This window comes from Microcoleus sp. B5-D4 (genome assembly GCF_036705145.1).
GTDB lineage: Bacteria > Cyanobacteriota > Cyanobacteriia > Cyanobacteriales > Microcoleaceae > Microcoleus.
Window position 1 is genome coordinate 1 of the sequence record NZ_JAUBTV010000027.1, and the last position, 57,671, is coordinate 57,671.

The following is a 57,671-nucleotide window of genomic DNA, read 5'->3' on the forward strand; positions in this document are numbered from 1 at the left end:
TTTTCTCCTGGCTCCTGACTCCTGACTCCTAACTCGAATTTCTAGCGGAGGGCGGCTTTCATTGAGATGCTCTCTCTTGTAGAATAAGGTTTAACCTAGCTCTTTCAAGCCTTCTAATTTTCAAGTAATTCGCTTAGAAAATACCAGAGTTTTTGTTCATTGCTTAATCCCACTACACGAGATATTGCTGGTAGTGTTTTACGCTTCATATTAGAAAATTCCCACATGAAAGTAATTAAAAGTCTCACAAGTTCTCACTTATGGAAATAGTATTTGGTAGGCTTTGTATAAATCACAGTAATCGTCGATCCTCAACAAATTTTATCGTTACGGCGGGTTCTCCGAGCTTCAACATAGTCGTAAAGGGTTTACGGCACTTTCTATTTTTATGATCTCAGGAAAGTGATGAAAGAGCGTTACCTTAGAGTCGCCGAATTTCCCTAACTAATTTTATGCAGGAGCCAACAGTAAGTAAATATAATATTTAGAGAATAATGTCGTGCACCTAAGTAACTATTCTCGTTAGTATGGCTGACGCCAGGCTAGGCTATCAGCTCATGTGTTTAAGGCGAAGTGTAAAAAAAAATCAGCAATAAAACCCTATAAACTCATGTTCATGCGTACTACGGCTCTCACTCTAATAGAACTCAGGACTGCGATCGTCCGGGAACCCTTGGTGGTTTCGCCCGATACGACGGTGATGGATGCGATCGCCCAAATGAGCGGCGTGCGATCGCTCTGCAACACCGCTAGAACGGCGGATGGTCAACTCGACGACCTCCACAAGGAGGCGCGATCGAGCTGCGTGTTGGTAGTCGAAAACGAGCAATTAATCGGCGTACTGACCGAGCGAGACGTGGTGCGGCTGAGTGCCCATCAGCGTTCCTTGGAGAATTTGGTGCTCCGGGAGGTGATGGCACACCCCGTCGTCACCCTCCGCGAGTCCGCCTTCACCGATTTATTTTTTGCGATTAATCTGCTCCTGCAGCACCACATTCGCCATTTGCCCATCGTGGACGAGCTCGATCGCCTAGTGGGCCTAGTGACTCACGAAAGTCTGCGCCAAATATCTCGACCGATCGACCTGCTGCGGTTGCGTATCGTAGCAGAAGTGATGACCCGCGAAGTGATTTGTGCTGCGCCAGATTGTTCCCTACTGGCGATCGCCCAACTTATGGCAGAGCATCGCGTCAGTTCCGTGATGATTGTGCACCCAGGCGGAATCTCTGCTGAACCGCTACAAATTCCTGTGGGGATTCTCACCGAGCGGGATATTGTGCAATTTCAGACATTGGGCTTGAACCTGGAAACCTGTCTAGCTCAGGCGGTAATGAGTACGCCGATTTTTGGCGTTAGATCCGACGATTCGCTCTGGACTGTGCAGCAGATCATGGAGCAGCGATCGATCCGTCGGTTGGCGGTGACGGGGGAGCTAGGAGAACTATTAGGCATCGTCACCCAGAGCAGTTTGCTGCAAGCCCTCAACCCGCTGGAGCTATACAAGCTGGCCCAGAAGTGGGAAGAGAAGGTGGTGCGCCTAGAGGCGGAAAAGGTGGCGCTGCTGGCAAATCGCAACCTTGAGCTCCAGCAACAGGTGGAAGCTCGGACAGCCGCTCTCAACACCAAGGTACAACGAGAGAAATTACTCGCAGACTTGGCCACCCAAATTCGCTCGTCCCTAAGCCTGCAAACGATTTTGGATACGACTGTGCAGCAGGTGCGGCAAGTGCTCGGCTGCGATCGCGTCAATATTTGGCGGTTTGAAGCCAATAGGGAAATCATTGTCGTGGCAGAATCCACCGACTCGTCCCTGTCTATGTTGGGCCAACGGGTCAATGAGACCTGCTATAAGCAAGACAATCCTGAGATTTATCGTCAGGGATATGTTCGCGTCGTACCAGATATCTCCACAGCCAACATATCAGACTGTCATCGGCAGATGCTGATCCGCCTCCAGACACAAGCCAAAATGGTGGTGCCGCTACTGTGTGGCGATGAGTTATGGGGCTTGCTCAATGCCAGCGAAAGCCAACACCCCCGCGACTGGCAACCGGAAGAAGTTGAACTGATACAAGCCTTATCAGTGCATCTGGCGATCGCCATTGGGCAAGCCACGATCCACCAAAAATTGCAGAATGAACTGGTAAAGCGACAGCGGATCGAAGCCACCCTGAGCGAGAGCGAACAACGCTACGCCTCCCTTGCCGCCGCCGCTCCGGTGGGGATTTTTCGCACCGATGCCGAGGGGCTATGTACCTATGTCAACGATCGCTACTTTCAGATCAGCGGACTCACAACAGGAGCCACTATCGGACAGGGATGGCAACAAGGAGTGCACCCCGACGATCGCGATTGGGTCATTGCCCAATGGGAACAATTCATTCAAGGTAACGACTCTTTTGAACTCGAATATCGCTTTCAACGTCCCGACGGTGAAGTAACGTGGGTTTATGGGCTGTGCGTCGCCGAACTCGATGCCAATGGACATCGGATCGGCTATATAGGCACCATTACCGACATTAGCGATCGCAAACGAACTGAAGTCCGCCTGCAAGAAAGCGAAGAACGCTACGCCAGCCTAGTGGAAGCCGTACCAGTGGGGATTTTCCGCGCCGATGCTAGGGGTAAGTGCATCTATGTTAACGATCGCTGGTTTCAGATCAGCGGACTCACCCCAAAAACCGCTTTCGGGGAAGGATGGCAACAAGGGCTACACCCCGACGATCGCGATCAGGTCATCGCCGAATGGGAGCAATTCATTCAAGGAAATCGCTCTTTCCAACTCGAATACCGCTTTCAACGTCCCGACGGTGCTGTGGCTTGGGTATATGGGCAGTCCGTTCCCGAACTGGATGCAGACGGGCAAGTAGTCGGCTATGTAGGAACTACTACAGACATTAGCGATCGCAAACTTGCCGAAACCGCCCTGATCCAGAGCGAAGCCCACAGCCGAGCCATATTAGCAGCAGTTCCCGACTTCATGTTTCGCATCGGTGCCGATGGTATTTATCGGGGGAGCGTGACAGCCAATCGTCAGCTCGACTTTCTCGGCGGTACAGATTTCGATACCCCAGGTGTGGCGATGGTGGATATGATCTCAGGAGAAATTGCGACGCGACATCTACACCACCTAGAACAAGCCTTACGGACAGGAGAACTGCAAGTTTATGAACAGCAGGTGCACATTGGCCCACGCCTGAAATATGAAGAGGTCAGAGTTGTCAAGAGTGGCGAAGATGAAGCCTTGTTTATGATTCGAGACGTTACGGCTCGCAAACAGGCTGAGCGACAACTCTACCAACTAAACCAACAGCTAGAAGCAAAAGTTGAAGAACGCACCCAAGAGCTTTGGCAAGTCAACAGCCTGCAACGCGCCATCCTCGATTGTGCTGATTACTCCATCATCTCCGTAGACCCAACTGGCATCATCCAGACCTTTAATGCCGCAGCCGAAAGGATGCTCGGTTACAGTGCAGCAGAAGTGGTCGGCAAAGCTACGCCCGCACTCATCCACGATGCAAATGAGGTAATTGACCGGGCATCATCACTCTCTGCTGAACTAGGGCAAAATATTCCTCCCGGCTTTGAGCTTTTTGTTGCCAAAGTACGCCAAGGTATTGTCAGCGAAGAAGAGTGGAGCTATATCCGTAAAGATGGTTCTCGATTTCCTGTGTCGCTATCCATCAGCACCCTCAAGGATGTCAATCAACAAATTATCGGCTTTTTAGGCATCGCCAAAGATATTAGCGATCGCAAACGTGCAGAAGCAGAACTACAGACAGTATCGGATCGCCTCGCTTTGGCGCTCAAATCAGGGGCGATCGGTTGTTGGGACTTCGATCTTGTACAAAACACCGTCTTTTGGGATGAGCGGATGTACGAACTGTACGGTGTCACAAAACAATCTCATTCCCCTCTGCCTTACGACATTTGGGCAAACCGACTACATCCCGAAGACCGCACCGCCACCGAAACATTGCTCCAACAAGCCCTCTTAGGACAAGCAGAATTTGATACCGAGTTTCGAGTGTTGCATCCCGATGGTAGCCTCCACTTTATTAAAGCCTATGGTGTCGTCGTGCCAGATGCCCAAGGCAATCCCCAGAGCATGATTGGGGTCAACTTTGATATTAGCAGAGGCAAACAGGCTGAACTCCAACGACAGCAGTTAATTCAAGAATTATCAGCCTTTAAACAGGCCTTGGATCAGTCTGCAATTGTGGTCATCACCGATCGCCAAGGGGTGATCTCCTACGTCAACGATCCCTTCTGTGCAATCTCTGGCTACTCCCGCGATGAACTCATGGGAAAAACCCATCGCCTAGTCAACTCTGGCTATCATCCCCCTGCATTTTTCCAAGACCTGTGGCAGACCATTACTAGCGGTCATGTTTGGCGCGGTGAAATTTGCAACCAGGCAAAAAACGGTAGCCTGTACTGGGTTGCTAGCACCATTGTCCCCTTTTTGGACGAAGGCGGGCGACCTTTTCAGTATCTAGCCATTCGCTTCGACATTACCGATCGCAAGTTTGCCGAAGCAACGCTTCGGCAGGAAAATACTTTCCGTCAACAAATTGTAGAAAACATGACTGAAGGGCTGTGCGTTTTCTATGAAGTTGAGGAGTTTCCATTTGTCCGCTTCACAGTCTGGAATCAGCAAATGCAAACAATTACGGGTTACACCTTAGAAGAAATTAACCGTCTGGGGTGGTATCACAGCTTGTACCTGAATAATCAAGAATCTCAAAAACAGACGATTGCCGACCTGAAAAAGATACGACAAGGGGGCAACTTAATCGCCGTGGAAAGGGAAATCCGGCGCCCAGATGGACAGTGCCGCACTATCTCCTTTTCCACTTCTATCCTATTGATGGATGATGAACATCTCTATGTGCTTGGCCTGATCCAAGACATTACCGATCGCCAACAGACAGAGCTAGAAAATCGCCTTTTGAAAGAACGCCTCGAATTTCTTCTGGCATCGAGCCCCGCCATGATCTATAGCTGTAAGCCCTATGGCGACTATGGAGCAACCTTCATGAGCAAAAATATCGAAGCCATTTTGGGCTACAAACCAGAAGAGTTTTTATCGGAATCTGGCTTCTGGGCTAACCATATTCACCCAGAAGATGCCCCTAGGGTTTTTGCACATTTATCGGCTCTCTTTGAACACAACACTCATCAGCATGAATATCGATTTTTGCATCGCGATGGTCACTACGTTTGGCTACGGGATGAGCTGCGTCTGCTGCGAGATGAAGAAGGCACGCCAATCGAGATTGTTGGCTATTTTGCAGATATTAGCGATGTCAAACAAACCGAAGAAACCCTAAAACGACAACTGGCAGCAATTGAGGCGGCGATCGACGGCATTGCCATTATGCAAGGAGATACCTACCTCTATTTGAATCAAGCCCATCTAGAATTGTTTGGCTACGAACATCCCCAAGAACTGGTGGGCAAAACCTGGAAACTTTTGTATTCCCAACACGAGTTAGAACGGTTTGAGCGGGAAGTCTTGCCGGTGCTGATGCGCGATCGCGCTTGGGAGGGAGAGGCGCTCGCCACCCGCAAAGATGGCTCTACCTTTGCCGAAGGGCTATCCCTCACCCTCACAGAGGATGGATTATTCATTTGTGTATGCCGGGATATCAGCGATCGCAAACAGATCGAAGCCCAATTAGCAGAGAGTGAAGCTAAATTCCGGCGGCTGGTAGAAGGGGCTAATGATTTGATCTGGTCATGTGAACCCGATGGGATGCTCACTTATTTGTCACCGCAATTCAAGACCATGTTTGGCTGGGACGAGAGTGAATGGATGGGTAAGTCGTTTATATCTCTGGTGCATCCAGACGATCGTCCTTTGGTGGTTACTGATTATCGGGAGAATATCAAAGTTGGTAAAAAGTCAAGTGATTATGAGTTCCGACAGCGCCACCGAGATGGCAATTATGTCTGGGTCAGAAGCAGCGCCACACCTGTTATAAATGCTGAAGGGGAATTGATTAGCATCCAGGGAATTTTATCGGATATCAGCGATCGCAAACAAGCTGAACTCGCCATGGAAAGCAGCGAAATGCGCTTCCGCCGAGTCTTTGAGTCCAGTGTGAGCGGCATGATGTTTGCCGATTTTCAGGGGAACATAATCGATGCCAACGATCGCTTCTTAGAGATGGTTGGCTACACTAGGGAGGAACTAAATGCTGGGATGATTCATTGGGATGCCATGACGCCGCCCGAATATGCCCACGCTGATGTTGTAGCGATGGAGCGCCTGATGCAGGAGGGCGCGATCGATTCCTTGGAAAAGGAATACTACCGTAAGGATGGCAGCCGGATTTCTGTGCTGATCGGAGCCGCACTTCTTCCAGGCTCAGAGGATCAAACTATTTGTGTATTAGTAGATATCAGTGATCGCAAACAGGCCCAGAAGGCTTTGCAAGAATCTCAGCAGTTTCTGCAAACGGTACTCGATACCATCCCGCTTTCGGTGTTTTGGAAGAATCGAGAGTCGGTTTTTTTAGGATGCAATCAGCAGTTTGCCAAAACTCTAGGCTTGCCATCTACGACCGAAAGTATAGGTAAAAGAGATTTAGATATTTGCCAGAAAGAAGTGGAGGCGAACGAGTATTGTGCGATGGATCGGCGGTTAATCGAAACGGGTGAAGCTATATTAGGGATCGAAGAAACGCTAACCCTACCCAATGGTAAACCAATATTTCTCGAAACCCACAAGGCTCCCCTGCGAGACTGCTCAGGTAATATTATTGGTCTGGTAGGCACGTTTCAGGATATCACCCATCGCAAAGAAGCCGAAGCGAGATTGCAACAACAAGCAAAACAGGAACGTTTGCTGGGAGCGATTACTAAACGGATGCGATCGTCTCTGCATCTCGACGAGATTCTCAATAGCACTGTTGAGGAAATCCATCAGGTATTGCAATCAGACAGAACGCTGGTTTATCGGGTTTTTCCTGAAGGGACGGGGGCTGTCATTGCTGAATCTGTTTCGCCAAATAGGCTTAAGCTTCTGGATATCCTCTTCCCAGAAGAGGTTTTCCCCGAAGAGAACTACGATCGCTATATCCAAGGAAAAGTGTATGCCCTCAACGATAGGGAAGATGAAAACGAGTCAATCTTACCCTGCTTGGTTGAATTCCTCGCAGAAATCCAGGTCAGAGCTAAACTCGTAGTTCCAATTATTCTGAATCAAACCCTCTGGGGGTTGCTGATTGTTCACCAATGCGATATGCCGCGCCAATGGCAAAACTGGGAAATCAATTTACTTAAACAAATTGCTAACCAATTAGCGATCGCCATTCAGCAATCTTACCTCTACGAACAGGTGCAATCAGAGCTGGCTATCCGCAAGGAAACAGAAAAGGCGATCGCTTTACAACTGCAACGGCAGCGAACTTTGGGAGCGATCGCCCAGCAAATTCGCGAATCGTTGGATATTAAGGAAATTTTGGCGACTGTGACACAGCAAGTCAAAGAAATCTTGCAAGGCGATCGAATCATCGTAATCCGGCTATTTGGCAATGGCAGAAGTCAAATAGTTGAAGAATCTGTGTTGACCGAGTTTCCCGCGCTCAAAAACCTTCACTGGGACGACCAACTGTGGTCTCAAGAAATCCTCAACCACTATTCCCAGGGCAAGCCCCGTATCGTCCCGGATATAATGACCGATATGGGGACTAATTGCTTGGTGGAATACGCAAGCGTTGGTCAAGTCAAGTCCAAAATGGTTGCACCTATCCTGCAAGAAGTCCGAAGCAGCGAAAGCCATAGAGGGGTTGCCCCTGGCCCAACCAACAAGCTCTGGGGGGCTTTAGTCGTCCATGCTTGCCGAGAAAAACGAGTATGGCAAGAGTCTGAAGCGCAACTCCTGCAACAAATTGCTAACCAGTTGGCGATAGCGGTTCAACAAGCTAGCCTATTTGAGCAGTTGCAGCAAGAACTCACCGAACGGCAACAAGCCCAGCAGCAACTCACCGAGCGCAACGAACAACTGGCAGTCTCTAACCAAGAACTGGCCCGTGCTACCCGCCTCAAAGACGAATTCCTCGCCAACATGAGCCACGAACTCCGCACCCCCCTCAACGCCATTCTGGGCATGAGCGAGGGGCTACAAGAGCAAGTCTTTGGCATCGTCAATGAACAACAAATCAAAGCTTTACAAACCATCGATCGCAGTAGCTCTCACTTGCTAGAGTTAATCAACGACATTTTGGATGTCGCCAAAATTGAATCGGGTCAAATGGATCTCGATTGCACCCCAGTTTCCATCAATCATCTCTGTCAATCCAGTCTGGCATTTATCAAACAACAAGCCCTACAAAAACGCATCCAGCTAGAGATTAAAGTGCCACTCAATCTGCCCGACATATTGATTGATGAACGGCGGATGCGCCAAGTATTGATCAACCTGCTCAATAACGCGGTAAAATTCACTCCTAACGGAGGACGCATCACCCTAGAAGTGAGCGCCGGGCCGCGCCGGGCAGACCCAGATTCTGCCGATTCCCCACCCCATTTTTGGGTCAAAGAGACTCTGCGAATTGCCGTCATCGATACAGGTATTGGTATTGCCCCAGAACATATCAACAAACTGTTTCAGCCCTTTATCCAAATCGATGGCGCCCTGAATCGTCAATATCAGGGGACAGGCTTGGGGCTTGCCCTGGTGAAACGCATTGTCGAACTCCACGGCGGGCAGGTGTTGCTCACCAGCGAGGTGGGTGTAGGAAGTTGCTTCACGATCGAATTCGAGGGCAGGCACGGGGGCACGGCCCCTACTGGTGCGCCATCCTCTGTTGACCTGGAATCTCAGACCGAAGCCCGCATCGAACCCAGTCAGACCGAACAGCAGGAAGGCTCTCCCTTAATCTTGGTGGCGGAAGACAACGAAGCCAATATCAGTACGGTGTCGAGCTACCTGAGAGCTAAAGGCTATCGCATTCTCTTGGCTAAGAATGGAGAGGAGGCGATCGCCCTGGCCAAGTCACAAAACCCCAATCTAATTTTGATGGACATTCAAATGCCTGGTATGGATGGTCTAGAAGCTATGGAGCAGATTCGCCTCGATCCTAGGTTAGTCGATGTGCCGATCGTTGCCTTAACTGCCTTAGCTATGACTGCCGATCGCGATCGTTGTCTTGCCGCCGGAGCCAATGATTACCTCACAAAACCCGTTAAGCTGAAGCAATTGGCAAGCACTATTCAACACCTTTTAACTTCCCTGGCAAGATAATTCATGAATGTACCATCTGTTTTGATCGTTGACGACGATCCCAATAATTTTGATGTGATTGAAACTCTCTTGAACGAGCAGGATTATCAATTGCATTACGCGGCCACCGGCCAAGAAGCGATCGCATCCCTCAACATATTTGATCCGGATCTTATTTTGCTGGATGTGATGATGCCAGGAATAGATGGCATCGAAGTTTGTCGGCAAATCAAAGCCATGCCAAAATGGCAAGCCGTTCCCATCATTATGGTGACAGCATTAAACTCAAAATCCGACCTTGCCCATTGTCTCACTGCCGGCGCTGACGATTTCATTAGTAAACCTGTAAATGCTATTGAACTACGTGCCAGAGTTCACTGTATGCTGCGAATTAAGCACCAGTATGACGACCTGCAAAGCTTACTCAAATTGCGGGAAGATATGGTTAAAATGGTAGTCCACGATTTACGCAATCCCCTGGCTGGTATCTTGCTTGGCTTGGAAATCCTAAAAAGCGTAGAGTATCCTAGAGAACAACAACAAAGGCAACTGGATATAATTTACTCGTCAGCACAAGCAATACAGCTATTAATTGATGATTTATTGCAAATTGCTTTACTAGAATCCGGTAAAAGTCGTCTCAATTACACAGAGGTTTATCTGTGCGATCTCGTAAAGTCTGCTCTATCAAATTTTGAAGCGATCGCTGCTCAAAAAAATCAGTCGCTGGTCGCTCAATTACCAGAAAAAAACAGTAAAAAAGTCTCCGTTGATGCCACCATGATACATCGAATGCTGGATAATCTCCTCTCGAATGCCATTAAGTTTTCCCCACCCAATAGTCAAATCATAGTGAATGTAGAATTCCTCACATCGGGCAAGGCCAAAATCCAGGTTATAGACTCTGGACCCGGTGTTTCTGATACATTGAGGCACAAAATTTTTGAGAAATACGAGATTGGAAATCTGATGTCGGATGTCTCTCAAATAGGGTTGGGTTTAGCTTTCTGCAAAATGGTCGTTGAGGCACATCGGGGCGAAATTTGTGTCAAAAACAACCAACCACAAGGTGCCATTTTTGAAATCACTTTGGCAGCATAGCTGACGAGTATCAGATGAAATTATAAAATTTTTACATTATTGAAATGGTGGCAATTATGTTTCAATTTTCTATTTTAATTGTTGATGATGAGCCGGATAACTTTGATGTGATTGAAACCCTGTTATCAGAGCAGGATTATCAATTGCATTATGCTGCCAGCGGGCAAGAAGCGATCGCATCCCTCGACATATTTGATCCCGATCTTATTTTGCTGGATGTGATGATGCCGGGAATAGACGGCATCGAGATTTGTCGGCAAATCAAAGCCATGTCAAAATGGCAAGCCGTTCCCATCATTATGGTGACAGCATTAAACTCAAAATCCGACCTTGCCTATTGTCTAACTGCCGGAGCCGACGACTTCATCAGTAAACCTGTAAATGCTATTGAACTGCGTGCTCGCGTGCATTCAATGCTCAGAATCAAGCAACAGTATGATAATATCCAGAACTTATACCACATCCAAGAAAATACCATCAGTGTCTTGGAAAGCACCCTCAATGAGCTGCGTGGCAACTTAGCTTCTACTCTATCCCACGAACTGAATACGCCCCTCAATGGCATCTTAGGCACGATCGGGTTGCTCAAGGACGATATCGAAAACATGGATATCGCCCAAATCCGTGAGATCCTAGGCTGGGCCCATGACTCTGCCCGTCGCCTAGAAAAATTAACGAAAAAATTCCTGATTTATTTAGGATTAGAACTATCGGCAAGTCAACAGCATAAGATCGAATCTGGCCAAGCTCAATTTTCAGCTTGCGCCATTGAAGCCCAGTTGAAATACCATGCTCAGAAGGTCAACCGTAGCAACGATCTGTTGTTAACGCTTGAGGAAGCGGAGATCGCTCTATCAGACCGATATCTATCAACGATTCTCCATGAATTAATTGATAATGCACTGAAATTCTCCTCACCAGAGACAACTATTAAAGTTAGTAGTCAAGTCCTAGGGGAGATGCTACATTTATCTGTACATGACTCGGGGCAGGGCATGACAGAGGAGCAAATTGCTAAAATTGGTGCCTTCATGCAGTTTGAGCGCAAGAAGTATGAGCAGCAGGGCAGCGGTATCGGCTTAAAAATTGTCATGAAAATTGTCGAACTGGCAGGAGGAGAGTTCTCAATTACCAGTATCTATAAAAAGGAAACAACGGTACATCTCACTCTGCCAATTGTCCGCAATTAGCAGGAGTTTTTATATCAGATCGATTTTTTATGAGGCTGCATAGAATGCGATCCCCCCTAGCCCCCCTTAATAAGGGGGGGACAAGATTCTTTTCAAAGTCAACCCCTACTCCCCTTCTTAAGGGGGATTTAGGGGGATCGAGATATGTGCAACTTCACATTAAATTGGTATCATATCGATTCCGGTTGCACCGTCCGTGATTGTTGACTATCGTGCAAGCGACAATTGCAGATTCCGGCGCGATCGCACTTTATCTGCACCCGCTACCACTAAAACCCCGCAAATCGCGCCCGCAGTGCGACAGAATCGGGATTTGCGGGTTCGCGCAGTACAATCGGGCGCTTCGCCATTTTAGACTTTAGATTTTAGATTTTAGATTTGCAATGACTGATGACTATCGGCGTAATGTAAAAATCAAAGCAGAACCCTTTTATTTGCCGCTTTCCTCATGCCTTTGCCGCGCCTGTTAACCTTAATTGCTGCTTTCTGCCTCACCCTGGGGCTGATTATTGGGCTGGTGAGTTCCTTAACAGGGCTTTACAGTCAAGTTGCGTGGTCTGCTTCTCCGCTGCTGGCTAATTTGCTGATTTTCCTGATAATTGTACTTTTGGGAACCCTAATTTTTGCGCTAGTTTACTATTTTAGGCTGCTGCAACGCCCTCAGAAAGTTAAGGGAAAACGGCCGATTACTCCGAAGATTCCTGTTGTGAAAAGTGAAGCTGCTTCGGAAAATCTTAAAGCAATTCGGCAACAAGTCGATCGCATTCAAGATGAAGTAGCGCGGCAAGCTTTGCTGTTGAGAGCCCGCGAAATTGAAGCTAGCATGGCTCGTGGCAGCGTTCGAGTAGTTGTTTTCGGCACCGGTTCTGCGGGCAAAACTTCCGCTGTGAATGCGTTGGTGGGGCGGATGGCGGGACAGGTGGGTGCGCCGATGGGAACTACCGAAGTTGGGGAAACTTACACTCTTTCATTGAAAGGAATCGATCGAGAATTAGCAATTACCGATACCCCAGGCATCTTGGAAGCGGGAGTTGCGGGAACATATAGAGAGGAATTGGCGAGGCAGTTGGCGGCGAGGGCAGATTTGATCTTATTTGTTTTGGACGGCGATTTGCGAAAATCCGAGTACGAACCGCTGCGGACTTTGGCGGAAATTGGCAAAAGGTCGATCGTGGTTTTTAATAAAGTTGACCTTTATCCCGACACCGACAGAGATGAAATTCTCACTAGGCTGCGGCAGCGAGTCAAAGGTTTTGTATCAGCAATGGATGTAGTTGCCATTAGCGCCAATCCGCAAAAAGTTGTACTAGAAGACGGCACAATTTTTCAGCCAGACCCGGATATTATGCCATTAATTCGGCGCGTCGCTGCGATTTTGCGAGCCGAAGGCGAAGACTTAATTGCGGATAATATTTTGCTGCAATCTCAGCACTTAGGAGACCAAGCGCGCAAGTTAATTGACGCTCAAAGAAGGCGGCAAGCTGATAAAGTAGTAGAGCGCTTTCAGTGGATCGGAGCCGGAGTAATTGCCGTAACGCCTTTGCCAGTTGTGGATTTACTGGCGACAGCAGCAGTTAACGCTCAAATGGTAGTAGAAATTGCCAAAATTTACGGTTGCGAATTAAATATCGATCGCGCCAAAGAATTGGCATTGTCTCTAGCAAAAACCCTAGCCAGTTTGGGAATAGTTGAAGGTGTAATTCAAGTAGTGTCAAGGGCCTTGCAGTTAAGCGTAGCGGGCTTTGTACTTGGCAAAGCAATTCAAGCAGTCAGCGCGGCTTATTTAACCAGAATTGCTGGTAAAAGTTTTATTGAATATTTCCGCCATGACCAAGATTGGGGCGATGGTGGCATCACCGAAGTTGTGCAAAGGCAGTTTCAGTTAAATCGGAAAGACGAGTTTGTCAAAGCATTTGTCAAAGATGCGATCGCCCGCGTTGTCGAACCTCTGAACATTTATCAGCAAGAATCGGAACCCGAATTAGAAATGTCAGCGGAATTGGAAGCAGAAATAGAACCCGAACCCTTGTATCCGCAGCCACAACAAGACGATTGGGAAACTTACAGCAACAAACGAAACGATGAGTGGTAATTAGTCATTAGTCATTAGTCATTAGTCGTTAGTCATTGTATCATGTCCGCTGCCACAAATGTAAATCCAGTCGGGGCGGGTTTCACCAACAATCTTTCATTCATAGGAGTTACGCTCATCAACCGGCTTGCTCTGAAAAATTTATGTCTATTTAATAGTCTTGGATGCACTTGCGACCTCAGAAACCCGGTTTCTTCGGAGATTTTTCGTTCCGAATCGAAAAAAATCGGAAAAACCGGGTTTCTCACCCCCAATGGGTAAGTTCTGTTTAATTGGATATGAGCTAATGACTAATGACTAATGACTAATGACTAAGGATTAATGATTGATTTCGCCCCACCAACAAATAAACCATCATTTCTCCTTTACCTTTAATCTCAACAGCACCGCGCTTTTTAAACAAAAATTTATCTTTTAAACGATCGTAAACTGCAGCAGTCACCTGAATTTCCCCCGGAATACCGCTTGATTCCATCCGCTGAGCAACATTTACTGTATCCCCCCACAAATCGTAACTAAATTTAGTTAAACCAATGACTCCCGCCACTACCCCACCAATATTTATCCCAATGCGGAGACTAAATTTGTGATTGTTTTGGACATTGAAGCTAGCGACAGCAGCTTGCATATCCAGTGCCATTTGGGCGATCGCAATAGCGTGATTTTCTTGCGGTTCCGGCAAACCACCAACTACCATGTAAGCGTCACCCATAGTTTTGATTTTCTCCAAACCGTGCCGTAACGATAACTCGTCAAATAGACTAAAAATTTGATTCAGAACTTTCACCGTTTCTGCCGCAGTTTTTTGAGAGGCAAAATTCGTAAATCCCACCAAATCGGCGAATAAAACGCTGACATCCGAAAAGCTGTCAGCAATTATGCTTTGTCCCTCCTGCAAGCGCTCTGCAATCGGTTTCGGCAAAATATTTAATAGCAATTCTTCAATTTTTTCTTTCTGAGACTTTGTTTTTTCCAACAGCAAGCGCGTTTCCCTTTCTGCCTGTTCCCGATAGGCGATTTCCTGCTGCAACATCAGATTTTTATCTCTCAGTTGCAACTCTAGTTCCCGCAGTCGCAATTGATTTTCTACCCTAGCTACCACCTCTACGGTTTGAAAAGGTTTAGTAATGTAGTCCGCCCCGCCAGCATTAAAGGCTTTCACCTTCTCAGAAGCTTCTACCACAGCAGTCAGAAAAATAATGGGAATGCCACGAGTGCTAGCGTTCGCTTTCAAGCGACTGCAAACTTCATAGCCATCCATATCGGGCATCATAATATCCAGCAAAATCAAGTCAGGCTGAGCCAAATCCACAGCATCGAGTGCCTGTTGACCGCTAGATGCAGCTTCTACTTTATAGCCTTTCCTGGATAAGATCAGCTCCATTAACAATAAATTGTTAAGACTGTCGTCCACAATTAAAATACTGCCCCTTAATTTTTCTGAAGATGGTTGATTCATCGGCTTGCTACGGGCTTAGTTAAACTTAATAAACTTAAGATTTATTGAAATTTATAAATTACGCACGGGTGCGTGGAAACCGAACTTTTTGGACGGAAAAACGCATTGCCGAAGGCAAGCAAGAGGAAAAAAAACAGGTTTGTGAGGGCATGATTGCCTCCTCAAGTCAAATTATACTAATTTGTCAAAACAGCGAAAGCTGGGGCTAAAATTTCATATTGCGGATAAATTCGATCGCCCAGGGCGTCGATTGATTGACTGGCGAATTGATTCACTGCTTGCTGGCTGGTTTTGAAACCAAAAATATGCCACAAGCCCCACCGTTGCAATTGGCACTACAAAAGACAAAAGAGACTACCCGGACACTTTGCAGGGGTAATTTTCCCGAAATTCTGACGCGGAGCTGGATTCAAAAGTACGATCGACATCTTGGGCGGTTGAGAAATGGGCGTGATTTTTTAATCTGATGCTCCCTGAGTCTCCAGTGCCGCATTATATTAAGAAATATAACAATATTTTTACAGATGGGGGAGACTCCGGGGGGAGCAAGTCAATCGATTTTAGATTTTAGATTTTAGATTTTAGAATTGAAGCATTGACCCCACGGATAAATTCGGGGGTTCCTTTATCGGATACAGGTTTTTTATTTCTGGACGGATGAATCACGTGGCGGGTATCCTGGATGCTTGATTGTCAAACCGAGCGATCGGATCGAACACAACTTTGATAAGATGTAAGATTGACAACAAAATTTGCTATTGTGCGTCCGGGTAAAAACAATGAGCGATCGACCAATTATTCTCGGTATTGTCGGAGACAGCGCAGCGGGCAAAACCACCCTGACGCGGGGAATTGCCCAAGTATTGGGGCCAGAAAATGTCACTGTGATTTGCACTGACGACTATCATCGCTACGACAGAAAGCAGCGGGCAGAAATCGGAATCACAGCATTGCATCCCGACTGCAATTACCTCGACATCATGCAGCAACATCTCAGTCTGCTGCGTACCGGACAAGCAATTCTCAAACCCATCTACAACCACACCACAGGTACATTCGACCCACCGGAATACATCAAGCCCAGCAAATTTGTAATAGTAGAAGGTTTGCTGGGTTACGCAACCCGAACAATCCGCGATTCTTACGACGTAAAAGTGTATCTTGCTCCTCCCGAAGAGTTGCGAACTCAGTGGAAAGTTAAGCGCGATATCATGAAGCGCGGTTATACTGAAGAACAGGTGCTTGCAGAAATAAAAAAACGCGAACCAGACTCTGAAGACTTCATTCGTCCGCAGCGCAAATCGGCCGACGTTGTAGTTAGTTTTTACCCGCCCGAAGCGGATAATGAATCCAATTTGAGCGTGCGTTTAGTGCTCAGACCGACAATTCCTCACCCGGATTTTACTGAAATTTTAGGTCGAGGCAGCGAGAGTTTTAAACCTGCAATTCGCTTGGGACTCGATCGGGATATGGGCAAACCTGTTGACGTTTTGGAAGTAGACTCCCACGCTACCAGCGAGCAAGTAAACGAACTGGAAATGATGTTGTGTAGCGAGTTGCCGCACCTGCGGGGATTTTGTTCCGCCCAAGGCAACCCGGAAATTGGCAAACTGATCGGCACAACTGGCGAAGTTTTGCAAAGTTACCCGCTAGCTTTGACGCAGTTGCTAGTTGCATATCACATGATGAAAGCAATTCATGTCTATTAGTTAGTTGTTAGTTGGCAGTTGTTGGTTGGCAGTTGTTGGTTGTTATTGGTTATTGGTTATTGCAATGACCAATAACCAATAACCAATAACTAATGTACTCGCAAAGTCAGATTAGCATTAGCCAATTGCTGAATTGGCAGCGAGACTGGCAACTGACTTTGAGGTGCGGGCAGCATTTCGCCTCGGAAGTCAAGGAGGGTGACGAGCAGCAGGTAGGCAACTGCTAAAACTATAGAAATCACCCCAGTGATAATAGCAATAATTTTTGAACGATCCATATTCAGCAAATTTCAAGTGTAGCTAATATTAGTTTAACATTAAAAATAGCAATTATTACTTAACTTATGCAATAGAATATAATCAGGTGCTAGTTATTTCTCTGACAAAAATGGAACCTCTTGTAGATGCGCCAACTTCCACCGAGATGCCCAGAGCTACCCCAGTGGTGGAAACATTTAATCTGGGGAAGTTCTACCGTACCGGCTTTTGGATGAATGAAAAAATTGAATCGCTCAAAAATTGCACTCTGAGTGTCTCTGAGGGGGAAACTTTCGGGTTGTTAGGGCAAAATGGAGCTGGGAAAACTACGCTGCTGAAAACTTTGCTGGGTATAGTGCGGCCGACTTCTGGCAGGGCGCTGCTGTTGGGGAGGCCTTTGGGCGATCGCACTGTGAAGCAGCGAGTCGGCTATTTGCCTGAAAATCCCTATTTTTACGATTATCTCACGGGCTGGGAATTCTTGCAATTTGCGGCGGGGTTATTTCAAATTCCCTCCTCGATTCAGCGGCAGCGAATTCCGCATTTGCTAGACTTAGTTGGGCTATCTCAATCGGCGGCAAGAAAAAAACAGTTGCGCCAGTATTCTAAGGGAATGCTGCAACGGATCGGCATGGCTCAAGCTTTGATTAACAATCCAGATGTGGTATTTTTGGATGAGCCGATGTCTGGTTTAGATCCGATGGGGCGCTATCAGATGCGGGAGATAATTTTATCGCTGAAAAATCAAGGAAAAACAATTTTTTTTAATTCGCATATATTGTCTGATGTGGAGAAGATTTGCGATCGAGTGGCAATTTTGGCGAAGGGTGAGTTAATCTGCAGTGGTGCGATCGACGAACTCTTGGGTAATACTGAAACTTACCGGGTTGAAGGTAGGGGTGGCCACTTGAACATCCTGCAAAAATGGATACCGGATATGGAAGTTGATAATGATTTGTGGTACGGTCATTTGCAGGGCGATCCGAAGGAGTTTATTTCTAGTCTGAGTGGTACGGGAGGGCAGCTAATTGCCATGAATTTGGCTAAGCCTACTTTGGAAGAGTTTTTTATGCAGCAACTCCAAGAAAGAGGGATTTATTCTAGTGGTTGAAGTTAATAAAATCGGCGGTTGAAACCGGGCGGTTGAAACCGCGGCTACACAAACAAAGTCCGCCTTCGCGGACTATGGAAACGGGCAAGATGCCCGTTCCACAAGAGTTTAATTTTCTTGTGGGGAGTAGGGGTTGGGCATCTTGCCCGCCCCTGAAAGGCTAATGTTTTTTACCTCTGTTAACAATGGCAACTGTAGATTTCCACACACCAACTCTGCACAATTCCACTGCCGCAAATACTCACAAACTTCAGAAATAATCGCATTTGCTGCATCTAAATCTCCTGCTTGAGAAGCATGATAGTGCGCTCTGATTAGGGGCTTAATATCCTCGATTTCTTGCCATTCCGATTCCGGTTTGAGGGGAATGCTGATATAATAGTGATAGGCTTGGCGGTGGGCGGTACGGAGATTTTCAGGATTTTGATTTAGCAGGTACTCGCCCTTTTCTCGGACTAGGGGATGCAAGTGATAGGATTTGAGGTGGCGATCGTAATATAGCAATTGTCGGCGCTTGAGTGCCTGAATAATATTTTCTTTGAGTTCATACTTGCTAACTTCTGGCATTTGAGCGCTAATCCCTGCAAAAGATAGCGGGTATTCTGAGGTTTGGTAGACAGAAATTTGGCTGAGACAAGTTTGCTCGCCGTCGCTGAGACGGGCTATCATTTCATCAATTAATCTCTCAATATCTCGAATCAGCAACCAGTCTCTCTGGTGCAGAAAAATCCCGACATTTCCCTGAAACTCGGTATCGTCTCGAATCAAGGCTGCGACGAGTTGTAAGGCTTTGGGATGTCCAGAATAGCGATCGCACATTTCGGCTAATTCTTCTGGATTTGCAGTCAGATTAAAAGATTGCAAGAGGGCAACGGCGGCATCTTGATCCAATCCGTTTAGCTGGATTTCGCGGGTGACTGTTGACGGCAATTCGGCTAAGCTTTCGCGACTGGTGAAAATAATTTTGCTTTGATGTTCTGTTTCTAATAGTTGTTTGAATAACCAAGCATATTCGGCACAATCGTCTGCGAAATAACCAGCCGCTTTTGCCTCTCCAGCTTTCAAAAGTGTGTCGGCGCGATCGAAAACGAGCAAGCAAGGTTTTTCTCTGAGGATTTTGAGCAAACTTTCGGTTTTTTTGCCACAGTCATTTTGAGCAGTGACGGCTGCGGTAATGTCGCCGTTGGATAGGGTGAATAGCAGGGAGTCAATTGTGCGATCGCACGGGGGTGCTTTGCCTGTTGCTGATTGCAAGGATTGCCAAGCGGCGCAGGTGAAGGGAGTTTTTTCTGTGTGGAGTTGGCGAATTAGTTGGCTGACGAGGCTGGTTTTTCCGATGCCTGGTAATCCGACAATTGAGATGGCTATGGGAACCCCCCAGGGCGGGCACGGGGGCACCGCCCCTACAAGATGGGGTTCAACAATTAGGGTTTTTAAGGTGTCGATTTCTTTGGTGCGCTGTACCCAATTTCGGACGGGGGGTAAGTTTTCTGGGAGGGGGAAAGTGCGATCGGTTTGGTTGTCTTGGGGGATATCTGCGATCGCGGCGGCTAAAAGTGGTTCTGTTTTCTGAATTTTGTAGCCTTCAGCAATGTATTCCCAGTTTTCTATTTCTACCGCTTTGCAAATATTGATAAAGTTCTCTCGTCTAATTCCTATTTTCGCCCAAAACCGCTTTAAGGTAGCTGTTGAAACTAAAGCGGCAACACACCAAGTATCCTCAGTTTTATTCCATCCGAGATTGCGTCTTACCATGTCAATGATTTTTAGCCCTTCTTCGGATGCTCTGAGCAAGCCTGCCATTGGTACTCCTCTACGGAAACTCTGCCTTAGTAAAGAATGTTACACGATTTGGTGAGCCAAATGAGCCAAATGAGCCAAGTGAGCCTTTGATGTTGAGCCAAATGGTGAGCCGTTAAGCCTATACAGATTCAGGATTGTGGAGTATTGTGAAATGATGTGTTTGGTTGTCAGGTACGTTTGACGGTGCATCTGGCGGGCGATCGGGGATACAGCTTATCTGCTGTTGGGAGCAATGTAAAGTTTTATTACAAAAACTGGGCGAACTGCATAAAAAGCAGAGAAACGCCCTGATAGATATCTAGGAAAGCTTGCTAGGCGGGCTTTGCTGGTTTTGACGCAACTATATTTTTGAGGAGATGGGATTTATGAAGTTACTCACAGATGATGTGTTGTTGGGTAGTGCAGTGGATGCGGGTGCGATCGGGCCTCTGGAGGAAGAGATTAAGGGCGATCGAATCTTGTCCTATGGTTTGGATACCCGCAATGCTAGCCAGTTAGGGGCTAGTTCGTCTTTCATTTCGACCTTCGACGGACTAAGCGGACAAGTTGGAACGATCGATCCGTCAGCCAAATTCACCCAAATTGCTAGTACCTTCAGTTTCTCCGACATCGCTGTTTCTAAAGACGGGACGATTTTCGGAATTACGCCCACTCAGTTATTCAAAATCGATCCAGTATCGGGTTTAAGTTCATTTGTTGGCGGCCTTCCTGCGGGTGTCAACATGAATGCTCTAGAATTTGCCAATGATATCCTTTATGCGGCTGGGGATTCTAACTTATACGCGATTAATACCACTAATGCGGGAGTATATTTAATCGCTGACTTGGAATCTACTGGATTCAATAGCAGTGGGGACTTGGCATTTGATGCTCCGAATAATCGATTTTTAGCGACATCGAAGGGGGCGACAAGCGATAGTTTGTATGCGGTGTCTCTAACTGGTCAAGCAGCCAAAATTGGCGATATTGGCTTTAGTAATATTTTAGCCTTGATGTTTGAGGGCGAGAAACTTTTTGGTTTCACGGCGGATGGGGCGCGAATTGCGATCGATCCTGGAACAGGAGCGGGGGTTTTTGATACCCTTGTCAAAGGTATTAGCGATCGAATTGGGGGAGCATCTGGTATTCAAATTAAGAAAGGAGAGATACTGTCGAGCACTCCGGGAACAATTCTGTCAGCGGATACGATCGATGTGTTTTTGCCACCAGGTGGCGAAATTACTTTAGATATTACAGTCACAGTGCCTGGGGATGCTTCTAGTTCGACCACTCGCAGCGCATTAAGTGTTGAAAGTGTGGATACTGTGGCTGCTCAGATGCCAAGTTCTTCAACGGTTAGTGCAAGTGCGACAACTGACCAGCTTCCACTTGATGTTTTTCTACTGCAAGACCTTTCAATCTCGTTTGACAATGATTTACCTGTTGTCCAAAAGTTAGTTCCAAATTTAGTTAGTAGACTGCAAGGTATTCAACCTAACACCACATTTGGGGTTGGTTCCTTCATAGACAAGCCTATAAATCCCTTTGGTAACTCAGCAGATAGTGATTATGTCTACCGCACAAATCTGCCCCTAACTACAGATACGACAGCGCTACAGTCAACTGTAGATAATTTTATAATTCGCTCTGGCGGAGATCCCCGTGAAGCGCAACTGGAAGGACTACTGCAAACAGGACTTCGCAGTCAAAGTGAAATTGGTTTCCGTGACGATGCACGCCGTGTTGCTGTGGTGGCTACAGATGCACCGTTTCACCAGGCTGGAGATGGTAGTGAGGCAGAAATCACAAATCCCAATAACCTCGACACGATTCTTGATGGAAATCCGCCTGGCACTGGAGAAGACTATCCATCGGTTCCACAAGTTAGGGAAGCATTGATCAATGCTAATATTGTACCAGTTTTTGCTGTTACCAATGCTCAAATTGCCACTTACAGAGACTTGGTTGATAACAGTGATGGTGATGGATTAGGATTTGGTTCTGTTGTAGAGTTAGACTCGGATAGTTCAAATTTGGTGGATGCGATCGCCACAGGGTTAGACGTAGTTGGAAGAGAAATTAATGTTGTTCCAGTTAGCGACGATTTTGGTTATGTGAAGGAGATTACACCGCCTAAGTTTACTGACGTTTTGCCAGGACAAAAGCTGACTTTCAGGGTTAAGTTAAAGTCTGATGGTAAAGGTGGTGATGATACTTTGAACTTGCGGGCTCTTGGCTTTGGCGACACGAAGATTAATATTGTTACAGATCGAGTTCCCACGTCAGTCAACAACCCTCCCCCAGTCATACAAGGTTCTGTAACTGGTGAATTCAAATTATCGCTTGATGATCTTTCATTGCAACAGAATCTGGTAGCAACGGCTGGGGGTCTTCTTGGTGGTGCAATAGGAGTAACCTTTGTTAACCCATTAGCTGGACTTGCTACAGCGGTAGGAGCCGCTTATGCTGCTCCAAAACTCGCTGAAGGTGCCGGCTCTTTTCCTTATGGAGTCTTGGGTCGTACACAGTTTGAAATCACAGATCCCGACAATTTTTCTCCGAAAAAGCGCGAAATCGAGCTAAAACTGTTTAGCCCTACAGATAAGCAGCCATCTCCTTTTGAATCAGAAACTGAAACAGGAAAAACCTGGGTTGTTATTCACGGGTGGAATGATGGGTCAACGGGAAAATTACCCGAACTAGCAACAGCTTTAGCAAATGTCCGACCTAACGATCGAGTTTATTTCTTAAACTGGGAGCAAGCTTCTGTTAATGGTCGCATAAGTAATGATGATACAAACGATTTAGAGTCATCTCTAAGAGTAGGTAACTATTTTGCTGCGAAGTGGATTCGACCCGTTGCAGAATTTGTGGTCACGGAACTACTAGACAAATTAAAAATAGATTCTGTGGCTGCTAGCAAAAATCTAAACTTAATAGGTCATAGTCTGGGTTCATTAGTCAGCGGTGAAATCGGTCGCCTCTACAAAGATGGCTTTAAAGATGACAAAGGCAACGAAATAAAACCTAATGGAGTAGGTGTTAACACTATTGCTGCTTTAGATCCGCCATCGGAAAGCAGCATCGATCTCTTAACTCTTGGAGGTGTTGACTATGATTTAGATGGTCGAAATACTCAAGCAGATTCGCCCAATAACTTTAGTGAAGTCTCTAATTACTCTCTAGCACTTGTAGGATCACGAAGCCTTGCCGGAAATCAGCAACTTGCTGCCACTGCTGATGAGTCATTTCAGATTGATTTTGGTGGTTTGAGCGTGCCAGTAGATGAACACGGTCAAGTTGTTCAGACTTTCACAAACTTGCTGAATCAGACAAAAAAGGATCAGCCGTTAGGATTACTCCAGCAAGAAATTATCAAAGATAGAATCCTCACCGATCAAGGGCGTTTCAGTACAAAAAAAAATGCTTACTCTTACCCTACCAATCCTATAGATCCTAGATCCGAAAGACTTTTTGTCCATGAAGGAATTATGTCTGTTCAAGCACCCGATAGACCAATCTTTCTTGCTATTAAAGATACTAATTTAGCAAATGATGATATAGTCTACGGCAGTATTGATGATAACATAGGCGATCGCAAGCTAGACGGAAGTAATTTTGGTGGTCTTTTAGGGGTAACTGGTAACTCTATCTTTACAGGCTCAGGAAATGACAAAATATTTGGTGATACTGGTAATGATGAAATTAATGGCGACAGCGGAGATGATACGCTCATTGGTAGTTCAGGTAACGATACGCTGATAGGCGGTGATGGGTTATTGGATTCTGGAAAAGATGTACTTGAAGCCGGAAAGGGCAACGACTCAATAAGGGGTGGTGGCGATAATGACATACTCACTGGTGGAACAGGCTCAGACAAATTAGATGGTGGTGGTGGTGATGATGTCCTCTACGGCGGGACTGACAAAGAGCAAGACATACTAACTGGCGGTTTGGGTAATGATTCATTTCTTTTGGGTGCTGGCACTGGTTTGCCTATTACAGATGAATCCAATCGAGACAAGGTTGATATTATTGAGGACTTTCGTGCTGGTATTTTGTTAGGTTTTGGCCGAGGTGGCGACCCTCGCGGTATTAGTAGAATTGGATTGATAAATGGATTAAAAATAGGAGAAATAGCAGTACAAACATTTGGTGAGTTAGTCTTAAACGAAAAGACAGCGATTATTGCTAATGGTCAGTATTTGGCTGTTATCAAGGGTGGGTGGTTCAATAAGAATGATTTAAATCTTACTGAAATACCAAATTTAGTATTGTAACGGTTGCGGTCAGGTAGCTAAGTCGATCGCCCTTGACGACAAAAAGAGCGATCGCCCTCTAAAACAATCCCCACAACCACCGTCCTTAAATCCCAACCCTCTCACAGACCTTGAATCATGATTAAACTAAAATTCAAAATATTAGCAACACTAGCCCTAATCAGTGCAATTGGCATAGATTGTACCAGCCTAGTCAAACCAGCCACCGCACAAACCGCCGCATCTCTAGCCTATCATCTCAAACAAGCAGGCGCTAAGCTGTATGGCGCTTCTTGGTGTCCTTACACTCGAAGACAGGCGCAATTGTTCGGAGATTCCTTCAGCCAAGTTCAATACATTGAATGCTACCCCAATGGTAGAAATGGTGAATTTAATTCGCAGTGCCAGAGAGCCAGAGTTTTTACCTATCCTACATGGGTAATTGGTGCTCGCACGAATGATAGTATGATGTCTATTCAAGAACTAGCCAATTTTTCTAATTACGGTACACCTTCAAATACCAACGACCAAGTAAAAATATGCGACTATAAAGCTGACCTGATTTTTTATGAAAGAAATCCTCAAATGTTGGGTCGTAAAATTTCTAGTTCTCAATCTAATTTAGCCAATGAATGGTCAGGAATTAGAAGGAATATTCGGGGATGTCAGTAACGCACTAAAGCCTTAGAATAAGTATTGCAGGACTTATGCGCTCCGACCAAGAAACCGGGTTTTTACCGAATCTGTGGGCTTCGGCGAAGTATTTTCGCAAAAACCCGGTTTCTGGGCTCCATGCGTAAGTCATAATACAGATAAATTGCGTTTTTATCTATCCGCATTCATTCCGTTTATCTGTGGTTGCTAAAAAGAGCGATCGCCCTTCGCCCTCACAAATACTCTACCATTCCGACCATATCTTCCGGTGTGTAAATTTCATAGAGCAAAATCAACATTTCTATTACTTGTCCGATCGAACGACTCCCCTGTTTAAAATAAGCCACACCAGGATGATCCTTGCTCATACCAGCCATAACTAGAAAATCTCGATCCTGAGTGACAAGCACTCGCTGCTGTTGTTGAATAAACAACCACTGCTGCTCATCTATCTTAGTCCTTAATCCTGCTTCAACCGTTGTAGTCACATCAATGCCATAGAGACGTAACGCCCTAGCAATGTCACGATCGATATGCTCATCTAAATGAAACCTAATTCGCAGACTCACCTTTTAATTCCTTTATTTTTGCTTGCAACCTACCTGGATTTTGACGCATAAATTCATCCACAAAAGCATCATCTTCTGCCATTTCTATGTCAATTGCTTGGCGATGATCGTAATAATAAGCCATAGCGTCATAAACTGCTGCTACAAGCAGATCGTATTTAGTGGCAATTTCTAAAAGAGAATAACCCATTTTTAGGTGCATCACCATCACATCTTGTACGGCGATTCTAGTTCCAACAATCCGGGGTTTACCGCCTCGTATTCCCGGTGTCATTTCAATGTGTTCTACACTTACTGTTGTTGTCATGATTTTTTATTAGGTATGATTCAAAAATAATACTATTATAGCCAAAATAAAGATTTTTACAAGCTCGCTCGCTTGGAATTTGGAATAATAGCGATCGCCCTTAATCCCTCCCCATCCATCCGCCTTCATCTTCGGTTGCTAAAAAGTACGTGAAGCGAAGCTATCCCGAAGGGAATCGCCCTTACGACAAAAAGTGCGATCGCCTTTCCCCCATCCACATCCATCGGCGTTCATCTGCGGTTGCTAAAAAGAGCGATCGGCCTTACGACCAAAAGTGCGATCGCCCTTCATCCATGATAAAATTAAATCACAGCAGTGAAAGCTAACTCGCATAAATGACCGACGAAACTCGACGAGAAATAGCGAGACGACTAGCTAGAGAACTAGCATCAAGGAAAGTCATCTCACCCATAACACCCGGACAAGGCTTTCAAACTTTTGGTGAATTTAAAAGAACGATCGGGGTGGCAGGAGCGGGGTTAGCGTGGCATCATATAGTTGGGCAAACAACATCAAACTTACAACGATTTGGGGCAGAAGCAATACACAATACAGGCAATCTCGTCCGGCTAGAACACGGTACTGGGTCAATTCATCAGGAAATTACCAATTTCTACAACTCCGTCCAACCTTAATTAACAGGTACGAATACTCTAACCGTGAGAGGGTGGCTCAGCACTCAATCTTTTGCAGAACAACAAGACTTTGGCATTAGAGTTATTATAGCTTTCGGAGGAACAGTTTAATGCTGACTCTAGATATCCAATCAATCCTCAATTCTATTCCCAATGAAATTAGCTGGCAAGACATCGTACAGTTTGAAAATCTAGACGCTCGTGTTAGCATTGCTAATGACCTTTGTGCTAACATTATTGGTGTCAATGAAAGTACGATCGAATTGTGTCCCAATGAAAATCCTCCCGATCGTTTAGAACAACTGGTTTGGTGGTGGGTTGTGCGTCCAGATTTAGGAGCGGCGATTGCCAAAGAAGCTCCTCAAGAACTCAAAAATATTATCAGTCAATACATTCTGCAAAATTGACAAAAACCAGCGCTCATCTGTGGTTAGAAAAAGAGCGATCGCCCTTAAAATCCGAATAGACAAACAACATCTAATTTGTTATAATTAAGTAAAACTCAACCAACCGAGTTTTACCCAACTTTATAATAGCTGAAAGATATGTTTTGGATTTTGAAAAACTTAATCAGCACAGATCCACAAGGACACCTCAGTTTAAAGCTCGAACCCAAGTCAACAGAGTATCGCGTTCTCGTCAACGAAGCCGGACAAATTTTATTAGACCCAATAGCCAACATACCCGATCGCACTTCATCGGGTTCTGAGATATCGCTGTTAAAATAGAAGCATCATTCCCTCATAACTCATCTCACCATAAAAGTGTATGAAAATAGAAGACTATCCACTGGCTAAAGAATTGATATTCGATGCCGAAGGCAACATTAGTCAAGTTATTCTAGATTATACCGACTATCAGTATTTCCTAGAAGCGATCGAAGATAAAGGACTTCTCCAGGCTATGCGCGAAGTAAAAAATGAAAACCCGTTAAATTTAGAGCAAGCACTTGCAGAACTGGAAACTGAATGAAAGTCGAATATCTACCCAGTTTTTTGAAAGATTTAAAAGCTCTTAAAAGTACGCCTGTGTTTGAGTAAATCAAGGATTTTGCTTTTGCGGAAATTCCAAATAGTAATGATTTACAAACAAGTGTTAACTTAAAAAAATTGAAAGGTGAGGATAATGCGTATCGGCTTCGGGTTGGAGACTATCGAATAGGTTTTTATTTTGATGGCAAAACTGTTACTTTTGCCAGGGTGCTTCACCGGAAAGATATTTATCGCTACTTTCCACCATAAAGCTGTTTTTACTATGGCAGAATGTTTTGGGCAACTTGTCCTTGTCCTTTGAAATAGTAAATTAATGTATTTGTATCCAAAATGTACATCTAAAAGCTCTCCCGCCAGATGTCTTCCCCCGACTCCGCACGAATCGATTCCAGAGTAGGAAAGTCTTCTGCCCATGTTCCAGCTAGGGAATAAACCAATTCTGTCGAAGGAGTTAAAGAATCTACTGTGTCGGTGGATTGGTTATCATTCAGGTACTTGGCACGAATCAACTCAGCGAAAGTGAGAATTTCGCTAGCTTGGTTTTTGGGAAGGGTTTTAACGATCGCGTAAATCTGTTCAATGATAGTCATAATCGGGTGAGAAATCAACAGTCGTTAAATTTTATTTTAGCAATAGCGATCGGCTTTTTCGTGTCAGTTTTCATCTGGGTTTCAAAAAGAGCGATCGCCCATTCCTACTTTTTCCAAAACTCACTGCGCCAAAACTTCCCTAATCCTTTCCCGAAACAAACGCACCGCTGCCCTTTGTCCAATACTTTTACTTTGTTCTATCAAACCAGGAATTTCGGCGATCGGCAAAAACGGAAAAGCCAGACTATTCTCCCTCTCTTCGTAATTACCCTCAACCAATTGATACACTTGAAGACATAGATTGCGATATCTCCAGATTTCAGGAACCCCCAGAGAAGCATAAATTGAGAACTTATTCAAAGAAGAACTCGTGTAGTCTGATTCGACTACCAAATCCGGTGGCGGATCGGCAGGTAAATTAATTTCATCTTTATCTCTAACTAAAGATTCATTTTGAATGTAAAAACAAGTATCCGGTTCAATAGCACGAGTTAAATCTTCCCGTTCCAGAGTCAACGCACCGAGGCTCATAGCTTCAATTTCTAACTCATCTGCTAAAGCTCCAATAAATAGTTCCAGCATGACTTTAGGTCTTTCATGTTTCGGTAATGGCATTCTGATTTCTAAAACTCCTTCAGCATAAGCAATTCTCCACGCTCTACCGTCGCCGACATCAGACATTATCGCTTTAAATGTTGACCATTTAATGCCTGTCAAAGTAATTAGTTTTTCCTCGCTACTTTGTATAGGAGGAGTCAATGTGGTTGTTACCATAGCAGGTATAATTAGTTAAGCTTTGATTGATTTTAACACACCCTTCTCCCATCTGCATCCACTGTGGCACGGGCAGGACGCCTGCTATGGAAGTGACTCATTTCCACTGTGGCACGGGCGAGACGCCCGTGCTATGGAAGCAGTTAAAAAAAGTGCGATCGCCCTTAACAAAAAAAGTGCGATCGCCCCTTTCAATTCCTAACCAGAAATCACCTCATTCAAAAGATGAGCCTGAGAACCCTCAAGCCGAGGCCCATGAATCTGCACCACCCTAGAAGCCAAGAAATTGCCCCAGCGAGCCGCTTGTGTAGAACTTAAACCGTTAGTAATTCCAAACAAAACACCCCCCGCAAAAGCATCCCCAGCACCCACAGTATCGATCGCCTTTACCGGAAATCCAGCCACATCAACAATCTGTTTGTTCTCCACCACCATGCAGCCTTTATCCCCATTAGTGATAAAAGCCAAATCCGAAATATCGCTCATTTTCCGAGCGCACTCTTCCAGAGATTCCTCCTTAAAAAAGCTCCGAACTTCATCAGCATTGCAAAAAATTACATCGCAATATTCCGAAACCACCTTGTGAAAATCATCAGCAAATCGATCGACCAAAAAGCCATCCGAAAAAGTAAAAGCCACCTTCACGCCCAGACGCTTAGACTGTTCCATCGTCTCAATGCTAGCCTTTCTAGGGTCTGGAGCATCCCAAAGATAACCCTCAACATAACTGTACTTGCAGTGAGCCAGTCGATCGACATCAATATCAGTCGTCGCCAGAGTAGTAGAAACACCCAGATTAGTACACATCGTGCGTTCCGCATCCGGCGTAGTCAGCACAACACAAGTACCAGTCGGCTCCTTCGACTCAGCAGCAGGATGCACGTTAAAATCAATCCCCGCCGCCAGCAAATCTTGCCGATAAAATTCGCCGTTAGTATCCTTAGCAACCTTCCCCGAATAATACGCTTTACCGCCGCTCTGAGCCAAACCAATCATCGTATTTGCCGCCGAACCGCCCGATCGCATTTGCAGCGAATTGTGTTCTAAATCGTGCAAAATCCCCCCCTGCGTTTCCGAATTCATCAGCGTCATCCCGCCGCGATTCAGCCCGTGGCCGAGTACAAATTCATCTTCCACCAATGCTAGGATGTCTACAAGGGCATTGCCTACGCCAAACACATCCACTGAACCAGATTCTTGATTATTTTCTGTCATCGCTGCTGTTTTTTACACTAACTATCAACTCTATAATAAATCGGATTAAAGTCAACATCCCCACTCCCAATCTAAACTCCCCAACTTAAAATCTAAAATTCACAATCCAAAATCCCCAATCTAAAATCTAAAATCTAAAATCCAAAATCTAAAATCGCTATGACTTGTCTCCCACCTTTGATTCAGCAAATGTTGCAGCCCGGTTTTTACCCGCACGGGGTGACAGAACCAGTGCAGCTAATTCAGACTCACGCTTCCTTTGTCCTGCTGACAGGAGATTATACTTACAAAATCAAGAAACCAGTCAATTTTGGCTTTTTGGACTATTCAACTTTAGAGAAACGGCAGCATTTCTGCAACGAAGAATTGCTGCTGAACCGACGCACTGCACCGGAAATTTATCTAGAAGTTTTGCCAATTCTTAAAAGGGGCGATTCTTTTCACTTTGGCAGGAGCTTACCTGCTATAACTCCGGCTGAAGTTGCTGTAGAATATGTGCTGAAAATGCGAGAATTTACTCAAGATTCGCTGTTGCTCAGTTTGTTGGAACGCGGACTGTTGACCGAGCAAATTATGGCAGACTTAGGGCGGGAGGTTGCCAATTTTCACAGCAGGGCAATTAGTAATAGCTACATTCGCAGATTTGGCGAAGTCAGTCAGATTCGCACAGCAATAAACAACAATTACCGGATTTCGGAAAAATATATCGGCGGGCCGCAAACTCAGACACAGTATCAGGAAAATAAAGATTATACTGATGCATTTTTTGCGAATAATAAAGAGTTATTCAACCTACGGATAGCCAATAATAAAATTCGCGAGTGTCACGGAGATTTGCACTTGCGGAATATAGCATTGTGGCCAGATAAAATATTGCTGTTCGACTGCATTGAATTTAACGAGCCTTTCCGCTTTGTTGATGTCATGTACGATATCGCTTTTACAGTAATGGATTTGGAATCGCGGGGGCGCAGAGACTTAGGCAATGCTTTTCTCAATACTTATATCGAAGAAACAGGGGATTGGGAAGGACTGCAACTGTTGCCTTTGTATTTGAGTCGTCAAGCTTATGTTAGAGCGAAAGTAACTTCGTTAATGTTGGACGATCCCGCTATTTCAACAGCTCAAAAAGCAGATATTTCACAGACAGCAGCTCATTACTATAAACTGGCTTGGGAATACACAAAACCGCGCCGGGGAAAGTTAACTTTGATGTCTGGTTTGTCGGGTTCTGGCAAGAGTACAGCAGCTCGATATTTGGCTCGCCACACAGGGGCAATTCACATTCGATCCGATGCTGTTCGGAAACATTTAGGCGGCATTCCTTTAAATGAACGCGGGGGGCAAGATTTGTACTCGGATGAAATGACGGCACAGACTTATGGTAGATTGTTAGAGTTGGGGATAATTCTGGCTGACCGAGGTTGGGATGTGATTTTAGATGCAAAGTTCGATCGCCAAAACTTGAGAACCGATGCGATTAATCAGGCTCAATCCCACGGCTTACCCCTGCAAATCATTTACTGCACCGCACCAATTGAAGTATTGCGAGAACGACTGCAACAGCGCTGCGGCGATATTGCGGACGCGACGGCAGAACTATTGAGCTCGCAGCAAGCAGCTTTTGAAGCTTTTACAGAATTAGAGCAAATTTCTGTAAAGATTGTAGATACCCTGCAAGACTTAGAGGTACAATTAAACGAGATTTGTGGGGAGTAGTTGCAGTTCGATCGCCCTTGGCAATTTGATTGTCTGCTAATATTGTAAATATCTTTCTGTTTTATTACAAAAAAAAGTTGCAGCTTATGCCAAAATTTACCGGAGACTCCAAGGGCTTTAGCCCCGCGCTGATATGGTTTGTGTTGTTTACCGTTGGGTTTCGCTTAGTAGGATCTACGCTGCCCCTGAGTCTTGGCCTTGGTGTCATTGGTGGCGTGGCAGCAGGTTTAATTGTCGCTTGGTGGCACAACGAATTACTACTCAACCCGAATGTAAATTCCAAGGACAAAACCTCGGATGCTATCCTCAATAAAGAAGTAGTGCAAACGGACGCCCATAAATATAGCAAAACCTCTAGGGGTGATGCTGCTACATTTTTTGGCTGGTTATCTGGACCAGAGGATCGTCGCTAGCTTTAGTTATTAGTCATTAGTGATTAGTCATTAGTTAACAGTTAACAGTCACTAATGCCCTGGGCCCAATACCCAATACTTCGGCTACGCGAGCTTACAAGTTCCCAATGCCAAATTCCCAAGTGAATGTTTGTATTTCTATCGAAACTCCTGCCGCTGTTTATTTATCCTTTGGGGTTGAGTTGCCTGTTAATGATGGCGGCTTTAATCACACTTTGGAAGCGTCCCAAATGGGCGGCGGCCCCAATTGCTGCGGCTCTAATTATTTTACTCCTCGGAAGTAGCGGTTGGGTTTCAAAATCGTTAGTTCGATCGCTCGAATGGCAAAACTTACCAACCGCCGAACTCCCCCAAGCTGAAGCGATTATCGTCTTGGGTGGCGGTGTCAAAGCAGCTTTACCTCCCCGTCCTTGGGTAGAATTAGCGGAAGCGGGCGATCGAATAATCTACGGTTCCCGACTTTACCGGCAAGGCAAAGCTTCCTGGTTAATTCTCAGCGGCGGTAGAGTAGATTGGAAAGGCGGGGGCTCTCCCGAATCGGCAGACATGGCAGAAATTGCCCAAACAATTGGTGTACCGGCATCAGCAATTCTGCAAGACCCCGATTCACACAACACTTATCAAAATGCCGTCAACGTGCGGAAAATTTTAGATGCTAAAGCTATAAAAGGGCCGGTTTTGCTAGTGACATCGGCTATGCACATGACCCGATCGCTCTTAATTTTCCAGCGTCAGGGAATAAAAGCAATTGCCGCACCCACAGACTTTCAAATAACGCAGCAGGATATCGCAGCCTCCGAAAGCAATTGGCAAGCAGTCGCCTTGGATTTATTGCCGGACACCTATCAGTTAAACCAGTCAACTAAAGCTTTGAAAGAATACATCGGCTTAATCGTTTATCGTCTGCGGGGATGGCTTTAACAGAATTTTAGATTTTAAATTTTAGATTTTAGATTGAAGAATTTAAACCAATATTCAATCCGGTTGCATCCCAATTATAGGGGCAGGTTTATATAATTTGTCTATACTTATCAAATATCTGGGCGAACCGGCCCCTACAAAACTTCATCAGATAAGATTCTAAATCAAACGGATACGATCTAAAATCTAAAATCTAAAACCTAAAATCTAAAACCTAAAATCTAAAACCTAAAATCTAAAATCTAAAATCTAAAATCTAAAATCGATTGAGTGTGTTAGCTTAAAGTCATTACAGCCAATATTAGCCACCGTCGCCCCCAAACAATCATGCTGCCCCACGAGTTGCAAAACATTGCCCCAGAACCGACTCCCGCGGCCGAAATTTTTCAGAGACACCAAATTGTCCGCGAGTTTTACGACGAAATTAAGTACCGTCAAGAACTAGAACTTCACTGCCAGTGGTATTACGCTACAGCAAAGCAGCATCAGCAGGAATTGCAGAAAATGCAGGGAGATTGGAATATTTTAGGTTGGTTCAGCCGCAGACGGTCGAAAAATTAAGCGTTAAATAAATTACGAATATTAACTTAATCACACTTTAAAAAACTGAAGCCCAAGATCCCGACTTCTTAAAGAAGTCGGGGATCAAACAGCTAGACTTCAGAAGAGATCAATTCAACCTCATCTTCTTTGAAATGAGCTTTAAATTTTTTGTCAAACTGAACTAGAACCGGCCAATTGGCACTTACAGGTCTGCCCTGCCATTCCTGAACGATCGCCACGACTTCTCCTTCCATACCCTTAATATCAAATGGTTGACTGCGATTTTCAGGATGGTGGTAGACAACAACAGAGTTTTTAATGCAAACGCGATCGCCAACTTTCATAAATTTAAACTTAGTGTTCTTTCTTCCAAACTCTACAAAGCGCGAAAGTGCAGAACACTTGTACGCTTTGGGGACAGTCTTTTTATCTTCCCACATAAGTAGAGCGAAAACTTAAACAAAATTGGCGGTTCTCTGTCGGTGCTTGGATCGCCAGCCAAGATCGGCATGGAGGCATCCAGGCCGATCTATTCTCGGTTGAACCCGCAGGCCCGATCGGCCTTTCAAGCTTGATCGGGCGGATTCTCAAGGGCGGGAATTGATGCAGGCTAATCGGGAAACGATTAACTTAACTGATTTAACCAACACTCAACATCAACAGCCAAGGTTTGACCCAACTCCAGCAACTGCCGGATCGAAGACAACTCCCAGCCGCCGCCTGAACCCGCAATCTCCAAGGCAACAGCAGCCACCGCATTTTCGCCCGCCGAGGCCTCTTGCCGTTGCAGCCAGCCCAAACACAGAGGCACAATTTGACTGTACAGAGAATCGAAATACAGTTCCTGCGATTTGTCCAAGCACAAACCCAGACTCAGCCGATCGCCCACAGCAATCAAACGCTCGATCGTGCGGATCTCAGCTTCCAACTGGACAGGCGAGCGATCCTCCACACCCGATCCTGCTTGCAGCAGCCTGTCTAGCGATCGCCAAACCATCTTTTCCAAAATTTCCTTGACTTCGGGAACGTTCAACCGACAGCGGAGATGGCCGGCTTCAGTGGCGATCGCCTCAATTTCGGCCAGCAGCGGTTCCACATCCTCGGTTTCCAATTCCAGGGCCTTGGCCGCCGTCAAACAGCGATGTCCCAAAGCCACCTCAGCAGCCACCTGCAACTCTACCGGCACCGGCAACTCGTCGCGGTGGAACGCCATCATCACCCCGTAATTTTCGCGGTAAACCTGAGTGTAAAGCTGATCCAACCGAGTCAAATTTTCCTGACTCAGCAACTGCACGATCCGGTGGCGTTCCTCAGCGAATAAATCCCGCAAGCTAAAGGACTGATCCCCAAACAGCCGCACCATTTCCAGAATCGCGTGGGCTGCCGAAGCTTCTTGCATAACTCCAAACAGCCGCTCTTTGAGCATAGTGTACGATCGGCGGCTGCCAAAAGGCTGAATGCAGCAGTGGAAGTCCCAGCCGCCGAGGTGCAACGCAGCAAACACAAAAACCTCTGTTTCCCGCGTAATTTCCGAGGTTAACTGCAATTGACCCACAGCCAGAGTCATCGAGCCCATGCGCTGAATTTGGAAATCTTCCTGCTGGGCCTGATAGCAGTAAACTCGCTGTTCGCGGGGATATTTGGCAAACAGAGAACTGATCGCGTAGTGGGCGGCCACCTGTTTGAGACTAATTTGGGCTGTTACCACGAGTTTGCGGTAAACTTCGGCCCCTGTTTGGAAATACTCAACGTTGCTGGGTACGAGGGCTAGTCGATCGACAAAATCCTTTTCTAGCTGCACCCCGGTAACTTCCCCCGCCAATTCGAGCGCCCGGGCCGCGTAGCGCAGAATTTGCACGCCTTCTGGCCGCGAGATTTCTTCAAAAAACCAGCCGCAGCTAGTGAACATTAACAGGGTGTGGCGCTGCATTTCCAGCAGTCGCAGGGCGTCCACCTGTTCTCCGGCATCGAGGGGGCGCACTTGATGGCGTTGGAGGAAACTGTCAACATTACTGGGGGATCGATCCCGGATCACCTCAATATATTCATCTCTGGCTTTCCAGGGATCGCACAACAGCTTGCGCCCTGCTTCTTCGTAAATCGGAATCAGTCGATCGCGCAGCCAATTGAGAGTATCCCGCAGAGGGCGGCGCCATTTGAGGTGCCATCCGCCGCCACCACCGCAGCCGCAATCATCTTGCCAGCGATCGACCCCGTGAGAGCAACTCCAGGCCGTCACAGGTTTGAGTTCAACTTCCCAAGCGCTCGGATTTTGACTTAAATAATGAGCAAAATTCGTCACCGTCCAACCGCGGCGGGGAAACTCTTCTGTGAAGGCGTAGGCGAGGCATTTTTCCGTACTGTTTTTGTGGTGGCCGAAAGTTTCGCCGTCCGTCGCCACGCAGATTAATTGAGCCTGTCTGTGGTCTCCCCGCACTGCTTGACCCAAGCGCCCGGCCAAGTGGTGGCTGCTGCTGAGAACGTCATTGAAGCCCATATCCCGCGAGATCGGGCCATCGTAGAAAAAGATATCGATGTAGGGAGTGTTGGTAGTTGGGGCTGCAGAATTTTGGGAGTGCCCGCGCCCAAAATAGTGAGTGCTCAGCGGCGAGAGTTGGTGGTCAGCCATCAACCGCATTTCCGGTTTCAAATAGCAGCGGTACGGGCGAGTCGGATCGATTTGACCCCCGCCGACTTCGTGCCATTCGGAATTTTCCGCTGGTTCCCCTTCTTGGTTTTGCCCGATTAGCGGGCGGCAGCGTTCGGCTTGGGAGGGGGCTAAGACAATGAAGCGGATGCCTTCAGCGACTAAAACTTCGAGGGTGGCGTAGTCTACGGCGGTTTCGGCGAGCCACATTCCTTCGGGATCGCGATCGAACCGGGAGCGAAAATCTGCGATCCCCCAGCGAATTTGGGTGTATTTGTCTCGCTCGTTAGCGAGGGGCATGATGATGTGATTGTAGACTTGGGCGATCGCGTTGCCGTGACCGTTGAGTCGCTGACAGCTTTTGCGATCGGCTTCCAGAATCCGCTGGTAGACTTCCGGGTCGTAGCGTTCCAGCCAGCTCATCAGGGTCGGCCCGATGTTGAAGCTCATATACTCGTAGTTGTTGACGATCCCCGCGACTTCGCCCCGATCGTTGAGTATGCGGGCAAAGGCGTTCGGGCGGTAGCACTCGTTGTCAATGCGTTCGTTCCAGTCGTGGGCGGGAGAGGCGCTGGCTTGGCGTTCGATCGCGTCCAGGTAAGGGTTTTCCCGGGGTGGCTGGTAAAAGTGACCGTGAACCGTCACGCACACCCCAGTTGCAGTCGCCGCACTGCTTTGGGTTGCAGCCGTTACGGTTGGCGAAGACAAAGGTAGCACATCGGATTGAGTAGTAGAAATCGAAACCATGCGATCGAATCCTCAAGTAGTTAAAGACAATAAAACCAGCCTATTTAGAAACTGAAACCTTACGCAGCAAGAGTTACAGCTAGGCATCTGTTCGGGCTAAATTTTGGCAGATAAGTTTTGATACATTTGTAGTATTGCTAGCAAAGCATTCGTTCCAAGATGCCAACCGTCGATCCCTGGTTTGTTTGCCAATGCTTTGCTGTTGAAAGAGTTAAAAAAGGTAGCTTTTGCTGCTTTTTGGCACTTGCGACCCATTTCGGGTTCGTGCTTGCAGGGCTGCTCATTGAGATTTTGATTTACATTGCTGGATCTTAAAGTCTTATTCATTAAATAGCAAGTTTTCGCCGGAAAAATTTAAAATTTGGCGATAAATCTTGGCGATTGTGGATATCGGTTTAATGCCCGATCGACTTATAGAATAAGAGTTTTGCCTGAGTTTCGCATCATACTTTAGGTGCTTTTTACCTAAGTTCTGGAGAAGTTAGGCCGGTTCGGTTAGGGCGGGGCAGATTTGCTGCAAATGTACTTTCCAGAAGAGTTGTAACACTGGTGCGGAGTCAAAAGGCAACAAAAAAGCAAAACGGTAAGTGTTAGGTTTTAACCCCTCAGAGGTATGTGAGGGCGGAGGGATTGGAGGAGGAGGAGGAGGGTTTGGACGAGAAGATGCTGCATTTGACGGCGAAGTGGGAGAGGCAATTTGCCCAGAGTGCCAAGTTAGAGGCGATCATTCGGGAAAATCTACCGGGGTGGAGTTATGGCAGATAGTTCGTCAATTGCTGAAGATTATCATGATTTTTTGCGAGAACTTAAGGAACGTATTGTGCAATATCAAGTGCGGGCCGTACTTTTTAGGCAAAGAAGCGCAATAGCGAGAATTAGAGAAAGCTTTAATCGATCGCAGCCGCGATTTTTTGCTAGAGTTGAGTGTGGGATTTGCCTTAAATCAATAAATTAATTAATGGAAGCCGAAACCTAATTATGTTAACTTCCAACAATTTTAAGAAATACCTCGATCAGTTTAAGGAACTTATAGCTGAGGGAGATGCTATGTACAAAGCAATAAAAGTCATACCCGCTCACCACGGATTTACCAGTGTCGGTCAACTTAGAGAAGAGCCTGAAACATATGTCTTCGATGGAGATTATGATTGGGAAAAGTGGCAGACTAACTACAAGTTACTTCTAGTGCAAGTTATCCCATTAACTAACAGTCAGCGAACCTCATTAATTGAAGTATCCTCGGGATCGAATCTTAAAACGAATTTAAAGATTCATCTGTCAAACTTGAAGGCAGTTAAAGAAAATTACGAACAAGGGTTGCTCATTTCTTCTCAATCTGCTTTAGGCTCCTTTAGCTTGGAAGATGTTAGCAAATTATTAAAACGAGTTCCAGCGGGACTTCGACGTTGGACATGGGAAGGAAATTCACGCACAAAGGGCGGTCAACCTCGGCAATGGTGCATAGAAAATGAATATCATGTACAAAATTTGCTATATTTTTTATTAGCTGCGGTGTTCGCCGATATCAGAGAAGAAGAATATACTAGATCGGTAGGGCAGAAAAAACCAAGAGTAGACCTAGAAATTCCCTCGCTTAAATTGGTTATTGAAATCAAGTTCTGGTATCGCAAAGACAGGCCCCAAAAAATTATTGGAGAAATTGCCGAAGATACGTCTTTATACCTAGCTCAAGGCTCCCCCCATGAACAAATGATTGCTTTTATCTGGGATGACTCTTGCAGGACAGAAGAACACGACTTATTAGATAGTGGACTCAAAACATTGCCGGGTATTTTTGACGTAGTTATAGTTTCTCGTCCAGGGCGTATGGCAGACAATACATCAGTAATCAATGAAGAAGATAATGAATGATTAGCTATTTGGTAAAGACCTGTTTAAAATTATCGAGGTTAAAATAAGCGTGGTTCTGAACACCCAAAAAGAGGAATTTAGCTATGCTTATGTCTATGCGGTAACAGCCGCGGCAAGCTACTCATTCCAAATAGCCCCGCGTCCCTTAGATGCAGAAGGAGTTGACGTAATTCTTACAGGTTTGGGACCATCACAATCAACGCGCCGCCCTCGCCTAGATGTCCAAATAAAATGCACCTCCAGAAAATTACTGGATAATGAAATTATCCGATATCCCCTAGAAGTTAAAAACTATGAAGAATTAAGGCTAGAAAACCCTTTCGTCCCCCGCATTCTGATTATCGTTTTAGTACCCGACAGCCAAGAGGATTGGTTGCGCCAATCTCAACAAGAACTCTCCCTTCGCTATTGTGGCTACTGGGCATCATTGCGAGGGCTACCGCCCACCCAAAATCAAAACACTGTCACTGTTCAAATACCCACACAAAACATTTTCAACACAGACGCTTTAAAAACTCTCATGCAGCGCATTGAATCAGGAGAACTCCTATGATAGTAACAGTCCGCGACCCCGATATTCTCAAAACCTTAGAACCGCCTCAAGTCGCTGCTTATTTACAAAAACACGGATGGCACGAACAAAGCCGAGACGGTGACAAATCATCCATCTGGACTCGCAAGAATGAAGCAGGCGAAGACTACGAAATTTTGTTAGCTCTCAAGCCAGAAATCAGCGGTTTTGCTCTGCGGATGTACGAAGTCATGGAAACCCTAGAAATTGTCGAAAATCGCTCTCAAATTGAAATATTAGCAGACTTGATCACCTCACTCCCCAATATGACCTTACAGGGAATTGTCATGCAAGTTCACACCCCCAACACCGACAAATTAAGTGGCGAAATAACCTTAATAGGCGTCATTGCTGACAAATTGCGGAAAATTCAAACTTCACTCGCAGACAAAGATTATATCCTGGCGATTAAAGCTTATCAAGAACGCTTACCGATTCTCTGTAGCGGTGACTTAATCAAAGACAACAACGCCTTCATCCTCAAAAACCCCCATAACTTAACCCTCGATGAATTGTCGTAAGACTAACAGATTTTGTCGAAATCTATATTAAACACCTTCCAAACAGATATCAAGTTCCCTAGCAAAGGCCTCTGGCGCATCCAGCATCAGCCAGTGTCCAGTATCGGGTAGCGTAGTTGTCGTCAGCGTGGGACGGAGGATGTGGAGGCTGAAGGGAAAAGTGTTTGAGGGAGCAATAATGGCGTGGGCTCGTGTTCCAGGGGCTGCTAGGTAGCGATCGAGAGCATCAACTGCTTCAAAGGCAAACATCCCGCGAGACATTCCAGACAGACAATCCTGTGGAGTCGCCGCCAAGCAAGCGAGTATCCGATCGCACGTCTGGGCCCTGCTTCCTGTCAGCGCCTCGTTGAAGCTGGTTTCCACAGCAGCCCGCCAATCCTCCGTCTCCAGAGCTCTCTGGTAGGGGACGATGCGTGCCTCGTGCACCTCTGGAGGCACCTTGGTAAAGTCTCCAGGTGGATCTACCAGGATTAACTGCGCGATGCGGTGCGGTGCGGTGGCTGCTGTGGCGAGGGCAATACAAGCACCGAAACTGTGCCCGACGATCGCCACTCGATCGAGTCCCAGCCCATCCAGTACCGCGAAAACATCCGCTGCACAGGAGGCGGGCGCATAGTTGCCGTCCTCCGGCGGTGCAGAATCACCGTGTCCCCGCATATCAAGGGCGATCGCCCGTCGGGTACGCGCTACATGAGCAAGCTGGGCATCCCAGATGCTCGCAGAAACCGTCATACCGTGCACGAACACCACCGGCAGCGGTTCCGACTCCCCAGCGGTGACAGGGCCGCTGGCTTCGATGATGTGAATAGTGCCGATCGGTCCTTTGATAGTTGTCGATCGCATAAAAACTTCTCCTAAGTTTTATAGTCCTGGACGCACGGGTAGTCAGAAACCGGATTTTTCGCAATAATACTCGGTTATATCAAATCCGTTAACATCGGAATTATGCATCTCTCTCTTCTCTTTCTCTGTGTCCTCTGTGCCCTCTGTGGTTTAATCATTCCGATACAACCGGAATTGATATTAGAGCATCGCAGAAAAGGTAAAAACCCGGTTTCTTTGGTTTGGACGGGTAAGTCAGGTTTCAATTTCCTCATTTTACACAACCAATTTTACCTCTGTTACTCCTTGGCGCAATTCATACTGTCCTTTCACCCAAAATTGTTTAATTGTTTCACCCAAAAATGGAGCAGCTTGCATCATCAATAAACGCAATAATCCATTTTTTCGTAGTTGTTCGCCTTTCCACGCTTCTTGTGCTTGCAGTTGTTGGGCGCGAATAATTTCCGGTTCGCGTTCTGCCTGAATCCGCGATAATGCTAAGTCAATATCCTCGGAATTAGCCCCTGCTTTCAATAAAGGTACAAGGTGATTGGCGGCAACAATTACATCGCGCAAAGCCATGTTAATTCCTTGAGCGCGAACCGGAGACATAGGATGTGCCGCATCCCCCAAAAGTATGATTCCTGGTCGATGCCAGCGCGGACAGCGACCAACCACAACAGATAATCGCATCGGAGATTCGATCGTATCTTTACAGTTGCGGAAATGTTCTGCCATCCACGCAGGAGATAGCGAAGCGAAAGTTTCTGCCCAGTCTGTGTGTTTCCAATCAGTTTTGTCATCTGCCGATAGCACCCAAGCCAGATGAAGTTTTCCTGATTCTGCTCCATGAAAGACACTGAATCCGCTACCGCCATTCAGGATGGAATAAAATACATTATCCGCCACAAACCGAGGATGAGTGGCAAGTTTAAACCACAGAACATCTATACTATTCTGCTGTTTTACTAACTCTAATTCTGCACGTTGTCGTACAACCGAGTTTCTACCATCTGTACCAATCACAAGTGCTGCAGGAATTTCTCGCCCATCTCCTAGCTTTACACCCGCAATGCGATCGTTGCTGTAGAGTAAATCTTTTACGGGAACACCTGGGATAAATTCAAACTCTGGATGTAACTGAGCTTCTGAAATTAGTGTTTCTAGCAAAGGCGGTTGCGATACCAGTGTACAAGGTCGATTTGACCCCATTGGCTCATCAACTCGAAATAACTGTCGATCGCCCACAATGAACTCCCAGGCATCAATTGGCCGGTGTGGAACACCTTCTAGCATAGTGGATAAGCCCATTTGTGCGATCGCATCCAATCCGCTGGGCATTAACCCTTCACCGCGAAACACTCGGTAGGAATCTTTTGCAGCCTCAACCAACGTTACAGAAATACCTCGTTTCACCAGCAGCAAACTAAGTGCCGCACCAGTTGGCCCCGCTCCGACAATTACAACTTGTGTCATTTGGTATTTTCCATTGCTTGTTGCGGATATTGAGATGCAAACAGAGGTGGTTCAAGGGTGCGCGATGATCTATTAGACATCTCCCATAATTATTATCGTGGAACAGGCAGGATGCCTGTTCAAAACCTGCTTTTTTGGAGAAGTCTCTTAATCCCAGCTATTTTTGGAGTGCCTGTTGAAAAGTCTTAACTGCATCAACATGATTCACCATATTGATGCAGCGCAACAACAAATCCAAATCGATCCCTTTCACCTCCTCACTACTGGAAACCTTTTCATAATGAAGTGTATTGCCCTCTCCCCGCAGGTGATAAACCTCTAACAATCCATCTTCCCAGAACCACACTTCTTTTATCTTCAGCCGCTTGTATGCCTCCAGTTGGTTGATGCCACCACTGGAAAACACGACCTCGATCGCCAGATCGGGTAGCCTGCGACCAGGAGCAAGTTTATAAGATTCATCCGCCTCTCGCTTGACTTTTCCGGTTTCACTTTCCAGAGTCATTGAGCCAGTTGGAGTAAAGTCAAACCCCGCCATCAGCAGGTAAAGCTCCAACAATGCGGCAATTCTCTTCTTAACGGTTTCGTGGGGTTCTCCCGGCATTAGTTTAATCTCCAAAACTCCATCCAGGAAAGAAAGTCGATATCCTGGACGGTCTAACAATTGCTCAACTGCTTTGAACTCTCTCCAAGTGAGTCCGTCAAACAGAAGGGGTGATTCTTTTCTGGGTGGTGCGATGATTGCTGCAGTCATTTGATTCTCCAGTCTATTTCCAGATGAGAAACGATCGGGTTTGGAGGGCGATTTGTTTATTATAACTTTAAGTAGCATCCTCCACTGTAAATCCGATTTCTTGCCCGTAGGATAGTTCCAGCGTGTGACCGTCCGGGTCTCGCAAAAAAGCCCAGTAGCCGATCGGATATCCAGAGTCTTTTGGTTCTTCAAGCAGTACGCCTTCTTGACGTGCTTTGTCGCAGAGAGAATCCATGTATTCGCGGCTTTTGCAACCTACTCCGAGGTGTGCAAAGGGAGACAAAACTGGATGTACGGAGTCTGTTTGAATTAGCACAATTACAAAAGGGCGAGTGCGGTCAGAAAGCCAGACCACAGCAACACCAGTTTCTGCATCAATGCGGCGGTGAACGACCTGCATTCCAGCATACTTGGAGTAGAATTCAATACTGCGATCGACATCAGAAACGGGCAGTGCGATGTGTGTGATACCTATATCACTCATATGTTATGTTGCTCCAGTCATATTAGGCTTAATATCAAGAATTGCCACTTCCAATCTCATAAATTTAATGAGACGATCGCCACTTATACCAATTTTTTATGAGGCCCCGTAGAATCCGATCACCCTGGCGCCCCCCGCGTCCGGGGGGGGACAAGAGTCGGATCTTTCGTCCCCCTACTATCAGGGAGATGCGAGGGGGATCGAGATATGTGCAACTTCACATTAAATTGGTATAACCGCTCGTAACTGTCCATCGTTTTGCTGCCTAGTATTTGTAAGCAGCAAAACCTGAGCGGAACCAAGACGATTTACCTCTCAAGGTAGATGTCGGTTAATCCTGCCTTTGAGATACTCCATATGAAATGTAACTATTTATACTCATGCCGCATCTTTTGTTGGTAGACGACGAAGCCCCACTCTGTGAAAGCCTTGCTTACTCACTGAGAAAGGAAGGCTATGAGGTCACTACAGCACCAGATGGACACAGCGCCATCAAACAATTCCACAAGCAAGTACCCGATATCATTCTGCTCGATCTGATGATGCCAGAAGTTGATGGGATGGAAGTGTGTTGGCGTATCCGGGCTTTTTCTAATGTGCCTATACTGATGCTAACGGCTAAAGACCAAGATATGGATAAAGTGTTGGGCTTAGAGGCAGGGGCAGATGATTATGTGACCAAACCCTTCAATACGCAGGAATTGCTCGCACGGATTAAAGCTTTGCTGCGTCGCCATCATGCGGAATCTACTTAAAAGCGATTAAGGCATCCTTCAAGGGTTTGATAGCTCGGTTGGCTCAATCCATCACCAATGGCGCTAGGTTAGGATCACTTGCAACGGATACACCATTTATCCCAGCCATGTTTGAGCCGATGAAACTTTTTGCCCAAGACTCCTTTACGAGCAGATGGTTAGCATCTCTTCGGTGGAATTCAATCCACACGAAGCTCTTGGCTACCTACCTGATCCTGATCGTCTTAGGAACCTCGCTTATGTCTGGTTACATCCTATGGACGTTTTATGCCTTTTTCATGCAGTCTCGTCAGACAGATTTAGAAAACTGGGCAACAGCACTGAGCGAGAGCGTTGCAGATGTCCTCGAAGAAAAAGATACGCAACGGGTGCAGATCATTGTCCGGCGCTATGGGGCACCCGCCAATATCACACTCCGTGTCTTTGATGCCCAAGGTTCGCTGCTAGCCACCTCTGACCCTCAAACAGATCGACAAATCACCAATTGGCTGCTGATATCTGGCGTTTCAGAAGCACTACACGGTCATTCGGTGCAGGGCGTTACTAAAGGGGTTTTATCAAGGGACGATCGCCTCTATATTGTCAAACCGATGACTCGCAATGGTCAGATGTTGGGGATATTACGCATCTCGATTACTTTAGAACAGTTTCAGAAACAGTTTGTAAGGGTGATCTGGACAATTTTAGCCGCCCTTGGCATTACCATTCTTCTCTGTACCTTGGTCAGCGATCGATTAGCCCGGAGTCTCTCTAAACCCATTGAGGTGATGCGAAACTTTGCGATTCGTGTGGGTAGAGGACAGTTTGATGACAAACTCGTGATTCGTCAAAGCAATGAACTAGACCAACTCGCAACGGAACTGAATCGTATGAGTGAGCGGTTGAAATCATTGGACAACGAACGCAGAGCCTTCCTAGCGAATGTTTCCCATGAACTGCGGACCCCTGTGAGTAATGTTCAGGTCACCATTGATGCGCTGGAGCGTGGCGCTGTGGATGAGCTGGAGTTGCGCGATCGCTTCTTTCAAACCATCAAAGAGGAGACGAAGCGGCTTTCGGGCTTGATTCACGATTTGCTTGATTTAGGACGCTTAGAAGCGGGTGTCACGCTATTAGAAATCCAAGCCATTGCCTTAGAAAGTGTCATCAGCCGTGCGATTAGAGCAATGGAAGTTCGTATGCAGGCTAAAAACGTGACTGTAGAAGTTGATATTGCTGACCTTCGGATTATGGGCGATTCGGAACGCTTATTACAGGCTTTTTTGAATCTCTTAGACAATGCGATTAAGTATTCTACCCCCAATGCTTGTATTTTCATTGCTGCCTCTGGCAACAAGCAACAGGCTCTGATTTCAATTCAAGACCAGGGAAGCGGCATTCCTGAAACCGATTTACCTCGCATTTTTGAACAGTTTTACACCACGAGCCGCTCTAGTAAGAATGGGGTTGGTCTGGGTCTAGCGATTGCCAGACGCATTATTGAAGCGCATGGAGGCAGTATTACAGCCAGTAGTAAACCCGGTCAAGGGGCTGTATTCACCCTTTCTCTACCCTTAGAATCATAAGTAGTTGATCCCGTTGTCTGGTTCCGTGTCACTTCTTCCACCTGACTCACAGCAGTATTAGTCAAATGGATAGGAAAACCCGACTCTGCCAAATCAGACAATCTAGATTAAATTATCTTTTTATTTAAAGAAAATTTGTGCTAATTCTTTGTCAGGACATTTGCATTTTTTATAATTATTTAGTAGTCTCTAATACCAATTTAATGTGAAGTTGCACATATCTCGATCCCCCTCGCATCTCCCTGATAGTAGGGGGACGAAAGATCGGACTCTTGTCCCCCCCGGACGCGGGGGGCACCAGGGTGATCGGATTCTACGGGGCCTCATAAAAAATTGGTATTAGCCGCATCCAGATCCATTGCTTTAATGAACCCATCTTTTCCGTCCATGTACCCCTGAATATTATCAGGGTATTTTTTGGCAAGCTTTCTCTTTAGTTCGCTGTATTGCTGCGCGTCCTCTGGATGGGAAATCATATAATCTCGAAACGCTAAATGACGCTCTATCTGCGCTGAGTTCACTTCAAACCCGTGAAGGTGGTGTGTTCTAATCCCTGCTTCATTACCCTTGCGAAAAAAACGACGACCGGATATCCCAAACTCACCCATTGCTTCATAACCTAATGCCTCAAGTGCTGAACTCTGTACATCAATTTTAGTAATATCTTTAACCTCAACTAACATATCGATAATCGGCTTTGCATGAATTTGTGGAATCGCTGTGCTACCAATGTGATGTATAGCAACCACATTTTCCCTAAGTGCAAGTGCAATCAGTTTCGACTCAGTTTCAAAGGCGCTGCGCCAATTTGGATCGTGCGGGACGACTTCTACTTTGAAAAAACCTACTTTTATTGACATGGCTGATAATTATTTGCTTTCTTTGTCATCTCATTGATTTACGATCGCATTTAACCGAAACAGATTTTATTAGGCCTCATTTTTTACGGGTTGCGCCCAAAGCTCTTAAACATACGGACAACGGGGAGGAACTGACTGTTTGGGAGAGAAATTTCAAACCGCTCGATCGCCTGATAGTCAAATTTTGTGTAAAATGGCTCTCCCGCCAGCGTCGCAATCATCTCAACTTGCTTAAATCCAGCACGCTCAGCAGCCAGTTCACATACTCGCATAATCCGACTTCCAATTCCTCGACGTGGCCAGGCTGGATGAACAAAGAATGCACGAATCTTTGCCGAGTCGCTGTCTGGGTTGAGCAGGCTGTCTTCTGGATTATTTTTGCCTGAATCACCTCCATAAAGCGTTTTACGCTTACTCCAACCACCGCAACCAACAATTTGGTGATTGTTCTCAGCAACAAAGTATGTTTGGTCTAGAATCAGTTGACTGTCAACCCCAAAAACTAGGCCCAGTGCACCTTCAATCTGCTCTGAACTATAGTAGCTTGCAGGCACAAGCTCTAGCAGAATCAGGAATTAAAGTTGTTAACTTAGGAATGTCTTCTAAGGAAGCTAATCGAATACAAAAATCCATTGAACCGATCGGCTAAACAAATCCCTCTCTTAGTTTGTCACATCAGTGAAAGCCGCCATGCAGCGATCGCCCGTTAGCGAAGCTTGCAGAAGAGGATCCTCCGCCCCCAGCTTTAAGCGAACACCCAAATCCCTCGCCCTCGCCCTTTTTTTCATTTGGTCACAGGCTATGATTGACGGTTGGCAGCTTTTGAGAATCTAAATGCTAAACACAAATACAATTATTTCCAGCCTGCTGTTATTTATCCCAGTTTCCATCGCCGGACACTTTCTCGGCTGGGAATCCTCCACAATCTTCGTCACCTCGGCTTTAGCCATCATCCCCCTAGCCGCGTGGATGGGGACGGCCACCGAAGAAATCGCCGTCGTCCTCGGTGCCAATTTGGGGGGTTTGCTGAACGCTACCTTCGGAAATGCCACGGAACTGATTATCGGCATCGTCGCCCTCAACGCCGGACTAATAGATGTTGTCAAAGCCAGCATCACCGGTTCAATTATGAGCAACCTGCTGCTGGTGATGGGATTGGCGATGCTGCTGGGCGGCTTGCGCTACAAAGAACAAGATTTTCAGCCGACAGTCGCCCGGTTGAATGCTTCAGCGATGAACTTAGCCGTGATTGCCATTTTGGTGCCAACAGCAGTTAATGCCACCTCTATTGGCATCCCTGCGGCAACTATGCAGAACCTCTCTAGCGCTGTTGCTGTAGTGCTGATTATCGTCTACGTGCTGACGCTGCTGTTTTCGATGAAAACCCACAGTTATCTGTACGATGCAGGGGTGGCAGAAATAGAAATGCTGGAAGATTTAGCCGAAAATAACTTAGCACCAGACAGTCCTGACCACAAAGTCAATCTGCCGCTGTGGATTGGGGTGCTATTGGCCTGTACCCTGATGGTAGCTGTCGAGTCGGAACTGTTGGTGGGTACTCTGGAAGAAGCGACAGCGCGTTTGGGGCTGACATCACTGTTTACCGGGGTGATTTTAGTGCCGATTATTGGCAATGCGGCCGAACATACGACGGCGGTGACGGTGGCGATGAAAAATAAAATGGATTTGTCGGTTTCTGTGGCCGTGGGTTCGAGTTTGCAAATTGCTTTGTTTGTTGCGCCGGTGTTGGTTTTGGCAGGTTTTGTCTTGGGCAAACCGATGGACTTGAACTTCAACCCGTTTGAACTTGTAGCGGTTGCGGTGTCGGTGCTGATCGCCAATTCTATCAGTTCTGACGGCAACTCTAACTGGCTCGAAGGTACTTTGCTGTTGGCAGCTTATACGGTTTTGGCGCTGGCGTTCTACTTCCATCCGGTAATTGAGGGACTTGTTTAAAAGGCTTTCTTATCGGGAAGGAAGAGGGAAGAGGGAAGAGGGAAGAAGGCAGATTTTTTCACTCCCTCACTCGCCCACTCTCCCACTCTCCCACTCTCCCACTCTCCCACTCTCCCCCTCGCCCACTCTCACTTATTTCTTCGAGAGTGGTGGTTGCGATCGTACAATTGAAATGTGGCTGCTCTCTCGTTATTAGTTCTGGTGTGTTTGTACATTATGTGCTCTCATCAGGGATTTGTGACCTCGATCGGCTGTGACAAACAACAAAACCTTTGGCCTCAACCCGATCGTTCGATCGCAGTGCCCCCGGTTATACAAAAACACGGGATGCTGAAGTCAAGCCAGACTAAAGCCTCCCTTGACTTCAGAGACGCTGCAAGATTTCAATCAAGGGTGCTCATGAGTCTTTTACTAGGTGTGCTACGATCGTCATAAGTTGAAAATTGAGTCTAACTAGACAACGTAAAACATCGTACTCTTATTGTTGAGTACGTCGTTTCACAAACACGGTGTTGCCGTCTAGGAAAACTCGTATTTGAACAAAAACCGAACTAGATAAAGAGGACTAATCAAATACGGTATGCCATACCGGAATTAACGATTTTAGAGAAGACACCTCTAATGCGGCTTGAGTAATCTTGTCAAGGCCAGTAACGCAAGCTGAATCAAAAATCTCACTCACCAAGAGTGCACACAGTAAACGACGGTCGATTTAAAACTGACCAGCCTATAAAAAGGTCGAACGGGATACCACGATTCGTTAAATTGGTTGAAAATAATGGTTAAACAATGGCTAAAAGCTTCCACACTAATAAATAGTTGTAGAGACTTCAAAAATAGGGTGCTGCTCCACCCGAATTTACGCCTGTGGACAAGTAAGAGCCGACTCTCTTGGCAGAAACAGGAATCAAACCCTCTAGAAAATACTTCTAGTTGAATGGTGAAGCTTAGATAAGTTTAGCCAAGTTTTGTAGAGCAGTGTCAAAGTAAAACTTGATAGAGCAACCTCAATCAGGGTTATGTGGCTTCTGTGAGTTATTGCCTCAATCCCAAATGCCCGAATCCCTCCGATCCCGCCAACTCTGGCAAATCCGCGTGTATCCACTGCGGGTCAGAACTTTTGTTGCAAGGTCGATATCGGCTAGTCGCGCCTCTCGGAGGCGGTGGCTTTGGCAGAACATTTGAAGTGGACGACAACGGCGCCCGAAGAGTGCTCAAAGTCCTGCTCAAAGAACATCCCAAAGCTGTAGAACTGTTTAAGCAAGAAGCCGACGTATTGGTCAGGCTCAGACATCCAGGTATTCCAAAAGTCGATCGCGACGGTTATTTTATATTTACGCCAGCTCACAGCACAGAGTCTTTTCACTGTCTGGTGATGGAGAAAATTGCTGGGGCCAATTTGCAAGACTGGCTGAAACATCGGGGCCGCCCGATCAGTCAAGAACAAGCTGTGAACTGGCTCAAACAACTGTCGGAAATTTTAGACCAAGTTCACCGCCTCAACTATTTCCATCGGGATATCAAGCCGCACAATATTATGTGCAAGCCAAACGGGCAGTTAGTGCTGATTGACTTCGGGACTGCTCGGGAAGTGTCGGCGACTTATTTCGCTAAGGTGGGCCAGGGGCAAAATGTAACTGGTATTGTTTCCCCCGGCTACACGCCGCCGGAACAAACAAATGGCAAGGCTGTTCCGCAGTCCGATTTTTTTGCTCTGGGGCGCACTTTTGTTTATTTGCTGACTGGAAAGCCGCCGACTGCGTTTCCAGAGAATCCGCGCACGGGCAGATTAATGTGGCGCAAAGGAGCTCCTCAAGTTTCCGACTCCGTGGCTAATGTGATCGATTATCTGATGGCGCCTTTTCCGGGGAATCGACCTCAAAGTCCCCAGATGGTTTTGCAGTGCTTGGAGGAAATTAATCTCGACGGCGCAGAAACTCAGGTGCCGACTCAGTTGCCGACGACGGGGCAAACTAAAATTCGCGCAACTGCCGGGGCGTCTGGGGCGAAGAAGCAGAGTTCCATAAACCGCCTCAGACCTCTGAATTCGGGATTGAACAAGACCGAAAAAGATGTTTTTGATTGGAAAAAGAAGTTGCTGGCGGGCACGGCTGTTTTGATGGTGAGTATTGGCGCGTCCCAAATTTACGGTTCGCTGCGTTACGGGGTGTTTCCGGCAAACCCGGTGTGGCTGCTTTCGACTTTACCTACCACTCATTTTTTGCAAAGAAGTTTGGATAATGTCGGGAGTGTAAATGCGATCGCCCTGTCCCCGGACGGTCAAACTTTGGTGAGCGCAAGCTTTGGGACGATTAGAATTTGGAATGTGAGGACGGGACGGCTGGTGCGGACTCTCAATTCGGTGCATTCTAAAAAATCTGTCAACACGCTGGCGGTGAGCCCGAACAGCTCAATTTTGGCCAGTGGCGGCGGCGACAAGAATGTGATTCTCTGGGATTTGAAGACGGGGCGACGGATGCGGACGATTCCCGCTCACACAGCCGCCGTCAACTCCATCGCTTTTAGCAGGGACGGTCAAACTCTCGCTAGTGGCAGCGATGACAAAACTATTCGCTTGTGGAATGTCAAAACCGGGAGCAGGTTGCGGACTTTGAGCGGCCACGCCGGAGGAGTAAACGCGATCGCTTGGAGCCGGGACGGTAAAACTCTCGCTAGCGGCAGCCAGGACAAGACTGTGCGTTTGTGGAATCTCGGCACCGGAGAAGTCAGAAGAATTATCACAGGTCACCGGGGCCCGGTTACTGCTGTGGCTTTTAGCCCGAACGGGCAAAGTGTGGCTAGTGCTAGCACCGACAATACGATCCGTTTGTCGAACGTGCAAGACGGGAAGCGCACCCGCACTTTTAAAGGGCATTCGGACTGGGTGAGGACGATCGCCTTTAGCCCGGACAGCCGCACTTTGATCAGCGGGGGCGGAGATATTATAGTTTGGGATTTGAAGACGGGAAAAGAAAGAAGCAGTCTTTCTGGTCACAGTCAGTTTGTGAGTTCTATTGCTATTTCCAGAGATAGCAAGACTTTTGTGAGCGCCAGTCCCGATCGCACTATTAAGATTTGGCGAATGCCATAATTTTACTATTTTAGATTTTAGATTTTAGATTGAAGAGTCGAGGCGAGTGAGAAATCCCATCCCGACTCCGACGTGGAAGTCTGGGCATTGCCCGCCCTACAACTGTTACTTGCCACAATTGGCAAAAGTAGAAAACAAGTTAAATTCTGTAACCCTCCACGCTTGCCATGTCTGCGCGCCAGCAAAAAGACTGTACCTAGTTATGCTTTTATCGCTGTCAACATAACTTTGCCAACTTAATGAAGCAACAGTGGGATACTGGGCTGGAAACTCCCCTGGTATAGGACTTACTTGCGAGCTCATGTTCCATCCTACTTGCTTGCTAAAATCTTGAATTTGACCTTCGCAAGTGCGACAGCTAGAACCGCCCACTTTCTGCCAAATCTCTAACTGTGGAGTCAATCCATATTTTCCGTTGCTCGATTGCATCCACAGGCGATCGATCGCGCGGAGGTTCGGGCAAGACAGATTGGCGGGGTTGTTACGGATCAGAGAGACTGTTTCTTGATCTGCTTCGTACCATTTTTTGGCTTCTAATAAGGATTGAAGTTTGCTAAATTCGCTGTTGCTTTCTTGTGAATTAGCGGTAAATGCTGGTTGCAAAACTGCAATAAATGTGCCTACTAATGCGAGGGATAGTTTGCCAAGTTTAATCATGTTCCCTGATTAAAAGTGATTTAACAAAGGACAGTTTACCATCTCTAGACCGAGATGAAATCTTCAGAGCCAATAAAATTGGGAGCAACGCCTGTCAAAGAAGCTAAAACTTCACCGCTGCTGGCTACTCTAATTAATGTGCCGTTAGTTCCAGGGGAAATTGATAGTTGTCCGAAGGTCAAGCCATTGATTAATTGAATCGTATCTTGAGAGTTGGCGAAATCAGAGATTGTATCAATTCCCAATCCCGCACCTAAAACAAATACATCGTTGCCTGCGCCGCCGACGAGATTATCGTTGGCCAAACCGCCGTTGAGAGTGTCAAAACCTTTGCCGCCAGATAGGTTGTCGCTGCCGTCGCCGCCATTAAGGATATCATTGCCCCGCAAACCGTTGATGTTATCGCTGCCATTCGTGCCTGTCAGGTTGTCGTTGCCGGGAGTGCCGTTGATGACGTTTGGAGGGTTATTGCTGCCACCTGGAGTGCTGGGGGTGTTAGAAACAAAAATGTCGCTGTGATTGTTAGTGTCTCCCGGCACGAGGTTGGAGGAAGATGATGGAAACGCCACAAACCGCCCGTCGGCTGAGATGGAGGGGCTGGCGAAGTCTTGGGTGGAGGCGTTTCCCTGATTACCTGCTGAGTCTACAGAGAGGCGGGTGGTGGTATTGGTTAACAAGTCCCGCATGAAAATGTCAGCGGTATTGTTAGTGTCCCCCGGCACGAGGTTGGAGGCATCAGATAAAAACGCCACAAACCGCCCGTCGGCTGAGATGGAGGGGATGTAGGAGTCACTGTTCGCCAGATTGCCTGCTGAGTCTACAGAGACGCGGGTGGTGGTATTGGTTGACAAGTCCCGCACGAGGACATCTGGGCTATTGTTAGTATCATCCGCCGGCACGAGGTTAGTGGCATCAGATAAAAACGCCACAAACCGCCCGTCGGCTGAGATGGAGGGGGTGTAGGAGTAGCCGTTCCCCAGATTGCCTGCTGAGTCTACAGAGACGCGGGCGGTGGTATTGATTGACAAGTCCCGCACGAAGATTTCGTAGCGATAGTTAGGGTCTCCCGGCACGAGGTTGGAGGAATTTGAAGAAAACGCCACAAACCGCCCGTCGGCTGAGATAGAGGGGTAGTAGGAGTCACTGTTGGCCTGATTGTCTGCTGAGTCAACAGAGACGCGGGTGGTGGTATTCGTCAACAAGTCCCGCAGAAAGATGTCGTTTGTATTGTTAGTGTCCCCCGGCACTAAGTTGGAGCCCTGAGATTGAAACGCCACAAACCTCCCGTCGGCTGAGATGGAGGGATCGGAGGAAACAAGGTTTCCCTGATTGCCTGCTGAGTCAACAGAGACGCGGGTAGTTGTATTGGTTAACAAGTCTCGCACGAAGATGTCACCGAGATTGTTAGTGTCCCCCGGCACTAGGTTGGAGGCATCAGAATAAAACGCCACCAACCGCCCGTCGGCTGAGATGGAGGGCTGGGAGGACCAGCCGTTCGCCTGATTGCCTGCTGAGTCAACAGAGACGCGGGTGGTGGTGTTGGTTGACAAGTCCCGCAGGAAGATGTCGATGTTATTGTTAGTGTCCCCCGGCACTAGGTTGGAGGCAGATGATTCAAACGCCACAAACCGCCCGTCGGCTGAGATGGAGGGGCGTACGGACCAGTTGTTCCCCTGATTGCCTGCTGAGTCAACAGAGACGCGAGTAATTGTCATAAGTATTGGTGTTAAAAGGACAAGTTTAAATATCCCCGGATCTTACTCGCAGCATACAAGATAGCCAAGCTCATATTCCCCGCCCGTTTTTGGCAAATTCATCAACAGTTTGCTGCGATAATTCGTGAACTGTCATTGCTTGCAACACGTCAAAAGGCAATGTTAAATGATGGGCGCCAGCTAATAAAGTCTTCACCGCTTCTTCCGGCGATTTAATGCTAGCTGCCAAAATTTCAGTATTACTTTTCTTCAAGACATTTGCCATTTCTTGCACTAAGGCAAAACCGTCTCCCAACAATCTGGTGGCGCGATTCACGTAGGCGATCGCATATTTTGCCCCCGCTTCTGCTGAAACAACTGCTTGTGATGCGCTGTAAATAGCTGTCACCGCGCAAGGAATTTCCGGTGACAAATGCGCTACTGCTTGAAAACCAGCCGCCGTTGCTGGAACTTTCAAAACTGTTTGCTGTCCAATTAATTCAAAAGCCACTTTTCCTTCTGCTACCATGCCATCAAAATCAGATGCAGTTAGCTGATAATACACTTCCCCAGGAATAAGTTTCGCCAGTTGTTTGAGCGTCACATCTGGAGATAAATCGCTTTTTCCCAGGAGGGTTGGATTAGTAGTAATTCCCGAAAGCCAGCCGAACTGGCTCGCCTCTTTTGCTTCTGCTACAATTGCAGTATCGAGATAAATTCCCATCAGCTCTACACCTTTATTTTTTTAGTTTATTCTGAGTTTTCCGAGGCTTAGTTTCAATTTGATGCCAGTGAGCGTCAAATTGATTGTTAGGTATTAACTGTAGCAGATTTGTCAAAACATCGCTAGGAAGTAAAAATAACAATTAAGTGATGGGTATCACGTCACTTGCTGATTACGATCGCCATGTAAGAAAACTTCGATCGCCAAATGCCGGAAACAAACAATTTATATTTGTAGTATGGGTTATGTATGCAGTAACTCAAGGAGGTGACTCATAAAATGAGAGAAAAAGAAAATCATCAGTCACAAGTCAGTCTTGAGGAATCTTGTGACAAAGCGGAGTTTGAAAAACCAGCATCAGCCCCTCAAGACTTACCAGAAAATGATAATTCTCAAACTGAGTCTCAAGCATTTGAAAATCACGGTGAAGATGGTTTGAAGGCTCTAGCACGGTTAATGATGGTGAGTCTAACTTGGTCGCTGGCAGGACTTTCTAAACCCAAGTAAATTTTTGGGTTATTGGTTATTGGTAATAAACACTGGTATTATGCCCGAGTGCGATGAATCTTTAAGTTTTAACATCCAATTCCTAATCTCTAGCCTGTGCTTTTTATAGTACAGGCTTTCCCATTTCCCAATCGGATGGGACTCAATGCCTCATCCCTGGGCTTCGCCCAATTCCCAATATCAAACTTTTATTGATATCAACTGTTTTGGCGGTTGCTATCAATCCGCCCCAAAGACACAATATTGTTGTGTCCATATTTGCTACTTAATATTTTCCGAACCTACTGCCTCAGAAATCGAATTAAATCCTTTTTCTTCCAACTTTTGCAGCAAACCTTGGAGAATCCGACGCACCATCCAAGGCCCTTCGTAAACCCAACCGGTGTAAACTTGAATTAAACTTGCACCGGCGGCTATTTTTTCCCAAGCATCTTCGGCGGTGAAAATGCCACCAACTCCAATTATGGGTAATTCGCCTTTTGTATATTGCCAGATAAATCGGATTACTTCTGTCGATCGCTCCCGCACAGGAAGCCCGCTAATTCCCCCGGCTTCTTCGGCGATTGGTTTGCCTGTTTCTCGCAATATTTGTGTTTTCAATCCGTCGCGGCGGATGGTGGTATTTGTGGCGATAATTCCTGCTAGTTGGTAGGTTTTTGCTAAGTCAAGGATTGATACGAGATCCTCTGGCTCCAAATCCGGCGCAATCTTGACTAAAATTGGCTTGATTCCCTGATTTTCTTGTTGCAAAATTTCCAAAATTGTGCTAAGTCCAGCAGCATCTTGGAGCGATCGCAACCCAGGCGTATTCGGAGACGAAACGTTGACTACAAAATAGTCGCCCCAATCTTTCAGCAGCTTAAAACTCTCCAAATAGTCGGCAGCGGCTTGCTCTAACGGTGTTACCTTAGATTTACCGAGATTGATGCCCAAGGGTAACGGGGACTGAGGCATGGGGCGCTGGGCATCGAGTGGGGACTTTTTCTGTGCTGCCTGAAACCGGGCTGCCATTGCCGCGGCTCCTTGATTGTTAAATCCCATGCGGTTGAGGGCTGCACTGTCCTGAGTCAAGCGAAACAAGCGAGGTTGGGGGTTTCCCGGCTGTGGTTGACAAGTGACAGTGCCGAGTTCGGCAAAGCCAAAGCCAAAATTTGCCCAAATGTCGGCAGCTACGCCGTTTTTATCAAATCCGGCGGCTAAGCCGACAGGATTGTTAAAGCTCAGTCCCCATAAAGATTGTTCGAGGCGAGAATCTTGGACTCCCAAAGATTTCTGCAATCGAGAGAGCATTTGGCTGGTGGCGGGGTTTGACTGGGTTCTGGCTGCGAGTTCTAGAACTTGGAGAGTGCGGTTGTGCAGCCACTCGGCATCGGTTTTCAATACGGAAAACAACAGCGGGCGTACACTTGATTGATAAATATCCAATGATTTGTACTGGGGCAATTTACAAATTAGAAATGAGAAGGAAAATAAAAATATTCACGAGCAGACAGTGAAGGTGAGGTTGTTACTTCAACTTCGATCGACTTTATCCAATGTTTGAGACTGAAGGATAAGTGAGACGATTATATTTTGACACTCCCCTGCTATCAAGGCGAGGGGATTCTTTGATCTACGAGCTGACTTGCTCAGGCAGGATTTCTCCAACCAAAGTAGAGGTCAATTCTCCCAAAGCGTTGCTTGCTTCTAGAGCAAAGGTTCCGGTATGCCCTACCGTACCCAATCCCCGACTTAGGATATTTCTAGCGGCGTTAAAATCTCTATCCATCAGACATCCACATTTACAAGCGTGAGTTCTGGTGGATAGTGTTTTTTTGACCATTTCACCGCAGCTAGAGCATTCTTGGCTGGTATATTGCGGACTTACCGCAACCGTTACGCGCTCAAATACTTTTCCAAAATATTCAAGCCAAACACGGAATTGATACCAAGATGCGTCGTTAATAGACTTAGCTAGACAATGATTTTGCACCATATTTTTGATCCTCAAATCTTCGTAGACTATCAAGTCGTTTGACTGAATTACGCACCTTGCCAACTTCACGGCATGGTCTTTACGCTGCCTACTTATTTTGAGATGGCGCTTACCTAAAATCTGTCTGGCTTTGCCTCTGTTTTTTGAACCTCTTACTTTTCTTGATACTCCACGCTGACTGCGCTTAAGAACACGTTCACCTTTTCTCAGGAATCTAGGGTTTTCAACCGTGACTCCGTTTGAATCGGTGTAATATTCTTTCAATCCAACATCTAGTCCAATCGTATTACCTGTTGGTTCTGTCTTTTCCTGTCGGTTAACATCAATGCAGAACTGGACGTAGACACCATCAGCACGTTTTACCAGTCGAACTCGTTTAATCTGGCTGACTTGATAAAAATGCAAGTCTCGCGTACCTTTGAGCTTGAGCTTGCCGATTGCTTTTTTGTCGGTAAAAGTTATCGACTT

Annotated in this window: 50 protein-coding genes (1 of these 50 running past the window's edge); 28 read left to right on the top strand and 22 right to left on the bottom strand. The window is 46.4% G+C overall.

The window, feature by feature from the left end; genetic code table 11:
• Positions 1-610 precede the first annotated feature (610 nt).
• The 4 genes from QUB10_RS14785 to QUB10_RS14800 all read left to right on the top strand — a co-directional run bounded on the left by QUB10_RS14785 (position 611) and on the right by QUB10_RS14800 (position 13,615).
• A complete protein-coding gene (locus tag QUB10_RS14785) occupies positions 611-9,253 on the top strand; it encodes a PAS domain S-box protein (protein WP_333203210.1) in 8,643 nt (2,880 codons plus the stop codon).
• 3 nt (positions 9,254-9,256) lie between these two features.
• Positions 9,257-10,333 (top strand): response regulator, encoded by a 1,077-nt coding sequence (locus tag QUB10_RS14790; RefSeq protein ID WP_333203212.1) that lies wholly within the window; start codon positions 9,257-9,259, stop codon positions 10,331-10,333.
• 56 nt (positions 10,334-10,389) lie between these two features.
• Positions 10,390-11,523 carry a hybrid sensor histidine kinase/response regulator gene (locus QUB10_RS14795; RefSeq protein WP_333203214.1) on the top strand — a complete coding sequence of 378 codons (1,134 nt, stop codon included), beginning with the start codon at positions 10,390-10,392 and terminating at the stop codon, positions 11,521-11,523.
• A 448-nt stretch (positions 11,524-11,971) separates the two neighbouring features.
• Entirely contained in the window at positions 11,972-13,615 is a 1,644-nt protein-coding gene (locus QUB10_RS14800) for a GTP-binding protein (protein ID WP_333203216.1), read from the top strand.
• 304 nt (positions 13,616-13,919) lie between these two features.
• On the opposite strand, the gene QUB10_RS14805 is transcribed toward QUB10_RS14800, so the two are convergent.
• On the bottom strand, positions 13,920-15,074 hold the full coding sequence (locus QUB10_RS14805) for an adenylate/guanylate cyclase domain-containing protein (protein ID WP_333203218.1): 1,155 nt from the start codon (positions 15,072-15,074) through the stop codon (positions 13,920-13,922).
• 779 nt (positions 15,075-15,853) lie between these two features.
• Here QUB10_RS14805 and QUB10_RS14810 point away from each other — a divergent pair.
• The gene (locus QUB10_RS14810) at positions 15,854-16,783 is read left to right on the top strand and encodes a phosphoribulokinase (RefSeq protein WP_333083222.1); all 930 of its coding nucleotides are present in this window, start codon (positions 15,854-15,856) and stop codon (positions 16,781-16,783) included.
• Positions 16,784-16,872: 89 nt separating this feature from the next.
• On the opposite strand, the gene QUB10_RS14815 is transcribed toward QUB10_RS14810, so the two are convergent.
• A complete protein-coding gene (locus QUB10_RS14815) occupies positions 16,873-17,061 on the bottom strand; it encodes a hypothetical protein (protein ID WP_333203220.1) in 189 nt (62 codons plus the stop codon).
• A 110-nt stretch (positions 17,062-17,171) separates the two neighbouring features.
• Between QUB10_RS14815 and QUB10_RS14820 the strand changes: the two genes are divergently transcribed.
• Positions 17,172-18,152, top strand: coding sequence for an ABC transporter ATP-binding protein (locus tag QUB10_RS14820; RefSeq protein ID WP_333203222.1), 981 nt, complete (start codon positions 17,172-17,174; stop codon positions 18,150-18,152).
• 108 nt (positions 18,153-18,260) lie between these two features.
• Here the strand turns inward: QUB10_RS14820 and QUB10_RS14825 are convergent, their stop codons facing one another.
• Positions 18,261-19,955, bottom strand: a complete 1,695-nt coding sequence (locus tag QUB10_RS14825) for an NB-ARC domain-containing protein (RefSeq protein WP_333203224.1) — start codon at positions 19,953-19,955, stop codon at positions 18,261-18,263.
• A 365-nt stretch (positions 19,956-20,320) separates the two neighbouring features.
• Between QUB10_RS14825 and QUB10_RS14830 the strand changes: the two genes are divergently transcribed.
• Positions 20,321-24,214 carry a hypothetical protein gene (locus QUB10_RS14830; protein ID WP_333203226.1) on the top strand — a complete coding sequence of 1,298 codons (3,894 nt, stop codon included), beginning with the start codon at positions 20,321-20,323 and terminating at the stop codon, positions 24,212-24,214.
• Between the two features lie 117 nt (positions 24,215-24,331).
• Positions 24,332-24,865 carry a hypothetical protein gene (locus QUB10_RS14835; RefSeq protein ID WP_333203228.1) on the top strand — a complete coding sequence of 178 codons (534 nt, stop codon included), beginning with the start codon at positions 24,332-24,334 and terminating at the stop codon, positions 24,863-24,865.
• 215 nt (positions 24,866-25,080) lie between these two features.
• On the opposite strand, the gene QUB10_RS14840 is transcribed toward QUB10_RS14835, so the two are convergent.
• Positions 25,081-25,416: a DUF5615 family PIN-like protein gene (locus tag QUB10_RS14840; RefSeq protein WP_333155409.1), complete on the bottom strand. Its 336-nt coding sequence runs from the start codon at positions 25,414-25,416 to the stop codon at positions 25,081-25,083.
• On the bottom strand, positions 25,400-25,723 hold the full coding sequence (locus QUB10_RS14845) for a DUF433 domain-containing protein (protein ID WP_333203230.1): 324 nt from the start codon (positions 25,721-25,723) through the stop codon (positions 25,400-25,402). Before QUB10_RS14845 ends, QUB10_RS14840 begins: the two co-directional genes overlap by 17 nt.
• A 149-nt stretch (positions 25,724-25,872) precedes the next feature.
• Between QUB10_RS14845 and QUB10_RS14850 the strand changes: the two genes are divergently transcribed.
• The 6 genes from QUB10_RS14850 (at position 25,873) to QUB10_RS34240 (ending at position 27,599) form a co-directional block, all read left to right on the top strand.
• Positions 25,873-26,049, top strand: coding sequence for a hypothetical protein (locus QUB10_RS14850; RefSeq protein ID WP_333203232.1), 177 nt, complete (start codon positions 25,873-25,875; stop codon positions 26,047-26,049).
• 9 nt (positions 26,050-26,058) lie between these two features.
• On the top strand, positions 26,059-26,358 hold the full coding sequence (locus QUB10_RS14855; RefSeq protein ID WP_333203233.1) for a hypothetical protein: 300 nt from the start codon (positions 26,059-26,061) through the stop codon (positions 26,356-26,358).
• 110 nt (positions 26,359-26,468) lie between these two features.
• The gene (locus QUB10_RS14860; protein WP_333138225.1) at positions 26,469-26,765 is read left to right on the top strand and encodes a hypothetical protein; all 297 of its coding nucleotides are present in this window, start codon (positions 26,469-26,471) and stop codon (positions 26,763-26,765) included.
• A gap of 138 nt (positions 26,766-26,903) precedes the next feature.
• A complete protein-coding gene (locus QUB10_RS14865) occupies positions 26,904-27,086 on the top strand; it encodes a hypothetical protein (protein ID WP_333155414.1) in 183 nt (60 codons plus the stop codon).
• A 40-nt stretch (positions 27,087-27,126) separates the two neighbouring features.
• Entirely contained in the window at positions 27,127-27,330 is a 204-nt protein-coding gene (locus QUB10_RS14870; protein WP_333155416.1) for a hypothetical protein, read from the top strand.
• Between the two features lie 137 nt (positions 27,331-27,467).
• Positions 27,468-27,599 (top strand): type II toxin-antitoxin system RelE family toxin, encoded by a 132-nt coding sequence (locus QUB10_RS34240; protein ID WP_445300769.1) that lies wholly within the window; start codon positions 27,468-27,470, stop codon positions 27,597-27,599.
• Between the two features lie 89 nt (positions 27,600-27,688).
• Here QUB10_RS34240 and QUB10_RS14875 read toward each other — a convergent pair whose 3' ends face one another.
• Together QUB10_RS14875 and QUB10_RS14880 are read right to left on the bottom strand one after the other, a co-directional pair.
• Positions 27,689-27,940 carry a DUF2281 domain-containing protein gene (locus tag QUB10_RS14875; RefSeq protein ID WP_333203235.1) on the bottom strand — a complete coding sequence of 84 codons (252 nt, stop codon included), beginning with the start codon at positions 27,938-27,940 and terminating at the stop codon, positions 27,689-27,691.
• 120 nt (positions 27,941-28,060) lie between these two features.
• Complete coding sequence (locus tag QUB10_RS14880; RefSeq protein ID WP_333155421.1) at positions 28,061-28,714, bottom strand: Uma2 family endonuclease; 654 nt, start codon at positions 28,712-28,714, stop codon at positions 28,061-28,063.
• A gap of 22 nt (positions 28,715-28,736) precedes the next feature.
• Between QUB10_RS14880 and QUB10_RS14885 the strand changes: the two genes are divergently transcribed.
• Complete coding sequence (locus QUB10_RS14885; RefSeq protein ID WP_333155422.1) at positions 28,737-28,916, top strand: hypothetical protein; 180 nt, start codon at positions 28,737-28,739, stop codon at positions 28,914-28,916.
• On the opposite strand, the gene QUB10_RS14890 is transcribed toward QUB10_RS14885, so the two are convergent.
• Positions 28,913-29,929, bottom strand: coding sequence for an adenosine kinase (locus tag QUB10_RS14890; protein WP_333203237.1), 1,017 nt, complete (start codon positions 29,927-29,929; stop codon positions 28,913-28,915). The two genes, QUB10_RS14885 and QUB10_RS14890, sit on opposite strands and share 4 nt — an antisense overlap.
• Positions 29,930-30,088: 159 nt before the next feature.
• Here QUB10_RS14890 and QUB10_RS14895 point away from each other — a divergent pair, with 159 nt between their 5' ends.
• From QUB10_RS14895 to QUB10_RS14910, 4 genes are all read left to right on the top strand, one after another.
• Positions 30,089-31,648 carry an AAA family ATPase gene (locus QUB10_RS14895; RefSeq protein ID WP_333203239.1) on the top strand — a complete coding sequence of 520 codons (1,560 nt, stop codon included), beginning with the start codon at positions 30,089-30,091 and terminating at the stop codon, positions 31,646-31,648.
• Between the two features lie 29 nt (positions 31,649-31,677).
• Positions 31,678-32,061: a hypothetical protein gene (locus QUB10_RS14900; RefSeq protein WP_333155427.1), complete on the top strand. Its 384-nt coding sequence runs from the start codon at positions 31,678-31,680 to the stop codon at positions 32,059-32,061.
• Positions 32,062-32,187: 126 nt separating this feature from the next.
• A complete protein-coding gene (locus tag QUB10_RS14905; protein ID WP_333155429.1) occupies positions 32,188-32,982 on the top strand; it encodes a YdcF family protein in 795 nt (264 codons plus the stop codon).
• Positions 32,983-33,309: 327 nt separating this feature from the next.
• The gene (locus QUB10_RS14910) at positions 33,310-33,543 is read left to right on the top strand and encodes a hypothetical protein (protein ID WP_333035767.1); all 234 of its coding nucleotides are present in this window, start codon (positions 33,310-33,312) and stop codon (positions 33,541-33,543) included.
• Between the two features lie 92 nt (positions 33,544-33,635).
• Here QUB10_RS14910 and QUB10_RS14915 read toward each other — a convergent pair whose 3' ends face one another.
• The 3 genes from QUB10_RS14915 to QUB10_RS14925 form a co-directional block, all read right to left on the bottom strand.
• Positions 33,636-33,869 (bottom strand): ferredoxin-thioredoxin reductase variable chain, encoded by a 234-nt coding sequence (locus tag QUB10_RS14915; protein ID WP_333203241.1) that lies wholly within the window; start codon positions 33,867-33,869, stop codon positions 33,636-33,638.
• A gap of 281 nt (positions 33,870-34,150) precedes the next feature.
• Positions 34,151-36,919: a DUF3536 domain-containing protein gene (locus tag QUB10_RS14920; RefSeq protein WP_333203243.1), complete on the bottom strand. Its 2,769-nt coding sequence runs from the start codon at positions 36,917-36,919 to the stop codon at positions 34,151-34,153.
• 96 nt (positions 36,920-37,015) lie between these two features.
• The gene (locus QUB10_RS14925) at positions 37,016-37,246 is read right to left on the bottom strand and encodes a hypothetical protein (RefSeq protein ID WP_333057522.1); all 231 of its coding nucleotides are present in this window, start codon (positions 37,244-37,246) and stop codon (positions 37,016-37,018) included.
• A gap of 260 nt (positions 37,247-37,506) precedes the next feature.
• On the opposite strand from QUB10_RS14925, the gene QUB10_RS14930 reads away from it, so the two are divergent.
• The 4 genes from QUB10_RS14930 to QUB10_RS14945 all read left to right on the top strand — a co-directional run bounded on the left by QUB10_RS14930 (position 37,507) and on the right by QUB10_RS14945 (position 39,883).
• A complete protein-coding gene (locus QUB10_RS14930) occupies positions 37,507-37,788 on the top strand; it encodes a hypothetical protein (RefSeq protein WP_333203246.1) in 282 nt (93 codons plus the stop codon).
• A gap of 109 nt (positions 37,789-37,897) precedes the next feature.
• A complete protein-coding gene (locus QUB10_RS14935; RefSeq protein ID WP_333203248.1) occupies positions 37,898-38,791 on the top strand; it encodes a PD-(D/E)XK nuclease domain-containing protein in 894 nt (297 codons plus the stop codon).
• A 49-nt stretch (positions 38,792-38,840) separates the two neighbouring features.
• A complete protein-coding gene (locus tag QUB10_RS14940; RefSeq protein ID WP_333203251.1) occupies positions 38,841-39,344 on the top strand; it encodes a DUF4365 domain-containing protein in 504 nt (167 codons plus the stop codon).
• Positions 39,341-39,883 carry a hypothetical protein gene (locus tag QUB10_RS14945; protein WP_333203253.1) on the top strand — a complete coding sequence of 181 codons (543 nt, stop codon included), beginning with the start codon at positions 39,341-39,343 and terminating at the stop codon, positions 39,881-39,883. Before QUB10_RS14940 ends, QUB10_RS14945 begins: the two co-directional genes overlap by 4 nt.
• Before the next feature lie 27 nt (positions 39,884-39,910).
• On the opposite strand, the gene QUB10_RS14950 is transcribed toward QUB10_RS14945, so the two are convergent.
• The 4 genes from QUB10_RS14950 to QUB10_RS14965 form a co-directional block, all read right to left on the bottom strand.
• Positions 39,911-40,726 carry an alpha/beta fold hydrolase gene (locus tag QUB10_RS14950; RefSeq protein WP_333203255.1) on the bottom strand — a complete coding sequence of 272 codons (816 nt, stop codon included), beginning with the start codon at positions 40,724-40,726 and terminating at the stop codon, positions 39,911-39,913.
• A 255-nt stretch (positions 40,727-40,981) separates the two neighbouring features.
• Positions 40,982-42,181, bottom strand: coding sequence for an FAD-dependent monooxygenase (locus tag QUB10_RS14955; protein ID WP_333203257.1), 1,200 nt, complete (start codon positions 42,179-42,181; stop codon positions 40,982-40,984).
• A 157-nt stretch (positions 42,182-42,338) separates the two neighbouring features.
• Complete coding sequence (locus QUB10_RS14960; RefSeq protein WP_333203259.1) at positions 42,339-42,935, bottom strand: Uma2 family endonuclease; 597 nt, start codon at positions 42,933-42,935, stop codon at positions 42,339-42,341.
• 67 nt (positions 42,936-43,002) lie between these two features.
• On the bottom strand, positions 43,003-43,419 hold the full coding sequence (locus QUB10_RS14965) for a VOC family protein (RefSeq protein ID WP_333203261.1): 417 nt from the start codon (positions 43,417-43,419) through the stop codon (positions 43,003-43,005).
• A 380-nt stretch (positions 43,420-43,799) separates the two neighbouring features.
• Between QUB10_RS14965 and QUB10_RS14970 the strand changes: the two genes are divergently transcribed.
• Positions 43,800-44,174, top strand: a complete 375-nt coding sequence (locus QUB10_RS14970) for a response regulator (RefSeq protein ID WP_190659809.1) — start codon at positions 43,800-43,802, stop codon at positions 44,172-44,174.
• A gap of 239 nt (positions 44,175-44,413) precedes the next feature.
• On the top strand, positions 44,414-45,739 hold the full coding sequence (locus QUB10_RS14975) for a HAMP domain-containing sensor histidine kinase (protein WP_333203263.1): 1,326 nt from the start codon (positions 44,414-44,416) through the stop codon (positions 45,737-45,739).
• 323 nt (positions 45,740-46,062) lie between these two features.
• On the opposite strand, the gene QUB10_RS14980 is transcribed toward QUB10_RS14975, so the two are convergent.
• The gene (locus tag QUB10_RS14980) at positions 46,063-46,599 is read right to left on the bottom strand and encodes a GrpB family protein (protein WP_333203265.1); all 537 of its coding nucleotides are present in this window, start codon (positions 46,597-46,599) and stop codon (positions 46,063-46,065) included.
• Positions 46,600-46,682: 83 nt separating this feature from the next.
• Positions 46,683-47,153, bottom strand: coding sequence for a GNAT family N-acetyltransferase (locus QUB10_RS14985; RefSeq protein WP_333203267.1), 471 nt, complete (start codon positions 47,151-47,153; stop codon positions 46,683-46,685).
• 280 nt (positions 47,154-47,433) lie between these two features.
• On the opposite strand from QUB10_RS14985, the gene cax reads away from it, so the two are divergent.
• Both cax and QUB10_RS14995 read left to right on the top strand, forming a co-directional pair.
• Positions 47,434-48,555: a calcium/proton exchanger gene (gene cax, locus QUB10_RS14990; protein ID WP_333203269.1), complete on the top strand. Its 1,122-nt coding sequence runs from the start codon at positions 47,434-47,436 to the stop codon at positions 48,553-48,555.
• Positions 48,556-49,576: 1,021 nt separating this feature from the next.
• Entirely contained in the window at positions 49,577-51,646 is a 2,070-nt protein-coding gene (locus QUB10_RS14995) for a serine/threonine-protein kinase (protein WP_333155454.1), read from the top strand.
• Positions 51,647-51,751: 105 nt separating this feature from the next.
• Here QUB10_RS14995 and QUB10_RS15000 read toward each other — a convergent pair whose 3' ends face one another.
• The 3 genes from QUB10_RS15000 to QUB10_RS15010 form a co-directional block, all read right to left on the bottom strand.
• On the bottom strand, positions 51,752-52,303 hold the full coding sequence (locus QUB10_RS15000) for a GUN4 domain-containing protein (protein WP_333203271.1): 552 nt from the start codon (positions 52,301-52,303) through the stop codon (positions 51,752-51,754).
• Between the two features lie 44 nt (positions 52,304-52,347).
• Entirely contained in the window at positions 52,348-54,018 is a 1,671-nt protein-coding gene (locus QUB10_RS15005) for a calcium-binding protein (protein ID WP_333203272.1), read from the bottom strand.
• A gap of 70 nt (positions 54,019-54,088) precedes the next feature.
• A complete protein-coding gene (locus QUB10_RS15010) occupies positions 54,089-54,721 on the bottom strand; it encodes a transaldolase family protein (protein WP_333203274.1) in 633 nt (210 codons plus the stop codon).
• Between the two features lie 279 nt (positions 54,722-55,000).
• Between QUB10_RS15010 and QUB10_RS15015 the strand changes: the two genes are divergently transcribed.
• A complete protein-coding gene (locus tag QUB10_RS15015; protein ID WP_333203276.1) occupies positions 55,001-55,228 on the top strand; it encodes a hypothetical protein in 228 nt (75 codons plus the stop codon).
• 261 nt (positions 55,229-55,489) lie between these two features.
• On the opposite strand, the gene QUB10_RS15020 is transcribed toward QUB10_RS15015, so the two are convergent.
• Entirely contained in the window at positions 55,490-56,653 is a 1,164-nt protein-coding gene (locus QUB10_RS15020; RefSeq protein ID WP_333203278.1) for a quinone-dependent dihydroorotate dehydrogenase, read from the bottom strand.
• Between the two features lie 187 nt (positions 56,654-56,840).
• On the bottom strand, positions 56,841-57,671 hold the 3' portion of the coding sequence (locus QUB10_RS15025) for a transposase (RefSeq protein WP_333203280.1). 360 nt of this gene lie beyond the right edge of the window; the window shows 831 of its 1,191 coding nt (coding positions 361-1,191); its start codon lies beyond the right edge, outside the window; the stop codon is at positions 56,841-56,843.

Coding starts and splice junctions, on each gene's coding strand:
- QUB10_RS14945 (WP_333203253.1), top strand. CDS start 39,341: ATGATAGTAACAGTCCGCGACCCCGATATTCTCAAAACCTTAGAACCG.
- QUB10_RS14785 (WP_333203210.1), top strand. CDS start 611: ATGTTCATGCGTACTACGGCTCTCACTCTAATAGAACTCAGGACTGCG.
- QUB10_RS14815 (WP_333203220.1), bottom strand. CDS start 17,061: ATGGATCGTTCAAAAATTATTGCTATTATCACTGGGGTGATTTCTATA.
- cax (WP_333203269.1), top strand. CDS start 47,434: ATGCTAAACACAAATACAATTATTTCCAGCCTGCTGTTATTTATCCCA.
- QUB10_RS15010 (WP_333203274.1), bottom strand. CDS start 54,721: ATGGGAATTTATCTCGATACTGCAATTGTAGCAGAAGCAAAAGAGGCG.
- QUB10_RS14910 (WP_333035767.1), top strand. CDS start 33,310: ATGCTGCCCCACGAGTTGCAAAACATTGCCCCAGAACCGACTCCCGCG.
- QUB10_RS15000 (WP_333203271.1), bottom strand. CDS start 52,303: ATGATTAAACTTGGCAAACTATCCCTCGCATTAGTAGGCACATTTATT.
- QUB10_RS14800 (WP_333203216.1), top strand. CDS start 11,972: ATGCCTTTGCCGCGCCTGTTAACCTTAATTGCTGCTTTCTGCCTCACC.
- QUB10_RS14935 (WP_333203248.1), top strand. CDS start 37,898: ATGTTAACTTCCAACAATTTTAAGAAATACCTCGATCAGTTTAAGGAA.
- QUB10_RS14915 (WP_333203241.1), bottom strand. CDS start 33,869: ATGAAAGTTGGCGATCGCGTTTGCATTAAAAACTCTGTTGTTGTCTAC.
- QUB10_RS14890 (WP_333203237.1), bottom strand. CDS start 29,929: ATGACAGAAAATAATCAAGAATCTGGTTCAGTGGATGTGTTTGGCGTA.
- QUB10_RS14975 (WP_333203263.1), top strand. CDS start 44,414: ATGTCTGGTTACATCCTATGGACGTTTTATGCCTTTTTCATGCAGTCT.
- QUB10_RS15005 (WP_333203272.1), bottom strand. CDS start 54,018: ATGACAATTACTCGCGTCTCTGTTGACTCAGCAGGCAATCAGGGGAAC.
- QUB10_RS14870 (WP_333155416.1), top strand. CDS start 27,127: ATGAAAATAGAAGACTATCCACTGGCTAAAGAATTGATATTCGATGCC.
- QUB10_RS15015 (WP_333203276.1), top strand. CDS start 55,001: ATGAGAGAAAAAGAAAATCATCAGTCACAAGTCAGTCTTGAGGAATCT.
- QUB10_RS14880 (WP_333155421.1), bottom strand. CDS start 28,714: ATGGTAACAACCACATTGACTCCTCCTATACAAAGTAGCGAGGAAAAA.
- QUB10_RS14810 (WP_333083222.1), top strand. CDS start 15,854: ATGAGCGATCGACCAATTATTCTCGGTATTGTCGGAGACAGCGCAGCG.
- QUB10_RS14860 (WP_333138225.1), top strand. CDS start 26,469: ATGCTGACTCTAGATATCCAATCAATCCTCAATTCTATTCCCAATGAA.
- QUB10_RS14970 (WP_190659809.1), top strand. CDS start 43,800: ATGCCGCATCTTTTGTTGGTAGACGACGAAGCCCCACTCTGTGAAAGC.
- QUB10_RS14830 (WP_333203226.1), top strand. CDS start 20,321: ATGAAGTTACTCACAGATGATGTGTTGTTGGGTAGTGCAGTGGATGCG.
- QUB10_RS14895 (WP_333203239.1), top strand. CDS start 30,089: ATGACTTGTCTCCCACCTTTGATTCAGCAAATGTTGCAGCCCGGTTTT.
- QUB10_RS14790 (WP_333203212.1), top strand. CDS start 9,257: ATGAATGTACCATCTGTTTTGATCGTTGACGACGATCCCAATAATTTT.
- QUB10_RS14960 (WP_333203259.1), bottom strand. CDS start 42,935: ATGACTGCAGCAATCATCGCACCACCCAGAAAAGAATCACCCCTTCTG.
- QUB10_RS14820 (WP_333203222.1), top strand. CDS start 17,172: ATGGAACCTCTTGTAGATGCGCCAACTTCCACCGAGATGCCCAGAGCT.
- QUB10_RS14955 (WP_333203257.1), bottom strand. CDS start 42,181: ATGACACAAGTTGTAATTGTCGGAGCGGGGCCAACTGGTGCGGCACTT.
- QUB10_RS14855 (WP_333203233.1), top strand. CDS start 26,059: ATGACCGACGAAACTCGACGAGAAATAGCGAGACGACTAGCTAGAGAA.
- QUB10_RS14845 (WP_333203230.1), bottom strand. CDS start 25,723: ATGACAACAACAGTAAGTGTAGAACACATTGAAATGACACCGGGAATA.
- QUB10_RS14920 (WP_333203243.1), bottom strand. CDS start 36,919: ATGGTTTCGATTTCTACTACTCAATCCGATGTGCTACCTTTGTCTTCG.
- QUB10_RS14805 (WP_333203218.1), bottom strand. CDS start 15,074: ATGAATCAACCATCTTCAGAAAAATTAAGGGGCAGTATTTTAATTGTG.
- QUB10_RS14795 (WP_333203214.1), top strand. CDS start 10,390: ATGTTTCAATTTTCTATTTTAATTGTTGATGATGAGCCGGATAACTTT.
- QUB10_RS14905 (WP_333155429.1), top strand. CDS start 32,188: ATGTTTGTATTTCTATCGAAACTCCTGCCGCTGTTTATTTATCCTTTG.
- QUB10_RS14875 (WP_333203235.1), bottom strand. CDS start 27,940: ATGACTATCATTGAACAGATTTACGCGATCGTTAAAACCCTTCCCAAA.
- QUB10_RS14950 (WP_333203255.1), bottom strand. CDS start 40,726: ATGCGATCGACAACTATCAAAGGACCGATCGGCACTATTCACATCATC.
- QUB10_RS14925 (WP_333057522.1), bottom strand. CDS start 37,246: ATGAATAAGACTTTAAGATCCAGCAATGTAAATCAAAATCTCAATGAG.
- QUB10_RS14825 (WP_333203224.1), bottom strand. CDS start 19,955: ATGGCAGGCTTGCTCAGAGCATCCGAAGAAGGGCTAAAAATCATTGAC.
- QUB10_RS14835 (WP_333203228.1), top strand. CDS start 24,332: ATGATTAAACTAAAATTCAAAATATTAGCAACACTAGCCCTAATCAGT.
- QUB10_RS14980 (WP_333203265.1), bottom strand. CDS start 46,599: ATGTCAATAAAAGTAGGTTTTTTCAAAGTAGAAGTCGTCCCGCACGAT.
- QUB10_RS14965 (WP_333203261.1), bottom strand. CDS start 43,419: ATGAGTGATATAGGTATCACACACATCGCACTGCCCGTTTCTGATGTC.
- QUB10_RS14865 (WP_333155414.1), top strand. CDS start 26,904: ATGTTTTGGATTTTGAAAAACTTAATCAGCACAGATCCACAAGGACAC.